38 protein-coding genes and 1 riboswitch (2 of these 39 running past the window's edge) are annotated in these 47329 nt (G+C 47.1%); of the genes, 23 read left to right on the forward strand and 15 right to left on the reverse strand.

Annotation, left to right across the window (positions count from 1 at the left end; all coding sequences use genetic code 11):
• Both MKX36_RS02050 and MKX36_RS02055 read right to left on the reverse strand, forming a co-directional pair.
• Positions 1-1811, reverse strand: partial view of a bifunctional diguanylate cyclase/phosphohydrolase gene (locus MKX36_RS02050; RefSeq protein WP_039268785.1) — the 5' portion only. Its footprint begins 40 nt before the window's first position; 1811 of the gene's 1851 nt are visible here — the first part of the coding sequence; the start codon lies at positions 1809-1811; its stop codon lies beyond the left edge, outside the window.
• A 283-nt stretch (positions 1812-2094) separates the two neighbouring features.
• Positions 2095-2688 (reverse strand): DUF5317 domain-containing protein, encoded by a 594-nt coding sequence (locus tag MKX36_RS02055; RefSeq protein ID WP_017427192.1) that lies wholly within the window; start codon positions 2686-2688, stop codon positions 2095-2097.
• A gap of 202 nt (positions 2689-2890) precedes the next feature.
• On the opposite strand from MKX36_RS02055, the gene MKX36_RS02060 reads away from it, so the two are divergent.
• The 5 genes from MKX36_RS02060 (at position 2891) to nfsA (ending at position 8445) form a co-directional block, all read left to right on the forward strand.
• Complete coding sequence (locus tag MKX36_RS02060; protein WP_340864126.1) at positions 2891-4120, forward strand: multidrug effflux MFS transporter; 1230 nt, start codon at positions 2891-2893, stop codon at positions 4118-4120.
• Between the two features lie 113 nt (positions 4121-4233).
• A complete protein-coding gene (locus MKX36_RS02065) occupies positions 4234-4584 on the forward strand; it encodes a metal-sensitive transcriptional regulator (protein ID WP_016818842.1) in 351 nt (116 codons plus the stop codon).
• A 55-nt stretch (positions 4585-4639) separates the two neighbouring features.
• Entirely contained in the window at positions 4640-4840 is a 201-nt protein-coding gene (locus tag MKX36_RS02070) for a copper ion binding protein (RefSeq protein WP_016818841.1), read from the forward strand.
• Positions 4841-4957: 117 nt separating this feature from the next.
• Positions 4958-7414, forward strand: a complete 2457-nt coding sequence (locus MKX36_RS02075; protein ID WP_019685928.1) for a heavy metal translocating P-type ATPase — start codon at positions 4958-4960, stop codon at positions 7412-7414.
• Positions 7415-7701: 287 nt separating this feature from the next.
• Complete coding sequence (nfsA, locus tag MKX36_RS02080; RefSeq protein WP_013369076.1) at positions 7702-8445, forward strand: oxygen-insensitive NADPH nitroreductase; 744 nt, start codon at positions 7702-7704, stop codon at positions 8443-8445.
• Positions 8446-8622: 177 nt separating this feature from the next.
• On the opposite strand, the gene MKX36_RS02085 is transcribed toward nfsA, so the two are convergent.
• The 5 genes from MKX36_RS02085 to MKX36_RS02105 all read right to left on the reverse strand — a co-directional run bounded on the left by MKX36_RS02085 (position 8623) and on the right by MKX36_RS02105 (position 12922).
• Positions 8623-9468 carry a TatD family hydrolase gene (locus MKX36_RS02085; protein ID WP_340864127.1) on the reverse strand — a complete coding sequence of 282 codons (846 nt, stop codon included), beginning with the start codon at positions 9466-9468 and terminating at the stop codon, positions 8623-8625.
• The gene (locus MKX36_RS02090; protein ID WP_340864128.1) at positions 9461-10414 is read right to left on the reverse strand and encodes an ABC transporter ATP-binding protein; all 954 of its coding nucleotides are present in this window, start codon (positions 10412-10414) and stop codon (positions 9461-9463) included. The genes MKX36_RS02085 and MKX36_RS02090 overlap by 8 nt, the downstream gene beginning before the upstream one ends.
• A gap of 45 nt (positions 10415-10459) precedes the next feature.
• The gene (locus MKX36_RS02095; RefSeq protein ID WP_290403984.1) at positions 10460-11236 is read right to left on the reverse strand and encodes an ABC transporter permease; all 777 of its coding nucleotides are present in this window, start codon (positions 11234-11236) and stop codon (positions 10460-10462) included.
• On the reverse strand, positions 11233-11526 hold the full coding sequence (locus MKX36_RS02100; protein ID WP_016818835.1) for an MTH1187 family thiamine-binding protein: 294 nt from the start codon (positions 11524-11526) through the stop codon (positions 11233-11235). The genes MKX36_RS02095 and MKX36_RS02100 overlap by 4 nt, the downstream gene beginning before the upstream one ends.
• Positions 11527-11878: 352 nt before the next feature.
• Positions 11879-12922, reverse strand: coding sequence for an ABC transporter substrate-binding protein (locus MKX36_RS02105; RefSeq protein ID WP_123796678.1), 1044 nt, complete (start codon positions 12920-12922; stop codon positions 11879-11881).
• A gap of 195 nt (positions 12923-13117) precedes the next feature.
• Positions 13118-13227, reverse strand: a riboswitch (TPP riboswitch).
• Positions 13228-13496: 269 nt separating this feature from the next.
• Between MKX36_RS02105 and MKX36_RS02110 the strand changes: the two genes are divergently transcribed.
• The 3 genes from MKX36_RS02110 (at position 13497) to MKX36_RS02120 (ending at position 17588) form a co-directional block, all read left to right on the forward strand.
• On the forward strand, positions 13497-13931 hold the full coding sequence (locus MKX36_RS02110) for a pyridoxamine 5'-phosphate oxidase family protein (protein ID WP_016818833.1): 435 nt from the start codon (positions 13497-13499) through the stop codon (positions 13929-13931).
• A 218-nt stretch (positions 13932-14149) separates the two neighbouring features.
• Complete coding sequence (locus MKX36_RS02115) at positions 14150-16252, forward strand: bifunctional 2',3'-cyclic-nucleotide 2'-phosphodiesterase/3'-nucleotidase (protein WP_340864129.1); 2103 nt, start codon at positions 14150-14152, stop codon at positions 16250-16252.
• A gap of 274 nt (positions 16253-16526) precedes the next feature.
• The gene (locus tag MKX36_RS02120) at positions 16527-17588 is read left to right on the forward strand and encodes an EAL domain-containing protein (protein ID WP_257126595.1); all 1062 of its coding nucleotides are present in this window, start codon (positions 16527-16529) and stop codon (positions 17586-17588) included.
• Between the two features lie 150 nt (positions 17589-17738).
• On the opposite strand, the gene MKX36_RS02125 is transcribed toward MKX36_RS02120, so the two are convergent.
• The gene (locus MKX36_RS02125) at positions 17739-18830 is read right to left on the reverse strand and encodes a hypothetical protein (protein WP_340864130.1); all 1092 of its coding nucleotides are present in this window, start codon (positions 18828-18830) and stop codon (positions 17739-17741) included.
• Positions 18831-19104: 274 nt separating this feature from the next.
• On the opposite strand from MKX36_RS02125, the gene MKX36_RS02130 reads away from it, so the two are divergent.
• Complete coding sequence (locus MKX36_RS02130; RefSeq protein WP_045245248.1) at positions 19105-20805, forward strand: glycoside hydrolase family 13 protein; 1701 nt, start codon at positions 19105-19107, stop codon at positions 20803-20805.
• Between the two features lie 71 nt (positions 20806-20876).
• On the opposite strand, the gene MKX36_RS02135 is transcribed toward MKX36_RS02130, so the two are convergent.
• A complete protein-coding gene (locus tag MKX36_RS02135; protein WP_340864131.1) occupies positions 20877-21644 on the reverse strand; it encodes an HAD family hydrolase in 768 nt (255 codons plus the stop codon).
• 161 nt (positions 21645-21805) lie between these two features.
• Positions 21806-22603 (reverse strand): delta-lactam-biosynthetic de-N-acetylase, encoded by a 798-nt coding sequence (gene pdaA, locus MKX36_RS02140; RefSeq protein WP_045245249.1) that lies wholly within the window; start codon positions 22601-22603, stop codon positions 21806-21808.
• Between the two features lie 268 nt (positions 22604-22871).
• On the opposite strand from pdaA, the gene MKX36_RS02145 reads away from it, so the two are divergent.
• The 5 genes from MKX36_RS02145 to MKX36_RS02165 all read left to right on the forward strand — a co-directional run bounded on the left by MKX36_RS02145 (position 22872) and on the right by MKX36_RS02165 (position 33154).
• On the forward strand, positions 22872-23894 hold the full coding sequence (locus tag MKX36_RS02145; RefSeq protein WP_016818826.1) for a methionine ABC transporter ATP-binding protein: 1023 nt from the start codon (positions 22872-22874) through the stop codon (positions 23892-23894).
• Positions 23891-24556 carry a methionine ABC transporter permease gene (locus MKX36_RS02150; protein ID WP_340864132.1) on the forward strand — a complete coding sequence of 222 codons (666 nt, stop codon included), beginning with the start codon at positions 23891-23893 and terminating at the stop codon, positions 24554-24556. The genes MKX36_RS02145 and MKX36_RS02150 overlap by 4 nt, the downstream gene beginning before the upstream one ends.
• A 477-nt stretch (positions 24557-25033) precedes the next feature.
• Positions 25034-28543, forward strand: coding sequence for an S-layer homology domain-containing protein (locus tag MKX36_RS02155; protein ID WP_340864133.1), 3510 nt, complete (start codon positions 25034-25036; stop codon positions 28541-28543).
• A 160-nt stretch (positions 28544-28703) separates the two neighbouring features.
• Positions 28704-31844: a hybrid sensor histidine kinase/response regulator gene (locus MKX36_RS02160; protein WP_340864134.1), complete on the forward strand. Its 3141-nt coding sequence runs from the start codon at positions 28704-28706 to the stop codon at positions 31842-31844.
• Between the two features lie 158 nt (positions 31845-32002).
• A complete protein-coding gene (locus MKX36_RS02165; protein WP_017427207.1) occupies positions 32003-33154 on the forward strand; it encodes a response regulator in 1152 nt (383 codons plus the stop codon).
• 542 nt (positions 33155-33696) lie between these two features.
• On the opposite strand, the gene MKX36_RS02170 is transcribed toward MKX36_RS02165, so the two are convergent.
• A complete protein-coding gene (locus tag MKX36_RS02170) occupies positions 33697-35466 on the reverse strand; it encodes an alpha-glycosidase (protein WP_340864135.1) in 1770 nt (589 codons plus the stop codon).
• A 150-nt stretch (positions 35467-35616) separates the two neighbouring features.
• On the opposite strand from MKX36_RS02170, the gene MKX36_RS02175 reads away from it, so the two are divergent.
• From MKX36_RS02175 to MKX36_RS02195, 5 genes are read left to right on the forward strand one after another with little or no spacing between them, the layout of a single operon-like run.
• Positions 35617-36291 carry a response regulator transcription factor gene (locus MKX36_RS02175; protein WP_017427209.1) on the forward strand — a complete coding sequence of 225 codons (675 nt, stop codon included), beginning with the start codon at positions 35617-35619 and terminating at the stop codon, positions 36289-36291.
• Positions 36291-37721, forward strand: coding sequence for a sensor histidine kinase (locus MKX36_RS02180; RefSeq protein WP_340864136.1), 1431 nt, complete (start codon positions 36291-36293; stop codon positions 37719-37721). The genes MKX36_RS02175 and MKX36_RS02180 overlap by 1 nt, the downstream gene beginning before the upstream one ends.
• A 59-nt stretch (positions 37722-37780) precedes the next feature.
• Positions 37781-38698: an ABC transporter ATP-binding protein gene (locus MKX36_RS02185; RefSeq protein ID WP_153794591.1), complete on the forward strand. Its 918-nt coding sequence runs from the start codon at positions 37781-37783 to the stop codon at positions 38696-38698.
• Complete coding sequence (locus MKX36_RS02190; protein WP_031462713.1) at positions 38695-39411, forward strand: ABC transporter permease; 717 nt, start codon at positions 38695-38697, stop codon at positions 39409-39411. Before MKX36_RS02185 ends, MKX36_RS02190 begins: the two co-directional genes overlap by 4 nt.
• Positions 39411-40139, forward strand: coding sequence for an ABC transporter permease (locus tag MKX36_RS02195; protein WP_123796686.1), 729 nt, complete (start codon positions 39411-39413; stop codon positions 40137-40139). Before MKX36_RS02190 ends, MKX36_RS02195 begins: the two co-directional genes overlap by 1 nt.
• Positions 40140-40245: 106 nt before the next feature.
• Here MKX36_RS02195 and MKX36_RS02200 read toward each other — a convergent pair whose 3' ends face one another.
• Positions 40246-41202: an L-lactate dehydrogenase gene (locus MKX36_RS02200; RefSeq protein WP_016818814.1), complete on the reverse strand. Its 957-nt coding sequence runs from the start codon at positions 41200-41202 to the stop codon at positions 40246-40248.
• Positions 41203-41739: 537 nt separating this feature from the next.
• Between MKX36_RS02200 and MKX36_RS02205 the strand changes: the two genes are divergently transcribed.
• From MKX36_RS02205 to MKX36_RS02215, 3 genes are all read left to right on the forward strand, one after another.
• Positions 41740-42555: a MerR family transcriptional regulator gene (locus MKX36_RS02205; protein WP_340864137.1), complete on the forward strand. Its 816-nt coding sequence runs from the start codon at positions 41740-41742 to the stop codon at positions 42553-42555.
• 146 nt (positions 42556-42701) lie between these two features.
• Positions 42702-43523, forward strand: a complete 822-nt coding sequence (locus MKX36_RS02210; protein WP_340864138.1) for a serine/threonine protein kinase — start codon at positions 42702-42704, stop codon at positions 43521-43523.
• 113 nt (positions 43524-43636) lie between these two features.
• Complete coding sequence (locus MKX36_RS02215) at positions 43637-43756, forward strand: hypothetical protein (RefSeq protein ID WP_013369112.1); 120 nt, start codon at positions 43637-43639, stop codon at positions 43754-43756.
• A gap of 175 nt (positions 43757-43931) precedes the next feature.
• Here the strand turns inward: MKX36_RS02215 and MKX36_RS02220 are convergent, their stop codons facing one another.
• The 3 genes from MKX36_RS02220 to MKX36_RS02230 all read right to left on the reverse strand — a co-directional run bounded on the left by MKX36_RS02220 (position 43932) and on the right by MKX36_RS02230 (position 46684).
• Entirely contained in the window at positions 43932-44111 is a 180-nt protein-coding gene (locus tag MKX36_RS02220; protein WP_080561121.1) for a hypothetical protein, read from the reverse strand.
• A 91-nt stretch (positions 44112-44202) separates the two neighbouring features.
• Positions 44203-45750, reverse strand: coding sequence for a gluconokinase (gntK, locus tag MKX36_RS02225; protein WP_340864139.1), 1548 nt, complete (start codon positions 45748-45750; stop codon positions 44203-44205).
• Between the two features lie 238 nt (positions 45751-45988).
• Positions 45989-46684 carry a GntR family transcriptional regulator gene (locus MKX36_RS02230; RefSeq protein WP_039276682.1) on the reverse strand — a complete coding sequence of 232 codons (696 nt, stop codon included), beginning with the start codon at positions 46682-46684 and terminating at the stop codon, positions 45989-45991.
• A gap of 193 nt (positions 46685-46877) precedes the next feature.
• Between MKX36_RS02230 and map the strand changes: the two genes are divergently transcribed.
• A protein-coding gene (map, locus tag MKX36_RS02235; RefSeq protein WP_013369117.1) for a type I methionyl aminopeptidase crosses the window boundary here: on the forward strand, positions 46878-47329 show its 5' portion. The gene runs 295 nt beyond the window's last position; 452 of the gene's 747 nt are visible here — the first part of the coding sequence; it begins with the start codon at positions 46878-46880; the stop codon falls past the right edge of the window.

Raw genomic sequence — 47329 nt, forward strand, 5'->3', positions numbered from 1 at the left:
TTATGTTGAATATATTGGATAAAAATAGCCGTTAGATCGGGATCGAATTGGCTCCCCGAACAAGTACGCAATTCTTCGATGGCCTCCTCGAATGTTTTGGTCGGTTGATAGGGACGTTCTGTTGTCATCGCGTCAAAAGAGTCGATGATCGTCAGCATCCGACACAGCCTTGGGATTTGCTCGCCCTTAAAGCCAAACGGATAGCCTCCCCCGTCATAACGTTCATGATGCAGCTCCACAAAAGGAACTAAATCTATGAATCGTTCATTGGCTTCGACAATACGTTTGCCCCACATGACATGAGCTTGTACCATCCGCCATTCCTCGCTAGACAGCTTCTCTTTTTTATTAAGAATATTCCAGGGTATTTCCAGTTTGCCAATGTCGTGAATGAGGGCTCCCAGTAAAAAACGTCGCTTATCCTTCGGACCGAGCTGAAGCACATCGCTCATGTCCGCTGCATATCTGAATACCCGTTTGGAATGCTTGAAGGTGTTAATATCCTTGTACAAGAATAGATTAAGCTGCTGCTCCAGATCACGAATATCCTGTCCGAGATCGACCTCGCGTTCCACTTCATTTAGACTGCCGTGTGTATGAACGATATTTTTGCCCTGTTTCTTGGCATAGTACAGTGCTTTATCCGCTAGATCGACCAGCTGTGATTTGTCGTAGATGTCAATGCGGCTTTGTGCAATGCCTGCGGAGAAGGACAGACACCCGTGTGGGAAAATTTCAACTCCCTCGTAACGGGAATCATTCAGTTTTTTTCGGATAGCATTGACCTTTTCATAAGCTTGTTCAGCAGTATGATCGGGCATAAGCAAAGTGAATTCTTCTCCACCATAGCGGGATACGGTAATATGAGTACCGAACGTTTCCTTTTTGAGAAACTCACCGAGAAACCCCAGTAGCTGATCGCCCTTGAGATGACCGAAGTGATCATTGTATTTTTTGAAATCATCAATATCAATCAGCGCCAGACTTAGGGGAGTATTCTGCGATCTGGATGTATTTAGTTCAGCTTCAAGTGTATTTTCAAAGTAGCTGTGATTGTACAGCCCTGTTCTGCGATCCGTGTTGGCTTTTTCTTCAATCTCACGATACATCGTGAACATTTGCTTGAACGCGTGGGATAAGAGCATGCTTAGCCCCAAGAACAGCAAAAGTCCTAAAATGCCGTTGTAATAAATCAGCGTGGTCAAGACCAAAGACAGGATGAGTGTACATAAGTATACAAGCAGGGATTCTGCCAAAAAAGCCTGTTTGAGCTCATTGAACGACCCTTTATATGCGATATAGAAGTAGATGCCCAAGGTGATTGTGTTTACCGTAAAGTAGCAGATCAATGCGAGCAGGTAGGAAGCAAAATGGTCCTCGTTCAAGGCTCCCTGCGTTCCGCCGCTTAGTTCGAACACGGTTGACGACAGGAAAATGGAAAGTGCGTAAATGGAAAAATTGACGGCATGTTTCCACCAGGACAGTTCTGTATGCCGAAACGCAGCAATGATCACATTGAACAGCAAAATCAAAATGGCAATTTCAGTGCCATGCACAAAAATACAAGCGAGGTACACGGAGGAATCCATGGACTGCTTGTTACTGGCTGGTGGCAACTGGAATGTAAAATGCTCCAGAATCAGAACTGCTCCCAACAGGGAATAGATCGTGACCCACTCTGTCGTCGAATAGTGCAAAAAGGACCAATGGTTCGTATACAAGAGAACGATCAGGCCTACCATACACATGAAAAATACGTATATTCCCGTCGTGGTAACCCGTTCTTGCAGCTTTTTTAATATACTCATCATTTTTTCTCCTGCCTTGTCGTATCTTGATGTCAAAGCTACCAGGGGTGAATGGGATAATTTACAATTTTGTAATCGAAAATTTCACATGAAAAAACAGGCCGGAATCCAGCCTGTTTTGTTGAGCCTGTGCTTCCTTTTTTTCTTTATCGGTGACTAGCCTCCAATTTTGTAACCGGAAGTCAAAGCGATTACGACAGAAGCAACGATAATAGCATTGATAATCACACGGGAGTATTTCAAGTTTTTCATACGGTTCCCTCCCTTCCTTGGAATAAGCTCTGAACTAGGCATGGTGGGGGTTGGTTTCTTGTTGATTATCCTTATTTCTTTTTACGACCATCACATTTTGGATAAACAGGAACATCCCGAAGTTCATGACGACATCTCCAATACTAATCACCTGCGTGCGGGGATAGGGCTTGGAAAGGGGAATGATGTCACCAAGCAATGATAAACGTGTGCTCGCATCCATCATGTAATGTTTCGAGATGACACTGCCGGATTTAAGCATATCTGTATAATAGGGACCCAGTACTTCAGAAGCGCTCAGCGAGACCGGCATCCTGCCGCCATTCACTGCCATAACGATAAAATTCATCAACACGCCGATTAAAATAAGCTTGAATCCCTTATGATGTCTGTTCAACCAGAGAAATATCAATCCGACCACGTAGACTCCCATAAATAGATACCCATTAATGGCTGCCAGCCAAGCCCACTTTTCCTGAGCATAAAAAATAATGAATTGAACCACCAGCAGCAGGGGGAACATCCAACCGGCTATAAGGCGAATATGACTGAAACGGATCAGACCTTGCCGCCAGCCTCCTCTAAACAGGCCTACAATGAGACCCAGCAGCACTCCATCATAGACCATTATCATTCTCCAGATTCTACAATTTTTTTGTTTTGGTTACCGTGTAATTCGACCTGAAATTGGTAAATTCCTGCCTGATTTATAGCAATTTTGAAAAAAAATCGCGGATTAGCGTGTAATTATTCGAAGCTAGACGAAATGAATGATATCATAATATATCGAAGTTATTATTTATATTTTAGTGAAAAGGATGATTATTATCATGAATCGGTTATCCAATACGGTAATGGTTGCCGCAGATATGACCAAATCACGAATATTATGGATTGCCTTTGTTCTGGGTGCATTAAGTGCCTTTGGACCATTGTCCATAGATATGTATTTGCCGTCACTGCCTACATTAGCCGACAATTTGCATACGACTACTTCGCTGGCACAGCTTAGTCTGACAGCCTGTCTATTGGGGCTGGCCGTTGGTCAGATCGTTGCTGGTCCGCTTAGCGATGTGAGGGGGCGCAGAGGACCGCTGGTGATCTCGCTTATTCTGTACGCTGCGGCATCGTTGCTATGTGTGTTTGCGCCGAATATCGCTGTACTCATTGCGCTTCGCTTTATTCAAGGGCTTACGGGATCGGCGGGGATTGTGATTTCCAGAGCAGTGGCCCGTGATCTGTACTCGGGCAAAGAACTGACACGTTTTTTCTCACTGCTCATGCTGGTGAACGGCGTGGCTCCCATTGCTGCACCTGTGCTGGGCGGTGTCATTTTAAATTTTGTTTCCTGGCGCGGTGTATTCATGGTGCTGTGTGTAGTGGGTGTGGCCATGCTGATTGCCGTCGTATTGGGTCTGCCAGAAACGTTGCCAGCGAACCGCCGTTCATCCGGTGGCTTGAAGCAGACGTTAGGAACACTCGCTCATCTGTTTACGGATCGGCGCTTTATGGGGTATGCCCTCTCGCAGGCACTGATTACAGGGGCTATGTTCGCGTACATCGCTGGCTCGCCTTTCGTGCTTCAGGATATTTTCGGGGTTTCTCCCCAGACGTATAGCATCATTTTTGCGGTGAATGGTTTGGGTATTGTACTGTTTTCCCAGTTGACGGGTAGACTCGTGGGTCGATTTAGCGAACGACAGTTGCTCTTGTCAGGTCTGATAATTGCGGCTGTAGCCGGGATCAGCTTGCTTACCGTAGCTTTTACCGGAGGCCAATTGTTAGCTGTATTAATTCCGATGTTTTTTGTCGTATCCTGCGTAGGTATTGTGAGTACAACGACGACTTCACTGGCCATGCAGAGTCAGCAACGTTCGGCAGGCAGTGCGTCCGCCATGCTTGGCTTGCTGCCTCTATTGCTGGGCTCCATCGCTTCACCGTTGGTAGGCTTGGGTAGTGGAACAACCCCCGTACCGATGGCGGTTGTTATTGCTATAGCTGAGCTTGGTGCGCTGTTAAGCTTTGTTGTACTTGCCAAGGAAGCACGCTCAAAAGTGTGAAACAAGGCAAAATGGTGACATTTTTCAGGAATGTTGACATACCCCATGGGGGTATATTATGATGGGGATATATTAAATGCATGAGTGCATTACACCACACAGGAGGCTGATGTATGGCTGAGGAGCAACCTGTTTCCCACACTGAAGTCCACGGGACTCATTGTGGAACAGATGGGGAGAAGACAGTTAGAAAAAGTCATCATTCGGCGGAATTCAAGAACAGCCTTGTATCCCGGTTAAACCGTATTGAAGGGCAGGTACGCGGGATTAAGGGCTTGATTGAGAAGGACACTTACTGTGACGATGTGCTGAACCAGATTGCGGCTGTTCAGTCGGCACTGAATGGTGTCGGCAAGCTACTGCTGGAAGGGCATATGAAAAGCTGTGTCATTGAGCGCATGCAGGCAGGAGAGCAGGAAGTGATTGATGAGCTGCTGGTTACGGTTAAGAAGCTAATCCGTTAAAAGTAGCAGATATACACATTATGGGTATGGACGTACCCTTGAGGAGGAAACGAAAATGGCACAAGTTACATTGAACGTAGAAGGCATGAGCTGCAATCATTGCGTGAAAGCCGTAGAAGGAGCTTTGGAAAAAGTAGGCGCTACCGGCAAGGTCAACCTCGAAACGAAACAAGTAAGTGTAGAATATGACGAATCCAAGCTGAGTGTTGAAGCGCTGAAAACAGCCATTGAAGACCAAGGCTATGATGTTGTTTAAGATTAAGATGCTGTATGATGCGTGAACAGATTTGTTCGAAGAAGAAGCTTCCTTGTAAGGAGCTTTTTCTTTTTGAACACAATATACCCCACTGGGGTATGTAGAAGGAGGACTACCATGGAAAACCGTGCGACCGACGGTGATAAGCATACAACACTTCATATTACGGGGATGTCCTGCGCAGCCTGCGCAAGCCGTATTGAAAAAGGTTTAAACCGAATAGACGGAGTGGCGCAGGCTAATGTGAATTTGGCATTGGAGCAGGCGTCTATATCCTATGACCCCAAGCAGGTGGAAATCCCTGAATTCCGCGATAAAATTGCTTCTCTTGGTTTTGGAACTGTGAGTGAAGAAGCCAATTTGAATGTGACGGGCATGACTTGCGCAGCCTGTGCAGCTCGAATTGAAAAAGGATTAAACCGAATACCAGGCGTAACAGGTGCTACGGTTAATTTGGCGATGGAAACAGCTCATGTGGAATATTCTGCTGGGAGTACTACGGTTAGTGATCTGGTAAGCAAGATTGAACAGCTGGGCTACGGAGCGATCCCACAGAGTGCTGAGGACAATATTGCGGATGTTCGCAGTAAGGATATCCAACGTAAAAAATGGAAGTGGATAATATCGGCAGTGCTGTCGCTTCCGTTATTGTGGGCGATGGTGGCTCATTTTTCCTTTACCTCATGGATTTATGTACCGGAACTGTTCTTGAATCCATGGTTTCAACTTGTACTGACAACACCCATTCAGTTCATCATTGGATGGCAGTTTTATGTGGGCGCGTATAAAGCGCTTCGCAACGGCAGTTCGAATATGGATGTGTTAGTTGCACTGGGTACGTCTGCGGCTTATTTTTACAGCTTGTACCTTACCCTGCGTCCGTCTGATGTCATGGAGGGAATGGCGGGAATGCCTGTCATGACCATGCCAGAGCTGTATTACGAGACAAGCGCGGTACTCATTACGCTTATTCTGGTCGGTAAATGGTTCGAAGCGGTAGCCAAAGGACGTTCGTCTGAGGCGATCAAGAGCTTGATGAACCTACAGGCGACAACGGCACGTGTGGTACGTGATGGACAAGAGCTAGATATACCGATTGAACAAGTGCGTGTGAAGGATATCTTTATTGTGCGTCCAGGGGAGAAAATTCCCGTCGATGGTGTAGTCGTGGATGGGCGTTCGGCAGTGGATGAATCCATGTTAAGTGGCGAGAGTCTTCCGGTTGAAAAAGGAGAGGGTTCCCCAGTCACAGGAGCCACGCTCAATAAAAACGGAGTACTTCGTATCCAGGCTGAGCGTGTGGGTGGTGATACGGCGTTGGCCCGTATTATTAAGGTCGTGGAAGATGCGCAAAACTCCAAGGCCCCGATTCAGCGGATTGCGGATCAAATCTCGGGTATCTTTGTTCCCATCGTAGTTGCTATTGCCGTGATGACGTTTCTCGTCTGGTTTTTCCTTGTGACACCGTCTGATTTTGCAGGATCATTGGAGAAAATGATTGCAGTTCTCGTCATTGCTTGTCCTTGTGCGCTCGGATTGGCTACCCCAACGTCCATTATGGCAGGATCGGGACGTGCCGCTGAGTACGGTATTTTGTTCAAGGGCGGCGAGCATTTGGAAATGACCCGTTCCGTCAACGCAGTGATTTTGGATAAGACAGGTACGGTTACGAACGGCAAGCCAGAGCTAACGGATGTTATGGTTGGCGCAAGCAGCCTGGCTGAAACGGATTTGCTGCGATTGCTCGGTGCGGCAGAAAAAAGCTCGGAGCATCCGCTGGCAGAAGCTATTGTAAAAGGGATTGCTGATCGAGGTATTGAGCTAGTGAGTCCGACGGATTTTGAAAATATTCCGGGTTATGGTGTGAAGGCCTCTGTGGAAGGCAAGCAGGTATTGGTGGGCACACGCCGGTTAATGAGCAGGGAAGGCATCGCGATTGATGACTCAACCGAGCAGCAAATGAATGAACTGGAAGGCGCAGGGAAAACGGCGATGCTTGTCGCTGTGGACGGTTCCTATGCCGGATTAGTGGCCGTCGCGGATACAATTAAAGAAACGTCACGAGAAGCTGTTGCCCGTCTGCGGGCGATGAACATTGAAGTCATCATGATTACGGGTGACAATGAAAGGACGGCGCGGGCCGTTGCCGCCCAGGCGGGAATTGAACGGGTGCTGGCGGAAGTGTTGCCTGAAGGAAAGGCCGAAGAGGTAAAACGACTTCAGGAACAGGGCAAGATCGTAGCCATGGTCGGGGACGGTATTAACGATGCGCCGGCGCTGGCTACAGCTCATATAGGGATGGCAATGGGTACGGGTACGGATGTGGCCATGGAGGCTGCCGATATTACGCTCATGCGTGGTAACCTAAATAGCATTCCGGACGCGATCGAAATGAGCCGGCGGACCATGACAAACATACGGCAAAATCTGTTCTGGGCGCTCGGTTATAACGTGATCGGCATTCCGATTGCTGCTTTGGGCTTTCTTGCTCCATGGTTGGCGGGAGCGGCCATGGCATTCAGCTCTGTTTCGGTCGTGCTGAATGCGCTGCGTCTCCAGCGCGTGAAGCTGTAAATGTTTTGATGTATTAGGCAGACGCATACTGCTGGATATTTGTAGCGAGATCATTTTGTAATTAGAGCAAGTACGCACAATTTTAGCTTTGTGCGTACTTGCTTTTTTGCTAAGTTTTTCATTTGTGTAATCCATGGTGCCATCTTTCATCGCGTCAGGTTGCTTATCATTGGCGAAAGTTTCATAATATTTGTAGGAGTGCCATGCAAGTATGCAAGAACCTTTTCGTGTACTCACAGCTTGAAGCAGATAAAGAGCTTATATTATGGATTAGGAGTGAAGCCGTCATGAATGATACGATTTCCTTGTTGATGAACCACCGGTCTGTGCGAAAATTCAAGTCAGACCCCATTACCGACGAGCAGCTCGCAGCTATTGTGGCAGCTGGCCAAATGGCATCCTCGTCCAGCAATGTGCAGGCATATACCGTTATTGCCGTTACCGAGCCTTCCTTAAAAACAAAACTGGCCGAGTTGGCAGGAGGGCAGGCTTATGTTGAGCAATGCCCTACATTTCTGGTGTGGTGCGCAGACCTGTATCGTTTGAAGCAGGTGACGATTCATCATCAGCCAGGCCAGCCTTCCTACGAAGGGTCCGTCGAAAATTATACGGTTGCAACCATTGATGCCGCGTTAGCTGCACAAAATGCAGCGGTGGCCGCTGAATCACTCGGCTTGGGCATCGTTTACATCGGGGGCATTCGTACTAAAATAGCAGAGGTATCCGAGTTGTTAGGGTTACCAGAGCTGGTATATCCAGTGTTTGGTATGTGCATTGGTGTACCGGATCAGGAAACGGGCTTGCGTCCACGACTTCCACTGTCCGGTGTTTTGCATATGAACGGTTACGATAAAAATCAGACGATGAAAGCTGTAGAGGTATACGACCATACATCAGCTGAATATCTGAAGGAACGTACGGGCGGTCAACGCTCTACACCTTGGTCTGAGCAAATGGCGACGAGATTGACCGAGCCAGCGCGTTTGCAGTTGAAGCCATTTTTGGAACAGAAGGGTTTCTTGAAGCAATAAAGTGGAGCAACGTCAAAAAACGTTGCTATGGATGAGCCGCATTTTAAGCAACACGTGTATGTAAAATTACAAGAACCTCCTTAATTACGCATGATAAAGTTTCGCGTATATAAGGAGGTTCTTTGCTTTGACTACAAGTTATGGTTGTGAGCCTTTTAGTAAATAGCTGATATGCCTTTATGAATTAGACAGGGAGTAGAAGCGGCTCGTATTATCATAAAACAATTGACGGACAGTAGCTTCATCTTGACCGGTCAGCTTGCTATACGCGCGAATGACCTCGGCAGTCATCCGTGGATGTGTCTGCTGTCCGGTAAAAGGGCCCTCGAATGGCCATGGACCGTCTGTCTCTGCCATGACCTGATCAGACGGATACTGTCTTGCCAAACTGCGGATTTCTTCTTCGTACAGGAGATCCGGTGTGAAGGACACATAATAGCCATTACGGGCCATACGTTCGGTCGTGGCGGCAGAGCCCTTGAACCAGTGAAAATGCGCCTGCGTAACGCCGTGACGTTCCAACAGGTCGCAGGCAATGTCTGCATCTTCATAAACGGCGTGCAGCACGATGGGTTTGCTATGCTTGCTTGCAAACTGGATAAAACGCTCCAGTAGCACTATATAGGGAGCGAGGTCAAAAGCATCTCCGCTGCGTGAGACTTCCAGCCGATTGTAATAGGGCAAGCCGACTTCACCCACCGCGACCATCTGCTGTACATGTTCGTCCATCCAGTGGAACAACAGGTCAAGCTCGGCTTGTGATGGCAGAGCCTGTTCTGGATGAAAGCCGAAGGCTGGACGTACTAGCCTGGGCCAACGCTCAGCCAGGCGCAAGTTGGCTTGACTGGAGGCTAGATGCATGGACACAGCTATGATGGCTTCTACATGGTTGTCGACAAGCGAAGCGAGCAATAGCTCCTGTTGTTCAGGTGGGTAACTGTCTACATGAATGTGTGCGTCGATTAAGGGAACAGTTGCTGCGACGTTCAATCTCAATGCAGAGTGCACATTCCAATCATTCATAATGGTTTACCCCGCCGTCAGAGGTGTTTTTACGGACACTTTCAGCGGTGTCCATATCGCCGTCCAGTTTGTGCTTTTCCTCACGCATCCAGCCAGTCATTGTCCGCTTCCATTCCATAAAGCGTGGATCGAGGGTGATTTCTTCCCTACGCGGGCGAGGAAAAGGAACGTCTACGACATGCATCACTGAAGCAGGTCGCGCCGACAGCACATAAATGCGGTCGGAGAGCAACAGCGCTTCTTCGATGCTGTGGGTAATGAACAGCACAGAGCGGCGGTTCTTCTCCCACATCCGCAATAACCATTGCTGCATGTCTGCACGTGTCAGCGCATCGAGTGCGCTGAACGGCTCATCCAGCAGCATTAATTCCTGCGGGCTAAGCAGGGCGCGGAGAAAGGCCGCACGTTGCTGCATGCCACCAGATAGCGTATGCGGATACGCCTTTGCGAACTTGCCCAGCCCAACCTGCTCAAGCCATTGCAAGGCTTCTTTGCGCCGTTCACGTTCGCTGACGTATCGGGACTCTGCTGCTGCATCCTTTCGCGGTGCGTTTTCCTGCCCGAGCAGTATGTTGTCCAGCGTGGTGCGCCACGGGAAAAGGGCGGGCTGCTGCGGCATATAGCTAATATGACCGCGTTCACCAGTCACGTCCTGTCCATGCATACGAATACGTCCCTGCTGCGGCTTGAGCAGCCCGCCGATGATGTGAAACAGCGTACTTTTGCCACTGCCTGACGGACCAATGAGGGAGACAAATTCGCCTGGCTTAACGGTAAGGGATACATCCTGTAGTACAGGCAGTGAGCTTCGCTTTTCCCGGAAGGCGAGGCTGATCCCGTCCAATTCCAAAGCAGGAGGAGCAGGTGCCATTGCCTGCGGTTCTCCGGCTTGTTGCTGTTCATCAGCCACAGGTGGTGATGTCAAGTCCGTCGGATGCAGACTCATATGTGCCACGTCCTTTCATTAATGCTTTAATGCAATATGTGGAGGCTATTCTTGATCGGGTTTCCAGCGCACCAACCATTTCTCCAGTAGTAGAATAACGACAAACATCAGTAAGCTGAGTGTAACAATAATCCCGATAGCGGCAAAAATGAGATCCGTACGATAGGCAGATTTTTGCAGCAACATATAATATCCAATTCCTTCACTGGCCCCAATCCATTCGGCAATAATCGCGCCCATCACACTGTAGGTAGCAGCGATTTTAACGCCAGAGAAGACTTGTGGCAGGGAGTGTGGCAGCTCCAGCTTCATAAAAATAGCCCTGCGGCTTGCACCCGACATCCGCATGTAGTTCATCATCATACGGTCTGTCCGTGTCAGCCCGTCCATGGCTGCTACAGCCACGGGAAAAAAGCATACTAATGTAATGACCATAAGCTTGGGCAGCACGCCAAAACCGAACCATACCATGAGCAACGGACCGAGGGCAATGATCGGAATGTTTTGGCTAAGGATCAGGAGCGGGTACAGAGCAGATTTGAGAAAAGGAATCGTATGGAGAACGATGGCGATCAGCAGTCCTGTTGCTGTCCCTATAGCAAATCCCGCAAGCGTCAGGCGAATCGTAGCCCATGTATGGGCACCAAGCAACGCCGACTGCGCCATACCCTCTTGTACGATTAGGGATGGAGCTGGCAGCAGCCAGGATTCAATATGTAAATAGGAAACCGCTCCCTGCCAAGCGGCTAAAAAGAAGAGGACCGCCACAAGGGGCGGCCATACGCTTTTCCACCAGGATGCGTTCTTGCCTTTCGGATTCATGGGCGATACTTCTCGGTCAGCTTGTTCATGCTGATGCCCTGTGGGTTATGTGCAATTTTGATCTGTGAAATGACGCTGGGACTTCCAGCTTCCGTCAAAGCCTCGTGCATTTCTTTAACCACTTTCAGCAACTCGTCGAGCTCGCCCTCCATGGTCGTATCCAATGGATTCACCTGATGTTTGACACCGGAACGCTGGATGACCTCAATCGCCTTGTCTACATAGGGGTAAGAGTCTTCGTTATTAGGTGTTTTAGGGATTACTTGAATGCTGAGAAGTGTATTAGCCATGTGAATTTCACCTGTCCTTTATTGTTTAAGTTATTAGGAAAATAAATTGGTTTAAGGCGGGGAGACCGCTTCGCGTTTCATTTGATCTTACGATCGCTGTTGCCATGGGATTCTTTGAATTAAATTTTAAAGGTAAGAATCCCCCTGAGCGTATGCTTCCGAAGCTAGCTTTCCTAAAGAAAGCTTCAGGCGAACGCTTCGCTTCTCCAGATTCAAATGAACCGCTCCGCTACTAACCGCCTTAAAAGCACTTTAGTTTTTTGATAGGTTGTGTGGCATTTTTACACACAAAGCGCGTAGTGGCGCTTCGTTCTTCTCTAGTCCAGTCTTATTTAGCGTTTTAACAAAATGATCAACGCTTGGGCAAGAAGTCGTTTGTGAAGGCCTTATCGACTTCCAAAGGTTTGCTGAGCAGCTTGCGTTCATACATCCAATCCGAGTAGTTTTGCCATACCTCTGCTTTTTGTAAACCCCATTGCGTGGCATCGTCCTGATAACGCGGGCTTAGCCATTTTTGGCTAGCAAGTACCAGTTTTTTGTCCAGCTCTGGCACAGCTTTAGTTAAGATATTCGCCGCTTCTTCTGGATGGGCGATAGTGTATTCATAGCCTTGTGCAGTAGCGTCCATGAACGCTTTGACTAGGTCAGGATCGTTTTTTATCGTCTGTTCATTGCTCACAATTACAGGTGTATAGTAATCGAGACTTTTGGAATAATCTTTTACATACAGCATATCCAAGGGCTCGCCTCGAAGCTCGGCCTCAATCCCGGTCCATGCGTAGAAAATCCAGGCAAAGTCAATATCCCGCTTCACGGCTGTAAAATAGTCTGCATTGCCCATATTGACGATTTTCACTTTGCTCACATCACCTTGGTCTGAATCCATAATGGATTTCATGACCGCTTCTTCTACAGGAGAACCCCAGCCGCCGTAGCTTTTACCCTCGAAATCTTTCGGGCTTTTAATTCCGCGGTCTACCGGAGCTGCGAAGCCAGAGGTGTTATGCTGAATCACCGCAGCGATGGATACGAGCGGTACGCCTTGGATGCGAGCCTGAGTGACGCCTTCTTGATAGCTGATACCAAAAGGTGCAGCATTCGAAGCAACCATTTGGTCGGCTCCTCCTGAACCAGGTTGAACGATTTGGACATTTAAGCCTGCTTTTTCGTAAAATCCTTTGTCCTTGGCGACATAGAGTCCCGTGTGATTCGTATTGGGTGTCCAGTCGAGCACGACTTTAACATCTTTGAGCCCCTTTGCTGAGGTAGACGTTGAAGTGTCGGCAGCAGGAACCTCCTTTTGAGATGTAGGGGGATTGCCGCCGCAAGCGGTCAGAGTCATAGCCATGAGCCACAGACTGATCAGACCCAGGCTTAACATTTTCATGCGCTTCATCGTTGTGTTCTCTCCTTTTTAATTACCCGTTATCCGTCCAATCAGACAGTTTATATTCCCCATTTTCACAAAAATCACATCTGCCGGAAGCAATCTTTCCAACAACTTTATCTTCAACAAAAAAAGCGTCCCGAGATTCCGGGACGCTTGCGCTTGTATATACCAAAGTAAGGGATGTCCTGTTTTAATAAAAGGCACATCTTGCTTAAGCATTCCTACGCTGGCATTACCCAGATCAGGTTGTAAGGGTCAGTGTCTTGGGACACACTCTCAGCCGGCCGATTCCAGCACCCCTGGCATTGTATGGTTTAATGGGTTCGTTTATTCGGGTTTACTACGACGATTATATGCCTTGAAAGCGGGTCTGTCCAGCTTTGAGGAAGCGCTCACGGTTCATTTGTCGAACGACAGGGTACACTTTTACTGTGAGCTTCGATCTGAAAATGAACATGAATCATTCAGATCTGTTCTGGTCATGTTATTTTCAGAACAGCTACACTGTATGTTTAGGAGAGCTGGTGCCAAGTGGCATAGCCCTATAGAATTCTAATTCGTAAAAAGGAGTTGTTGTACTGTGGGTAAAACGGAGACACTGGATCGCAGTCAGCTGGAACAAGCCATTGTGAAGGCTTTGGATAACAACAAATTTTGCTCGTTAGGTACGGTTGAGGGCGGAAAACCGAAAGTACGCTATATGGCCCTTTTTAACGATGGAATGAACATTCATCTGGCGACGGATCGCAAAACACATAAAGTGGATGAGCTAAAGGACAATCCGAATGCTTATCTGCTGCTGGGCTATGAAGTGGGTGGCACGAAGGAAGTCTTGGAAGTGGAGGCTACCGTCCAGATTACAGCTGATGAGGGGTTACGCAAACAAGTGTGGAATGATTCTCTGAAAAAATGGTTTTCCGGACCAGATGATCCCGATTATGTCATCTTAGACGTCAATCCGACTCGTATTGAGTACGTGGGTCAACAAACGGAGCGCCAGGTGTGGACGAAATAGAAACAATATAAACGGACAAGCCAGTAAATTTCCAACTTTTTCAGGAGATTTACTGGCTTTTTTTATACGCAAAATAATTATTTTTTCATAAATATTTTAAGCAAATGACTACTCTTTTGTCTGGCGTTGGATTAAAATAGGAATGGTGGGTTCAAAGCTTACATATATGTGCAAAAGTATGTATATGAGGCATACACCTTAATGAGGAGGGGTATATTTTGTTATTTCGTAAAAATTGGTTTAGAGGGTTTACAGCAGCAGTTGTAGCTTGTAGCCTACTGGTGTTTTCAGCCGCTCCATCCTGGGCAGCTAGCAATTCTCGCGATAGCGCTACGGTGAATTTGCGGATCATGGAGACAACGGATATTCATGGAGCGCTCATGAATTATGATTATTATTCGGACAAAGAAACCAACGAATATGGCTTGATTAGGACAGCAAGCTTGATCCAACAAGCGCGTAGTGAAACAAGAAACAGCATGCTGTTCGATAACGGTGATTTGCTGCAGGGCAATCCATTAGACGATTATATGGCCCGCAACAAAACCTTTGAGAAAGAAGGCGGTGTTCATCCGGTCTATAAGATGATGAACTTGATGGACTATGATGCGGCTACTGTCGGCAACCACGAATTTAACTATGGTCTCGACTTTCTGGACAAATCGCTCAAGGGTGCTGATTTTCCTTACGTAAATGCGAACGTTTATGTTGATAAAGGGGGGCAAGCTACTAAAAATTATCTTACCCCTTATCAGATTCTTGATAAAACAGTAACGGATGAGAAGGGCGAAGAGCATACACTCAGAGTGGGTGTCATCGGTCTAGTAACACCTCAAATTATGCAGTGGGATGAAGCTAATTTGAAGGATAAGGTCGTTACAAAGGATATCGTGGAAACAGCCAAAAAGTTTATTCCACAAATGAAAACAGAAGGTGCTGACATTATTGTTGTGCTTGCACATACAGGCTATGAGGATGTGCCGCAAACACCAATGATGGAGAATGCCGTTAAGTATTTGAGCCAGGTGGACGGAATTAACGCGATTCTGTTTGGGCATGCTCATAAATCTTTCCCTGGCCCTGATTTTAAAGATATGAAGGGTGTAGATCTGGATAGAGGAACCATTAATGGCGTGCCGGCCGTGGAAGCTTCTTCATGGGGTAAGGATCTGGGGATTATTGACCTGAGCCTGGAAAAGAAGAAAGACGAGTGGAACGTAATCAACTCTCAGTCTCAAGTGCGTCCAGTTGTGAGTACTACCAATCAGTCTGTGCAGTTTACTCCTGAATTTAAACTGATTGATGCGATCAAAGAAGAGCATCAAGGAACGCTGGATTATGTTCGTCAACCTGTCGGAACAACGACTGCACCGATTACCAGCTATTTTGCATTAGTACAGGATGACCCGTCCATTCAAATTGTGACAAATGCACAGAAATGGTATGTTCAAAACCATCTTAAAGGAACCGAATACGAAAATCTCCCCGTATTATCGGCAGGCGCTCCATTCAAAGCCGGTGGTCGCAACGGTGCCGAGTATTATACCAACATTCCTGAAGGTACAATAGCGATTAAAAACGTGTCCGATCTGTATGTGTACCCGAACACGGTTCATGCTGTAGAAGTTACTGGTGCTGAAATTCAGGAGTGGCTGGAGTGGTCTGCGGGTCAGTTCAACCGCATTGATCCTAGCAAAACTGAGGAACAATCGCTGATCAACAAAGATTTCCCAACCTACAATTTTGATGTGATTGACGGTGTGAATTACCAGATTGATGTAACTCAGCCTGCACGATATGATGCCAAGGGAACTATTATTGATTCTTCAGCCCATCGTATCAAGGATCTGCAATACAACGGGAAGGCTATTGATCCTGCACAGAAATTTATTGTTGCGACCAATAACTATCGTGCTTCCTCCTCCAAACTGGCCAACCCAGATGGCAAACGTATTGTGATGGCAGCACCAGATGAAAGTCGCCAAGTCGTTGTTGATTATATCCGTACGAACGGAACGATTAATCCGTCAGCGGACGGCAACTGGTCTATTGCTCCTTTTGGTCAGGCCAAGGTTACCTTTGAGTCCTCTCCTGATGCCAAAGACGTGCTGGCCGGAAATCAACAAATTTCATACTTGAGCAGCGCGGCAGACGGGTTTGCCAAATACAGCTTGAAAGCTGGCGCTAAGCCTAGTGCAGCAACGACCTCTGTGAAGGAAGCTGCGGCACCTGCGAAAGCAACCGCGAAGCCAGCTGTCAAAACGACTAAACCTGCGGCTGCAAAACCGGCTAAAACAACGAAGCCAAAGGCGTCCAAGTAACTTGGGATTTTAGTCTCCACTCCATAACAGAATGAAGCAGTAAGTCTCTTTAAACAAGAGATTTGCTGCTTTTTTTGATGCCCAATACAATAGTACCGTGTTTATTATGAGTGTAAAAAAGGCTTTGTTTTTGTCGAATATGTACTTAAGTCCTAAGTTGTTGTTCGGAATAAGCTTATTTTTTGTCAAAACACGTAATTATATAGTACTTTTGTTCTAATTGTTTGTGATATAATGGTGAAAAAACCGGGAAATTGTTCCGAGGAGGACCATTATGACTTGCAGCAATTGCAGCATCATATTACCTATTAAGGATCAAGGATTGCTGAAAATTAGGCATTCTAGGGTGTCGCTTACTCCAGAATTAGAGGGCTTGGGTATGCTATCGGAACAAATGAAACCAGAATATTGGTGTGAGGATAACATCGTGTTTCGCTACGACAGCCGTTCACAGTTGGAACAGCTAGTTAACGGACTGGCTCGTCTGCCGCAGGAGTGTTTGGACCGAATACAAGTTGTGGTGACTGGTTTGCAACATGTTGAGGGATTTGAGGACTGGCTTTTATTTAGTCAATTGCAAGCTCGACTGCAACATCCGGATCTGGTGAGTATTATTAAGAATCAAAACTTTACCAGCCATATGCAGCCTATTGTTGACTACAAGCTGAATATCATCGGCTTTGAGTTTTTGCTGCGTCCATCACAGCCCGATAAGTCTTTTCAGCCTTTCCGATTGTTTGAAGTTGCTCGTGAAGCTGGCTTGCATGCTCATTTGGATCGCTCGGCTCGTATTTCCGCCATTGAAAAAAGTGCGACATGCCTTCCGATGGGAATTAAACGATTTATTAATTTTCTCCCTTCAACCATTTATAATCCGGCTTATTGCTTGAATCATACCTTTGAGACAATTGATCGGCTATCCATGAATACGGAGGATTTTGTGTTTGAGGTTGTAGAGACGGAAGAAATAGACGACCTGAATTTTTTGCATCAAATCTTTGAACAATATCGTACACGGGGAGTTTCGGTGGCACTGGACGATGTAGGGGCAGGCTATTCTACGACAGAGCTTATGAATTGCCTCCAGCCCGATTATGTTAAAATTGACCGCAGTATAATTGATGGCTGTCACAGTAACAGTGATCAAAAACGCCAAATTACTGGGATAGTGGAATCCGCTTTTCGTTTTGGTGGTCAGGTGTTGGCTGAAGGTGTAGAGCAAATGGAGGATTTTGAATTTTGTCGTGATGCAGGTGTGTCGCTAGCTCAGGGTTATTTGTTTGGTAAGCCGGAGCCTACTCCACCATCCAATTTTATACTTAGTAGAGTAGTGTAATCTGAAATAGCGTATTCTATAAAGAAATCGACACAAATAACCCGATGATCTATGGTCACCGGGTTATTTGATTTTTTAGAACAATTACATCTTAATTATATTCTTTGCCACTATTGAGGCGACCCATGTGCCCATCTAATGTTATTACGATTATAGTGTGATCACGTATAGACCCAGCGGAGTAGTCGCGCTACCTGCAACCATGAAGCTAAGAGAATAGCTCGACTGGCCAGGCGGGACGCGGATGTCAGTCAGTCGGCATACCTTGGTATTATCTTGTAGCAAGGGGATACCGTATACATGACCATCTACGCGTACAGACCCGGCGAATGCACCTCCACGTGGATTAGCGTAGATTCGTACGGTACGTACCTCACTACTGTGATTAACGATAGGAATGGTTGCGTTATATATTGTTCCGAATTGTCCGCGATTATCAAGCGCAGGCCCCAGCTCGCTGCGTTCCCCTGTAAACAGTAGATCGGTAGGAGTTTCGCCGTTCAGTTTCTTAGTGGCACATGCTCGGTAGTTGGCGCTTTCTCCTACTACATACTCCGGCATACGCGCATTTGTTTCAGAAAAGGACCATACGCCCCGTGGATGCGCCTGTGGAGGGGGTACAGGAGGGAGCGCATCCTCATGAATCTCGCGCAGATCAGTCTGCGTATCTTTGCTGACTACGGTGCGAATCACATAGTCCAGCGTACCGTGGCCTTCGGCATATTCTACCGTGAGGTCATAGACGAATCCGGCCAGTGATCCTTCGGGTAGCTCAAATTCCTCCAGCAAGGCGGTGCCTCTGCCGAATTTGTGACGGTCTACTGGCTTCAGACGTTTCATCGTACCCGCCAAACAGCTTTTGGCAATAGATTGCCCGACATCAATAATCCAGTTGCCATCCTCAGGTACAATCTCCAGGGCACGTTCAATATGGCGTACTTCCAGGCGGGCCGTGCTTTTATTCTCTATGGTGATCCCCAGTTTAACAGAGCTGCCGATTTTGTTATAATGCCAGCCGAAAATTCGGTGCTTGACTGTCCGGGTGGTGGTGTGAACCACATCATGCCACAAAGTGGCTTGCTCGGTAGGTACCGTCACGTGGGTAAGCGTCTCCGGGTTATCACTAAGCATCAGGCGGCGTGTTCCCCCCTCAGTGGCTGACTCCACATCCACATGGATGTTGGGCGGGATCACAGCTGACTCCACAATTAAATCCTTTGGCTCCTTGGGTCGAAGGTTCATATCAATTCCTCCCTAAATTCAAGAATGGCACCGCTTTTGGTTCAAGTATATGGGTAGTTCATAAATATAGGTAACGCCAAGTCCATGTATACAACCTGTTTTTCAAAAAAAATAAATTAAAAAAAATATATCGTAAGCTATAGGAGCTCTGCTTGTGTACCTAAGCAAGTTTACAAGTCCCTCATTTCCCTACACCGACGATTCGCATACAGGTATTGCGTGTATGTTAAGAGCATAAGCTATTGGATGTACAGAGAAGATACAGGAGGGAAACATGCCTAAAAAAATATGGTGGAAGGAAGCTGTTGTTTATCAGATATACCCGATCAGTTTTCAGGATTCTGACGGAGACGGAAAAGGGGACCTGCGCGGCATTTTGTCTCGGCTGGATTATCTGTCTGAGCTGGGTATTGATGTGATCTGGATTTGCCCGATATATAAGTCGCCCAATCACGATAACGGATATGATATTAGCGATTATTATGCCATTATGGATGAGTTTGGAACGATGGAGGATTTTGATGAACTCCTTCATCAGGCGCATGAACGAGGTATCAAAATTATGATGGATTTGGTATTAAACCATACGTCGGATGAGCACCCGTGGTTCACGGAGTCACGCTCGTCCAAGGATAATCCGAAGCGGGACTATTACATATGGCGAACAGGCAAAAATGGCGGATATCCGAACAACTGGGAATCGTATTTCTCCGGTTCTGTATGGAAATATGACAAGCTTACAGACGAATATTACATGCATCTATATTCCGAGCATCAGCCGGATCTGAACTGGGAAAATGAAGAGATGGTGGGTGAACTCTATCGTATGGTGGAATGGTGGTTAAAAAAGGGAGTCGATGGCTTCCGCTTTGACGCTATTGCCCATATTGTCAAAGCCGAAGGACTGCCGGATGCGCATAATCCTGACAAACAAACCTTGGTGCGTGCCTATCAGCTCTTTTCCAACCTTGAACAGGTACATGTACTTCTACGGATGCTGAACGAAAAGGTACTGGAGCGTTATCCCTTAATGACGGTTGGTGAAACGTCCGGTTTAGGGCCAGAGCAGGCACTGGATTATGTGGGAGATCAGCGGCATGAGCTGAATATGGTGTTCCAGTTTGAGCACATGTTTATTGATGCCCAAGGGTTAGGAACGGAAAAATGGAAGTACAAGTCGTGGACGCTGGTGGAACTGAAAAAAATAATGAGTAGTTGGCAGACGGTGCTTCATCAGGAAGGATGGAATGCCAATTATCTTAATAATCACGACCAACCGCGGGCTCTTTCTCGATTTGGGAATGATGGGCAATACCGTGTGGAATCCGCCAAAATGCTGGCAACCTTCACACATATGCTTGAGGGTACGCCTTATATTTATCAGGGTGAAGAGATTGGGATGACGAATATTGCCTTCCCTTCGATTGATGATTACCGGGACGTAGAAACATTGAATTATTATGAGCAGCAACGAAAGATCGGTGAGCCGGAGGAGCAGATTATGGCCGCGATCTGGCGAAAAAGTCGGGATAATGCACGCACTCCCATGCAGTGGAATGCCGGACCTGCAGCCGGATTTACCGATGGAGAGCCGTGGATGAAAATTAATGATAACTACACGCACATTAATGCAGAGGCGGAAAGAAATAATCCGAACTCGATTTATCACTATTATCGCAAGTTGATTGCTCTGCGCAAACAACATGAGGTCATAGTCTATGGCGAATACAAGCTGTTGTTGCCACTTGATACAGAACTGTATGTATTTGCGCGCATGCTGGGACAAGAGCGTTTGCTAGTCATTCTGAATTTTTTTGACCGTGATCCAGTGTTCCACTGGCCCGACGGTGAGGAGTTTCCTATCGCCAAGGCGGGGCTGCTTCTCTCCAACTATGAACCGGTAAAAGGAGAAAATTTGCACGCTTTGAAGCTGCGCCCTTACGAAGCTAGAGTGTATAAGTTAACCTTAAAATAAATGTTCGTTATCCTTAAGATGATAAAAGAAGGGGAGGCTCATAGAGGAGCCTCCCCTTCCTTAGCGTTGGACTAAAAAGTTACTGTTTCAGCCAATTCACGGATTTTGGCGATAATCCGTTCTTCTTGATTTTCCCCCTCATTAGGGATAGATTCAGTCGCGTAGGCAGCCAGTTCAGCATGATGATGAATCATGACGGCATGGTGTGCCTCTTTGAACATTGGAATATCATTCGCATCATTACCAAAGGCGATAAATTGACGAGGCTGCACACCTAGCTTCTGAAGCGCGTTCCATTTATGGATATTCTGTGGGCTAATGTCCAGTACCTGTTCATTGCGGTGTTGATGAATGACCACACCCAGCGGTAGAAGCTTAGCAGCCAAGCCTTCCATATCGTCAGCAGTTAAAATGAGTATTTTTACAATAGATTTCAGGGCCGCCAAAGGCAGCTTTTGCGCCAACTTGCTAACATCCACATTGCTGAGTATGGGATGATCAGCTGGGCCTGTATACGCATAATCCCACTCACTGTCAATCAAGTAGGTAGCTTGGTGTTCCTCCAGCAGTGGGAGCAGAGCATTCTGTACTTCCGGAAGAAAGGACTCTACGTATTTTACACTGCCATTTTGGGAGATCATTGAGCCGTTACCGCCAATCAGGGTATAGTTGTGAAAGCGTTCAGGAAGTACAGGCAGCATGTCGCGGATTGGTCGTGCCGAGGCAAAAATGACTTCATGTCCCGCTTGAGTTAACTGTTCCAAACAGCCTGCAATCTTATCCGACACACACTGCCCCTTGAAGCAGATCGTCCCATCCAAATCAAATACAAAGTGCATAATAGATGTACCTCCAAAAAAGTGCTCTCCAAATCGTTTCTTACGTCATTATATCCATGACCTTCCTTATTCGTAAACTTAAAAGCCCGATTCACACTGTCTGCTAGAGCAGATGTGGATCGGGCTGATGACGGTATTAAGTCATTAAGTTAGAGCTATTTTTAGTGATAATGCTTAACTTTAAGGTCATCCAGGCTTTTGAACTCATATCCTTGCTTACGAGCCTCGTCAATGATCGAGCCAAGTGCCTCGGCATTATCCTTGGATACGGAATGGAGTAAAATGACCGCTCCAGGGTGGAGCTGCTGCATGACTTGGCGATAGGCATAGTCCGTTCCTCGCTGAATATTCGTGTCCCAATCCTTGTAGGCTACCGACCAGAACACACTCGTATATCCGGCTTCTCGACAGGATGCCAATGCTTTTTCATTAAAAATGCCGCGTGGTGGCCGGACATATTTCATTTCCTTTTGCCCGGTCAGCTCTGCAGATGCAGTTCGTACCCGATCCAGCTCAGATCGAATCTCTGCCGAAGAGATGGTGCTCATATCAGGATGGCTCCATGAATGGTTTCCGATGATATGGCCTTCACTCGCCATGCGGCGCATCAAATCTGGTTGGTCTTTTACAAAATGCCCAGTAACAAAGAAGGCGGCCGGAACCTTTTTCGCTTTCAATACATCCAGTACCTTGGGGGTATATCCATTTTCGTAACCGTTGTCGAAAGTAAGAAATAATTCTTTCTTAGTCGTATCCCCCAAAAAGATGCCGCCTTGTCTTTCAATCAGGTGCATAAAGCCTTCTTGTGCGATGGAGGGCAGCTCGCCTCCCTTGCTTTTTTTAAACCCAAAATGATACGCTTGTCCGTCCACAGCTTGGGTAGCTGATGCCGATTCTCCTATAACTGTGGACATTCCCATCATTGCAATGCATAGCCACAAGGTCAATATTCGCTTCATCTATGTTCCTCCGCTTCCGCCCCGGTTCGGGTAAGATGTGTATACTTCGGCATATTCCATACCATCTGCAATATCATGTTCATTTATGCAAAGAAAGAAATGCTTGCACCAAACTTAAAACACATATTGACATCAATATAAAATCGAAGTAGTATACTCTATAAAACTTACTAAAATACTCGGATTTAATTCGAGTATTCATGCCATAGGAAAGAAATCAACTCAGAGAGATCTTACATACTTGATGGAGCGGAAGGAGTTAGGAGCTATGATTGAACTTAGGAATGTATCCAAAACCTATGTAAGAAAAGGCTTAAGCATTCAAGCGTTAAAGAATATAAATATCACAGTAGATAAAGGAGATATCTTTGGTTTTATCGGATTTAGTGGTGCAGGGAAAAGTACGCTTATCCGTTTGGTCAATCGTCTGGAGAAAGTAACGACTGGTGAGGTTCTTGTCGAAGGGGAGAGCTTAAATGCCTATTCGACCTCCGGGCTGCGAAAAGTAAGGAAAAAGATCGGAATGATTTTTCAGCATTTTAATCTGCTGGAATCGAAAACAGTATTCGAAAACATTGCCATTCCATTGGTGTTGCTCAAGCGCAACAAGCGGGAAATTGAGAGGCGTGTAACAGAGTTGCTGGCATTCACAGGATTATCGGATAAGGCAAATAGCTATCCCAGCGAGCTTTCCGGCGGGCAAAAGCAGCGTGTCGGGATTGCGCGGGCGCTTGCGAGCAACCCGTCCATTTTGCTCTGTGATGAGGCAACCTCGGCACTTGATCCGCAGACCACGCAGTCTATTCTTGATTTGCTTCGCAAAATCAACAAGGAATACAAGATCACCATCTTGATCATTACCCATGAAATGTCGGTGATTCAGCGGATTTGCAATAAGGTGGCCGTCATGGAAAAGGGAGAAATCATTGAGCAGGGCAACGTGCTGGAGGTATTCGGACAGCCGAAGCATCCAACGACGCAAAGCTTTGTACGCACAGTTATTCACGATCAAGTGCCGGATAGTGTGCTGCAAACGTTCGAGCAGCAAGAGTCGCAACGCATCTACAAGCTGGAATTTATCGGACAGGCAGCTTCCGACCCAGTGGTTCATGAATTGATTCGGAAGCACGATATCCATGTGAACATTTTGTTTGCCAACATGACGGAGATTCAAGAAACGACGATTGGCTATATGACACTTCAATTGCGCGGTGAGCAGCATGCCGTTCAGCAGGCTGTTGATTTTATCAAGAGCAAAGGGGTTCATATTCAGGAGGTGGAAAGTCTATGATGATTACAGGAACCACGATAACTTGGGATCAACTGTGGGAAGCTTTGTATGAATCTATACTTATGGTCAGCATATCATTATTTATTGGTGCTCTGATTGGTATCCCTATCGGTATTTTACTCGTCGTCACCCGTTCAGGCGGAATTTTGGAGAACAAATGGCTGTACAGTATTTTAAATCCGATCATTAACATTGTTCGTTCCTTACCGTTTATTATATTGCTAATCGCGATCATTCCGTTAACCCGTCTGATTGTGCATACATCCATTGGGACCAGTGCGGCAATTGTCCCCTTAATTATTTATATAGCACCCTATATCGGTAGGCTGGTCGAAAATTCGCTGTTGGAGGTCAATCCGGGGATATTGGAGGCAGCAGATGCGATGGGAGCGACTCCGTTTCAGGTCATTCGATACTTTTTGCTGCCCGAGGCATTCAGTTCTCTGATTTTGTCGTTAACGACAGCCGCCATTGGACTGATTGGTGCAACGGCTATGGCTGGTGCGGTCGGCGGCGGCGGCATTGGCGATCTGGCGATAGCGTATGGCTATCAACGTTTTGATACGCTGGTTATACTCATAACCGTTGTCATTCTAGTCGTGTTTGTACAAGGGGTTCAATCCTTGGGCAACCTGCTCTCCCGCAAAGCACGCAGGGGTTAATGAACAAAACGGATATTCAACATATGTAGTTGGCATGTTAGGTTCTAGCATTATTCCATTATCCAAGAGCATCCTCGCTCATTATGAGCAAATTGCAAATATTTAGATTTCACCTCCTCATTCTGATCAAGAACGCCCTATATCAATGGATAGGGCGTTCTTGTCATTTCTTATATTAGAACGGTCATAGTCATTTTCCACCGTCTCACCCATCCTTGCTAGTTCTGTCTAAATAACCATTCGCAGCAATAAATTAAATGAATACAAGCATATTAGGCCATGTGTAGTTAGCTCCAAGTCAAGCAATATTCTACGAAACACGTTGTATAGGTCTAATTGTTCAGAATCGGTTCAGTGGGATTTCATATAATTCTTTTAGCATAGTTCCTTGGTTGCATAAATCGTAGAACTAAACATGACTAAAGCCTTTGATATAACAGGATATATGCCAATAAATAGCGTCTAGGAGTGAAAATATTGAAACTTGTAAATCGAAATAAATGGATTGCATCTGCAATGGTGCTGGGGATTGCTTCAGGCTCCATTGTATCTCTGCCTTGGATGGGCGGCGCCCAGACTGCTTATGCAGCGACAGCAGATACGCAAAGTGAAACTGGATTTGTAGCACAAGCTCGCACTTTGGGTTTGATGACAGGTGGTAATCAGGGCGATTTTATGGCACAAAAGAATTTGACCCGCGCCGAAGCGGCTAAGATTTTGTGCAGTCTGTTCCAGTTGGAAGTTAACAATAAGTCGCAAACTTCTTTTATGGACGTGTCGTCGGATGCATGGGGTGCTCCCTATATTGAGGCTGTACGTGCAGCCGGGTATATGACAGGCAACGGAGAACTGTTCCGTCCGGGGGATGCCATTACCAAGGAAGAACTGATCGTATCGCTAGTACGCGCAATGGACTTGCAGGATGCAGGTAATGCGGACGCCCAGCAAAATGCAGTTCAGGTAGCTCGCAATTATGGTCTATTATCAGAGGATGCTTCTGCAACAGATTTGAAAAATCCGTTGAACCGGGAGAGTGGTGCCGAAGTATTTGTTAGCCTGTTGGATCATCCAGTAGGAGAAGTGAAATCAGAGGGCAATACGGTTCGAATCGGAAATATCCCTTACCAACTGGAAGGATCTTTGCAAGGTTTGTTCGGTGAAAATAATAAAGCGGTATTAAAAGGGGCAAAAATCGATCTTAACCGTAATTTGCGTACACTCACAGGTGTAAATAAGCTGGAAATTAACGCAGACGGTGGCGTATTTGACGGTAAGGGTGTGTCTTTTGATGGACGCCTAATCGTCAATGGTTCGGTAACCTTGAAAAACATGTCCTCCACAGGCGTATTAGAAATCAAAGGCTCAGGTACCCAGCCGGTATCAGCCATTTTGGAAAATACGACATGGTCTGGTGTTGAGCTTGGCTCTCAAGATGCACAATTGACAGCAACCGGGACGACAAAGATTGACAACTTGACGCTGAAAAATGATGCATCGATCGTGACCGAAGGTAATGCTGCGATTAGTCGTGTTTCATTGCAACAGGGACTTGGCAAGCTGTTGGTTAACGGTAGTATTGGTTTGCTGGATGCATCTCAATATGTGGGCGTTCCTTTTATTACGTTGGCTAAGGGAGCAGCAATCAGCCAGCTTAACCTGCCGGAACAAAAACAGCCACAGGATGTTATTATCAACTATAATGCGATGAAAGAAGCTGTTAGTCTCGTGAATGGTACGACGAAATCGTCCTCTACTGGAGCGGTTGTCACGGATACAGACAGCAAAGATAAGAAAAAACACAACAGTGACATTATCAGCGTAGACCGCAGTCGGCTGGAGACAGAAGTCCATGCAGCCAAAGAACTGCTGGAGCGTGCAGGCGAGGGTGGAACGGATCAAGCACTTTACCCAGCCGGAGCGAAGGAAAACCTGTCCATAGCCATCCATCAAGCTATGCTGGTACTAAACAATACAGCAGCTACACAAGTAGAAGTAGATCAAGCGCTCAGCACATTGAAACAGGACGTTTCTGTGTACACAGCCTCAGCTACAGAACCGGTGATTGGAACACAGGAATTAACTAGACTGATTCAGTTAGCTTCGACTACCCTTGAACAAAACCGAAAGATTGGTGACGAATTTCCGCCTCTCTGGGATGACTCGCTAAGTCAAGCGATTCGATTTGGCAACAATGTGTTGGAAGGGAATGCGCCTCAGAATATTGTGGATCGGGAAGTAGAAAGCTTGGGTCGAGTAATCAAGGTATACAAAGCATCAGTAAAACTCAGAGATGCCTATCTGCATTTTCTCGATGTAACGGATCGTGTGGAGAATTTGAGAACGGACAAAGCGCGTTACAAGTCCATAGTGAGGGAAGGATCAAAAGTATATCTGAATCCATTATCTACAACTGAGCAGTTGGAGGAATGGACACAAAAAATAGAAGGTGCCACAGAATCATTCCTAGCACTGCAAGCAGTGGACTTCTCAGTGCTTAAAAATACTTTACAAGAAGCGCAGGTTATCTACGATCAGAGTGGTTCTCAAAATACTGAACTAGACAACCTCATTCAGGAATATACAGAGAAGATGCACACCGCTATGACGCAGCTGGATGTATTGAACTTGAATATGGAGCTGAGTCAAAGGCTTGCGGAATTCACTGCCCCAGTGCCTGCTACAACTCGGGAAAAACTGCAGCAGCTGGTTCAAGATGTTCAACTCAAACTGCTGTCTGACCCTGTGGCTCGTAATTACTTGAATGCGGAAATGATGCTTTTAGATCAACAAACAGTACAAGCCCACTTTGCACTCATTATGCCGTTTACTCCTGAGGAACAATTGGTGATCTCTTATAATCAATTAAGTCAGGCTAAAGGGACCTATATTGAAAAATATAACGAGAAAAGACTACAATTGAGAGATAAAGTCATAGAAATGCAGACAGCGATCAATGGAATTTTGATGCAAAATTCAGGCGCATTAAGCGCTGAGGCTCAGCAAGCCTTGTCTTCTGCTTCAGAGCATGCCTCCATCTTCTTGGGATTGCCCAACTTTGAATTGCAAGACGTTGTCCCTGTATATGAGGAGTTGCAACAGGTACAGAGCCAGTATACTGCACCTATAGCGGTGGATACTATGTTGTTGAATTACAATATCAATTTGGCTAGTAACGAAGTTTTGACGTACGGCCGTCATTATACCGAGCAAGATAACGAAGAACTTCAATGGCAAATTAATCTGGCAAACCTTGTGCTTAATAATCCGGATAGCACACAGCTGCAGGTAGACCAGGCTAACACAGATTTGATTACAGCGTTTGTGAACTACCAATCCAAATGGATCGTAACTGATCTTGATATCAATGAGATCAAGAACATTGCGAACAATCTGCTTACAGTAAATGGTACAGATCCTACGACGGTCTACTTTCACAGAGTAGTGGATGCATTCAATCGTCTGGACCCGTATTATCCTATGCCGGAAGTTAAGAAAAATTATATGAATCTGGAAGATGCGATTCAGGAGTATAAAGATTTTATAGACAGCCAGCAACAAAGTAGTGGTGGAGCAACGCCGCCAAGCGATAGCAGCGGAACAGGAAGCGGCGACAGCAGCGGTGGAGCAACGCCGCCGAGCGATAGCAGCGGAACAGGAAGCAGCGACAGCAATGGTGGAGCAACACCGCCAAGCGATAACAGCGGAACAGGAAGCGGCGACAGCAGCGGTGGAGCAACGCCGCCGAGTGATAACAGCGGAACAGGCAGCGACGACAGCAATGGTGGAGCAACACCGCCAAGCGATAGCAGCGGAACAGGAAGCAGCGACAGCAATGGTGGAGCAACACCGCCAAGCGATAGCAGCGGAACAGGAAGCAGCGACAGCAATGGTGGAGCAACATCGCCAAGCGATAGCAGCGGAACAGGAAGCGGCGACGGTTCAGGATCGATTCCTGGCGGTGGCAATGATGACGGTTTGATTCCTTAATAGGAAAAGTTAGGAACTACAAGGATGTATAGAAGGGGACGATTCCGCACAGATTTTATCTGCGGCGGGCGTCCCTTTTTGTATGGACAACGCTTCTAATGTAGCTGGATAGAATAACCGATACAAAAAGATAGACGTTATTGAAAAGAGCGGGGGATTTATGAAAAAACAGGGTATTTTATTTTTTATTATACTTCTGCTTGCGGTTGCGTTGCCGGTGTATCCGTTAGTGTCGGGTGTATTATCCGGAAACAGTCATTGGAAAGCTCACAACGGTGTTATTGATTTACGTAATTGGGACCCCGACAAGGAAGGCGCTGTACAGTTGGGAGGAGAGTGGGAGTTTTATCCTAATCAACTTTTGCAGCCTTCATCTTTTCAGGAAACGCGAGATCAGGATTGGGAAAATCGTGGAAACTCCTCCAAATTGGGATCAGGCACCGGATCTTCCGCCAAAATTGTGGATGTGCCTGGTAGATGGAATCAGTGGATGCCTGGGGGACAGGCGACTGGATATGGTACCTACCATATTCGTGTACTTTTACCTGAAAAATTGGAAAATCTGTACGGCATCCATATGCAAAACATTCGCAACTCTAGCCGAGTATGGATTGATGGAGCAGAGGTGGGGGCAAGCGGTATTCCCTCTGTTTCGGCCGAAAAAGGCAAACAGGGCAACGCCCCCTTTGTTGGATTTGCTGCAATAGATGGACATGCGACTGATATTATCGTGCATGTGGCTAATTATAGCTATTCCTCCGGGGGAATCATTTATCCGCTGCTGTTTGGTGATTATGCCAGTATTACGCATAGCCGGGAAGTAGCGATGGCGGAGGACACCGTACTGGTCGCTGGATTTTTTATCCCTACTGTATTTTTTATCATGCTGTACCTTTTACGTAAAAAAGAGAAGGCCTTGCTTTACTTAGCATGCTTTTGCGTCGCGGCAATATTTTACATTCTGACACATGGAGAGAAGCTGCTAGTCTGGGGAATGCCGGATTTGCCTTATGAATGGATATTGAAAATTCAATCGTTCTCTTCGACGCTGTTCTACTATTTTCTGATTCGGTATGTTCATCTTTCAACGCAGATTGTTATGAATCGAATCGTGCTGCGTCTCTATAGTATTACAACTGCACTGATGCTGGGTATGGGGCTATTGTTACCTACACTGGTACTCTCATCCTTTGAAACGTTTATCCTTCTTTTTGGTGTAGTCAGTGTGGGATATGTATTACTGATCCTAATTCGTGGACTTGTTCAACGTACGGACGATGCTGCACTGCTAGTCATTAGTATTATGAGCATTCTTATGATTGTGGTGACCAATTTTGTGTATGTTCTGGGATGGGGAGATGTACGTGGGGTGACAGCCTATGAAATGCTCATATTCGTATTGGCTCAAACACTGTTGCTGGCCAAACGTTTTGTATATTCGTTCATGGAGGTAGAGAACCTATCACGACGGTTGCTAACCCTGGATGGGTTAAAGGACGAATTTCTGGCGAACACGTCACATGAGCTGCGCACTCCTCTACATGGAATTATTAATATTGCTCAATCCATGCTAGACCGCTATGGGACACAATTCAATGAGCCGCAAAAGCACAATTTGGTCTTGATTGCGAATGTAGGGCGCAGGCTTTCCTATTTGATTAACGATATTTTGGATTTTTCTAATTTGAAAAATGGAAGATTAGCCTTAAACCGCCGGCCTGTAAACGTACAAGCTGCAGTGAACTCTGTGCTGGAGGTATTGGGTCATTCGGTAGGTAAGAAAAAGCTCCAATTCGTCAAAGAATGGCCTAATTTGTTGCCTAAGGTGGATGCAGATGAACATCGCCTGAATCAGATCTTATACAATTTATTGGGGAATGCGATGAAGTTTACGGAGGAAGGCGAAATCGTAATCTCTGCCAAGACCAGGAACCGCGAAATGGAAATTAGTGTGAAGGATACCGGACCAGGTATTGCCCCAGACCATCTTTTGCACATATTTGAACCTTTTAACCGAGGGGCGAATGCTGAGGACGAAGGATATAGTGGAACTGGGCTTGGGTTAGGCATAACCCGTCGTCTGGTGGAGCTGCATGGAGGCCATATCCGAGTAGAGTCCAGATTGGGTAAAGGTTCGACCTTTTATTTTACACTGCCCTTAGCGGAGACTGGTACGTCGGCACATGAAGCTCAAAAAAATGTTTTGTCTGAGGTTATATTGCAGCCTGGTGTGACCTCGAGTCAGGATGTGAATCCGCTTGAAGAAGATGGATTGGAGCAAATGAGGAATGTTCCTTACAGAGTGCTGGCTGTAGATGATGATGAGGTTAACCTTCGGGTGTTGGAGGAGCTGTTATACACCACAGGTTGTAGTGTGGTGGCTGTGGAACATGCTGAGGAGGCGCTTCAGCTGCTGAATAACCGTACCCGATTTGACCTAGTCATTACGGACTGGATGATGCCAGAAATGTCCGGTATTGAGCTGTGCCGACGGATTCGCGAACGGTATTCTCTCTCCGAACTACCCGTGTTGCTGCTGACGGCACGCGACCTGCCCGGCGATATCCGTGCAGGCTTCATGGCTGGAGCCAATGACTTTCTACGTAAGCCTGTTGATGCTGAGGAATTAAAGGCGCGTGTGCGCACCCTGCTGAACATGCGCCATTCGGCAGAGGAAGCGGTGCGTTCGGAAATGGCCTTTTTACAGGCACAAATCAAGCCGCACTTTCTGTACAATGCATTAAATGTCATTGTTTCGACCGTAGCGGTAGACCCGGACAAAGCAGCGGAGCTGCTTATGGAGCTGAGCCAGTATTTGCGGGGAAGCTTTGATTTTCAGAACAGGGAGAATACAGTTCCGCTATGCAAGGAGCTGGAATTGGTAGAATCGTACGTGGCATTGGAAAAAGCCCGATTTGAAGAACGTTTGCAGGTGACTATAGAGGTAGGGAGGAACATCCGGTCGCTGATCCCGCCATTAAGCATTCAGCCCATTGTGGAAAATGCAATACGACATGGTGTAATGCAGCGGGCCACAGGTGGAACGGTGCGGGTGATTGTACAAGAGGCTGGAGCCGATTTTGTGGTCAGCGTGACCGATGACGGCGTAGGGATTCCGCCAGAGCGACTGCGACACTTACTGTCGGAGGAGCATGTATCCTCCAGTGTGGGGCTGCGTAATATCCATCGCCGTCTGATCCATATGTATGGAGAAGGATTGCAGATTGAAAGCAATCCTATGCAAGGGACGACAGTAAGCTTCCGTGTGCCGGAAATGACCTTATCTCGCCCTAGTGAATGAATAAAAAATACAGTGCATCTGCCGAAAAAAGCTAATGTCGCGCCCGAGTTTATACGATATATAAAATATAAGAAATTAAAAATCGGATGGTAAAGCAGACAGCTTGGTCATGGAGCATTGTAATGGATGGTTGCAGCAGGAAGGGAGCGCGGACACAGATGAAGGCGATATTGATTGATGATGAGAGGTCGGCACTAACCTACTTGGAACGGTTGCTGGAGGCAGACGGACGATTAACGGTCATGGGCAAATATACGTCTGCACAAGCTGGGTTGGATCATCTGGCGGCAGAACGTGTGGATATTGTTTTTATAGATATCGGAATGCCGGAGATGAACGGACTGGAGGCCGCCGAGTGGATTCAACAGCTGGACTCGCATATTCATATCGTCTTTGTGACTGCGTACTCGGAATATGCTATTGAAGCATTCGAACTGCAAGCACTGGATTACTTGTTAAAACCTGTTCATGCCCGGCGGCTTAATAAAACGTTGGATCGGATTGTAGCCACGCTGGCAGATTCCCGTCCTTCCAGCTCGGTCGTCGCAGCAGAGCAATTACCCAAAGTGCGTTGTTTTCAAAGGCTTGAAATTTTGGAGGATGGACAAGGAGCTGTGGGAGCAAAGCCATTCAAATGGCGTACATTAAAGTCGCAGGAGCTATTCTCCTTTTTACTACACCATGAAGGGGAATGGGTTAGCAAGGAGCAATTGCTGGATGCGCTGTGGCCCGAATATCATTTGGACAAGGCTGTTGTTCATCTACACACGTCCATTTACCAAATTCGCAAGGCGCTGAAAGAACGGATGCAAGATACGAAGCTGGAGTACAATCTGGATCGCTATCGTTTGAACCGTAATGGCTGGGTTACAGATGTGGAGCTATTCGAGCGGGGAATTTCCGAGTGGGCGGCGTCTGGCAGCGGCGGTACGCCGCGTATCGAGAGCCTGTTGGCTCTGTACCGTGGCAATTATCTGGAGGAGCACGATTACCCATGGGCGTATGCAAAAAGAGAAAAGCTGCGCAATATGTATCTGGCATGTGCTTCAGAACTGGCTAGAGAAGAGCTCCGTTCAGGTCGTGCCCGGCAGTCCGTCCAACGCTTGCTCAACCTACAGCAGCGTGAACCTTATTCAGATGATATCTGCGGTTTGCTGCTGACTGCTTATGCCCAGCTGGGAGAGTATATAGCTGCTCAAAAGCATTATGAAAGCTTCGTCAGCTTACTGGAAGATGAGTTGGGTATTGAGCCGCAGCAGGTGACACACCAGTTGTACGTGCAATTGAAAACACAGACGCTACCTGCCTAGACTGCTGTACTGGCTCAGGTAGCCGCTCAAAAACCGCTTCAAAAGGTAATTCATTTGAAGCGGTTTTTTTGTGTGGATAAAATCATTTTAATCGCCTCTTTTCGCTATGATCGAATATTCGCCGAGACCTGTTTTCTTCAGCGGCATATGCATATAGCATATCTCTTCACAGTTAGGTCATATTGAGAGGTTTATAAAGCCACGAAGACTTAAGGAGGCCATGGCATTGGGAAAAAGGAGACGAACGGGCTTTAAGGGCAAAAGAATTAGGGTGGATGTTAGACAATCTTCATCAGCTCACACAGGACAAGGCGGTAACCCCATTTCGATCAATGCTTCGGATGTTGGGGTAGTAAGAACAGATGTCAAAAATAAATAATCAGCTTGTGCAAAAGCTACATCCTCGACGTAAAAAGATCGCCGGCAACAAATTATCTAACTTGTTCCCGGCGATCTCGTTTTTTGCCATAGTCGGCAGGTGCTTTCATCAGCATCCGCGCCTACATAACTTATGCCTTTCTTCTCGTCTTCACACCACCATCTTAAGCAGGTTTTACTGACCGGGCAGGTGCTGCCTTCAGCACAGCGTATCCGTAGGGTGGAAGCTCGACATGCAGCCCCTCCGGTCCTACGGACCACTGGCTTTCGCCAAAGGCTACCTCCCATTCCTGCTCTGGAATAGACAGTTCAAAAGTGTGATGCTCATCGGAACGGTTGAATAGCACAAGCAGCACTTCATCGTCGCTGCGGCGCTCATAGGCGAGTGAAGCACCTTCCGGCTGTGCCTCCAGGAAAGTGATGCTTCCTTGATCACGAAGGACAGGGTGTGCCTTGCGAAGAGCGATCAGCTCACGATAAAAGTCGAACAGCTCGTGGTCCTGCTTATCGGTGTCCCACTCCATGCACTGGCGGCAGCCTGGATCAGCATCTCCATCCAGACCGACCTCATCGCCGTAAAAAATGCAGGGCGCACCCATGTACGTGAACTGGAACAAAGCAGCCAGCCGCATCAGTCGCTTGTCGCCCCCGCACAGTGTCAACAGGCGCGGTGTATCATGACTATCCAGCAGATTGAAGGCAACCTCGGATGCCTGTTGTGGATAGCGGGCAAGCTGTCGCCCAATGGCAAAGGCAAAGCTCTGGGCATCGGTCACTTTTTTGACGAAAAAATCATTCACCGCATAGGTGAACGGATAATTCATCGTCGCGTCGAATTGGTCCCCCTGAAGCCATTCAGACGATTCATTCCACATTTCACCCAAAATATATGCATCTGGATTAGCCTGCTTGACCGTCGTACGGAATTCACGCCAAAAGGCGTGATCCACCTCGTCTGCCACGTCCAGCCTCCAGCCGTCGATACCGATCTCTTCAATCCAATGTTTTGCCACATTCAGTAGGTACTCTTTTACCTCAGGATGCTCTGTGTTCAGCTTGGGCATCATCGGTTCTAGCCCGAATGTATCGTAGGTCGGTGTGCCATCGTTCACTTCCAGTGGAAAGCTATGGACATGGAACCAGTCCTTATAAGGAGAGGCTTCACCTTTCTCCAGTACGTCAACGAATGGCTTAAAAGTACGCCCCGAGTGGTTGAACACCGCATCGAGCAGGACCCTGATTCCCCGGTCGTGGCACGCCTCCACCAGCCTTTTTAATGTCTTTTTATCCCCGAAGTGCGGGTCCACCTCCATATAATCCTCGGTATCATATTTATGATTGGTCGTCGCCTTGAAGACAGGGGTCATATATATGGCGTTAATCCCCAACTCGCTCAGGTGATCCAAATGATCCAGAATTCCTTGTAAATCACCACCGAAAAAATTGTCCTTTTGCGGTGTGCCACCCCAGTCCTCAGCACCTTCCGGGCTAATGGAGGGGTCGCCGTTGGCAAAGCGTTCCGGGAAAATCTGATAAAAAACAGCATCCTTCACCCATGCAGGTGGCTTCAATATATCAATCGGATTTAGAAACGGGTATTGAAACAGACTGTCTGCATTTTGAGGTTCCTCGGTGGTGAAATCGTTCTCGTTCATCCAAATTCGTTCCTCGCCGTCTTCCAGCAAAAATCCATATTTCAGCCGACGGTGAGTAGGCTTTACAGTACATTCGTAGTAATCGAACCTGCCATCGGTGGCAAATTTAGACATCGGAATAAGCTGCCGAGTACGATCCCAGTCGTACTTATCTACGGTAAGAACGTGAACAGCAGTCAGGTCATTTTTCTTTGTACGGAGCCGTAAAATTATCGTTTCATCATCATAACCAAAAGCCCAATTACGTTTCGGGTGGTGGTATATCGCTTCCAGCAGCATCAGATAGGCCTCCTTGTTCACCTGCATTCAAATTTGAAATTGTGAAGCGTATGTCGTATAAGGTAGTTATTAACCTTTTTAAGTGGGTTATGTACCATAACTGCTATAATGCCCATTACATAAAAGAAAAACGATAAGTAGGTGTCTATTATGAAAACAAATGTGCTATACATCGAAGATGATCAAGATATTGGTGCTTGGACGCATCAGTATTTGGAAGAGCGGAATTACGCTGTAACCTGGCTTCGCAGTGGGGATGGAGCTGTGGAAGCAGCTCGCGCGTGCCGACTCGTGATTTTGGATGTGATGTTACCCGGCCTGGATGGGTTCACCATTGGGAAGCGGCTCAAGAAAGAGTACCCGGAGCTTCCCATCCTCATGTTGTCTGCCCGTACGTCCATTGATGATAAGTTACAAGGACTGGATTTTGCTGACGATTATGTGACAAAGCCCTTTCACCCCGACGAACTCATAGCACGTATGGAGATTTTGCTGCGGCGATCAGGAAGCGTGTCCGAAGAATCTTTACAACTGGGGCATCTGTCTGTGTTTCCTCCAGATAATCGTATTGTGAATCGTGATACCGGGGAGGAAATTACGCTAACAGGCAAGCAATATCATATTTTTGCTTATTTGCTGCGGCATTTGGGCCAGATTATGACGAAAGAGCAAATGTATGAGGCGGTATGGGGAGATCCATATATCGACGGAGACAAAACTTTAATGGTCCACATTCGGCACTTACGGGAAAAGCTGGAGATTGATCCTGCGGCACCCCGCATCATTGAGACGATCCGTGGTGTAGGTTATCGGGTGAAAGCATAATGAGCGGTATGCGTAAGAGGTGGGCATGGTGGCGTCGCAGCTCCCGTCCAGCCCAAAGAGGGCGGTTTCGTAATTCACTGTTGTTCCGCTATTTGGTCATTATTGTGTTGGCTATGATGTTGTTGCCCATTGTATTGCCTGTTACAACCTTGATATATAGCATACTGTTGAATTTGCAGACGGATATCAAGCCCAAGAATCCTTACTATCTCTCTACGACCCATACTGAACATAGCTGGCATCGAGAAGCTATAGACTTGAAGGGAGCTAATCCAGAGCAAATTTCAGCCCATCTGCGTAAAATACAGCAGGATATGTTCCCAGATTCACAAATATTTTGGGTCGATACCGCAGGGTTAACCAGACTGGAGCTACCGACACAACCTACCATTCCAAAACAATGGAGTGCGGCGCAAGCTATAGCTTTTATGAAGCAAGCCAGCTCTGAGGGGCCGTTTACGGTCGTGGCCTTTATTGGCGGGGGCAAGGATGATGTGAATCAGGGCTATATGGTATTAAAAGTGCCCCGTTCGTTCTTTGAACATCCGACTAGTGACACTGGCATGTTAATGTATTATCTCCTTTTTATTCTATTGGTTTTGGGAGCTTTTATATTCGTATCGCTTCTGTTTTTTGGAGGCATTCGGCGGAGGCTGTTGCAGCTTCAGGCCGCCATGTCGCAGCGAGGCGAGGATGGATTACCCATTCTCGTTGCTACCGGACGCCCGGATGAAATCGGCAAACTGGAAGAGTCGTTTAATCGGATGGTTGAGCAGTTGGCAGAGAGTCGAGGACGTGAGCGTCAGGAGGAGGAACTGCGGAAGAGACTAGTCGCCGATCTGTCACACGATATTCGAACACCACTTACGGTTGTGCGCAGCCATCTGTATACCCTGGATGCGGAAAATCTCAGCAGCAAAGGGAAGCAGTCGATTACACTGATGGAAAATAAGTTAAAGGACCTTGGGAGTCTGATCGACAACTTGCTAGCCTATAATCTGCTATCCAGTGGCAAATACACCATGAATAACGAGCCGCGTGATATCTTGCGGCTGGTGCGCGAGTGTGCAGCCAGCTGGTACCCAGTGTGGGAAAAGGAAGGCTTTGAAGTGGATATCGACCTGCCTGAGCATAGTTTGGTATGGAATGTCGATGAGCAAGGCTTCCGCCGTCTGCTGGACAATCTTTTTCAAAATGTAGTTCGGCATGCCGCCTCCGGTCGATATATCGGTATTCAAGTACAGAAGGATAACGGAAGAGAGGCATTGGTCATTGCAGATAAAGGCCCGGGAATGGAACAGCAATCCAGTGAAAAAGGAGCTGGAATTGGCCTGGCGATTACAGAGCTTTTGGCGCGTGAAATGAATTTGGAGAGGGAGATTTCTAGTTCATCAGCCGGGACGCAAATCCGTTTTTTAAACAAAACTTAAACTCAGAGTTCCCTTGGCTTTAAACTTGGCACGTTACGATAGGTGTCGAGGTGAGGAACTTGAACGAAACAATTATTGAAACGAACAGTCTCAGCAAAATATACAAAGGCCGCGCCGCGGTTAATCAGCTGGACCTGAAAATAGCACGGGGAGATATCTACGGATTCCTCGGACCGAATGGAGCAGGGAAAACGACAACAATCCGCATGCTGCTTGGGCTTATTCGCCCAACTCGAGGAACGATCCGTATATTCGGCAAAGATATCCGCAGACATAGACTCGATATTTTGCGTAAAGTCGGTTCGTTGGTAGAGTATCCTTCATATTATGGTCATTTGAACGCCATCGAAAATCTGGAGGCTATCCGTCGTATTTTGAATGTACCGAAAGAGAACATTGCGGAAGTATTGGAGGTCGTTCGGCTGACCAAGCACGCCAAACGCTCGGTTAAAGGCTACTCGCTGGGCATGAAGCAGAGACTTGGTATCGCAGCAGCCCTGCTCGGCAATCCCGAAGTGCTAATTCTGGACGAGCCCACGAATGGCTTGGACCCCGAGGGCATTCAAGAAATGCGCGAATTGATACAGGCGATGCCCAAGCAGCGGGGGATCACTGTACTGGTATCCAGCCATCTGCTGAGTGAGGTAGAGCATATGGCTAATACCGTCGGCATTATCCGTGAAGGACAGCTGGTCTTCCAAAATACAATTCACAATCTCCGTCAAGAGTCCGCAGGGGGGATTCGGATCGTAGTATCGGAGCCGGAAGCAGCCCAATTCATTGCACGTGAGCAGGGCTACCATTCAGTGATGAACGGGGCAGCGCTGGATTTTGACAACATGAATGACGCGGCTGTTGCGCTGCTGGTCAGAAGATTGGTGGAAAACACACATGCTGTATATCGTGTGGAGGAACGCCGCAAATCGCTGGAGGATATGTTCATGCAGGTGGTGGGCAAAGGAGGGGGCTCCTTATGATGCTGCGAGCGCTGACAGCGGATCTGCTCAAAGCACGCAGAAAGGGAATATGGTTCCTGGTATTCCTCGGTCCCCTTGGGCTGGTGGCCATGCAGGGACTGAATTTCGGACTCCGCTATGATTATCTGATTCCGCGATACAAGGGTCGCTTATGGGAAAGCTTGATGGATAACATCGCGTTGTTTGTCCCCCTTGCGCTGGTGCTTGGAGCTACGATGGTCGCTTCCATGTTGGCGAATGTGGAGCATACATCTAACTCCTGGAAGCAGCTGCTGGCTTTGCCTATTTCCAAATTTAGTGTTTATATGGCAAAGCTAACATTAGCCATTGGAATGCTGTGCGTGTCCTGCCTACTTTTGACGATTGGGACTTGGACATTAGGAATGCTTCTTGGCTTTGGGGGAGAGCCTGCACCGATAGGGGAGCTACTGCGGCTCGGATTTTGGCCCTTGGGCGGCACGCTGCCTATACTCGTATTGTTGTTGTGGCTAACGGTCACGTTCCATAATCAAGCGCTACCTGTAACACTGGGCATTACGTTAGGCATTGGGAGCTTGTTTGCTTCCCAGTTGTCCGAATGGTTTCCGCTGGCTTGGCCGCAATTCGCATGGGTTGCGCCACAAGCGTGGATATTTGCGTCCATCGGATGCGGAACAGGTGCAATTCTCAGCCTGCTGACCGCAGCTCATTTTAGTCGAAAGGATGTGGCGTAATGCTTGGAGGATACGTGCGGCTACTTTCTGTCGAACGCATGAAAATAGCAAAATCGCCCGTCTGGCTGCTTGCGCTCGTCAGTCCAGCGATTGCCGTCCTGATTGGTTTGCTGGCGAATCCAGGAGGAAACTGGCTGTTGCTGCTGGCGGCCATGCTTACAATACATGCAATGCTGTTCCTGCCGATGCTGACCGCCGTGTTTGGGTCTCTAGTCTGCCGATTCGAGCATGGGGGCGGCGGCTGGAAGCAGTTGATGTCGTTGCCGTTGTCTCGCACGGGGTTGTACGCAGCCAAGCTGACCATCATTATGGCTATGGTCGGACTGACTCAGCTGCTGTTTGGAGTAGTGCTGCTGGGTGTTGGAACTGTGCAGGGAATGAGCGGACCGATTCCTTGGGCCGCAATCGCCCAAAGCCTGCTTGCAGGCTGGGTTGCTTGTCTGCCGCTGGCTGCCTTGCAACTGATGGTGTCCTTTTTGTGGTCTAGCTTTGCTGCACCGCTTGCTTTGAATTTCGTCTTCACCGTGCCCAATATGCTGGTCGCCAACTCTCAGACCTATGGTCCATACTATCCATGGACACAGCCTCTATTGGCGATGATGCCGAGCGGGGGAGACAATTTCGGGGCGTTCATGGTGCCAACGGATACACTTTTGATAGTGGTACTGGGTAGCTTTGTCGTGTTTGCGTTTGCTGGCCTGATGATATTTCGTTATAAAGAGATATAAGACGAAATGTGGAAACTGCAAAAGCTCCTTATCCTAAAAAGAGGGTAAGGAGCTTTTTTGCTGTGCTGCAGGTTCGTGTTCTGAATAAGACACTTACTCTATGGGCTTACACTAAGCCTGAAATAGCACGAATATTATCGCTGATCAGGCGGCAAGAGGCGTCAAACTTGGCTTGTTCTTCTGGACTCAGCTCAAGCTCGATGACCTCCTGAATTCCTCTACTGCCGATGATTGCTGGAACGCCCGTGCAGACATCAGTGTGTCCGTACTCGCCGTCCAATACGGCAGAAATTGCTATAATTTTACCATCGTCATTCAAAATGGAACGGGTAATGTACGCCAGCGCATTGGCAATACCAAAATAAGTGGCACCTTTGCGGGTGAAAATCTCCCAACCGGCATCCCTTGTTTTACGGGCGATGTCATCCAGATCAACGTGTCTGAATCGTTCCTTATGCTGACGCAAAATGTGCAAGAGCGGCTTGCCGCCAATCGTAACGTGCGACCAGGCCACGAATTGGGATTCGCCATGCTCGCCCAAGGCATACCCCTGTACACTGCGTGGATCTATGGAAAACACCTCAGAAAGCAACGTCTTGAGCCGGGATGAGTCGATAGAGGTGCCCGTGCCGATCACCTTGTTGCGCGGCAGACCGGATATACTCTGCACCAGATAAGTAACAATGTCGACAGGATTAGCGGCAATAACGAAAATACCATCGAAACCGCCCTCCATAATAGCTGTTACAATCTCTCTGGTGATATGCACGGCATCGTCCAATACAGATAGGCGGTCTTGACCCGGTTTAGGATTGGACCCAGCCGTTATAATCACAACATCCATATCCGTGCAGTCTGCATATGTGCCTGCACGGACCTTGGTGCGTGTAGACGTAAAATCCATACAATGGGACAGATCCAGTGCATGGGCCAAAGCCCGGTCATACGTGCGGTCAATCATCATGATTTCGTCACAAATGGACTGATTGACCATTGAGTAGGCACAGCTCGAACCGACCATTCCCGCGCCGACAATCGCTACTTTCCTTGCCTTCCCCTTCATTTATGTTTCCTCCTCGTTCCAACGAACGTTAATATGCTACAAATTATGCCTGAAATCCATTTTACGTTACATAACATAACATATTGCTGATCTTTTGAAAATATCCATTTTTTTGTCCTCATTCCGATAAATTAAAAAAGAACGGTGAATAGAGGGAGCAATTTAGGATTAATCAAAGAATAAGTGTAGATTATCCATATTCTTTTATTGGAAGACAGGATGTAAGGTATCTATTTATTTATAAGTGGTTTCCGTATAAATCATAACATGAGCCATATTCATGGAAGAAAAGTTTACGTAATAATATTGGGAGTATGACATTTATGTGACGTTTCTTAACGAGTCTCAAGAGTATACAGTGCAGGAGCATTCTTAGCGATGTCGCTTCTTGTATGTTTTTAAATTATTCGTTTATGACAAAGGTTCTTAGCAGTCTGCAATATTAGAACTATTTTGCCAAAGGATTTCCAATGGTTTCCGCGAATCCTACATATACAAGCTTTTTCTTTCCATACCATCCGGGGAGGTAATGATTAAATGGAAGAAAGCAAGTCGACGACGGAAGCAGCAAAGCAACTGGGAATCGGGGCGAGTACCCTTCGTAAATATGCAGCGGCGCTGGAGGAACAGGGATATGTGTTTCAGCGTTCCGCTAATCAGTCAAGAATGTTCAGTTCAGAGGATATTGAGTGCTTGAAGGTGATGCGGAGGGCGTTGCGTGAGCAGCATATGACAATGGAGCAATCCGTTCAGGTGGTACTTGAGAGAATAACCGCTCCCTTCCAATTGGAGGATGAAGAATTCCGCTTGCCACCCATCTCGGATGCTGAGTCACTGACCGCAACCTGGCAAGAAATAATGGCGGCGGCTGAGGGTAGAGAAGAGACGGTCATGCAGGAGCAAGCTGCTGCTACGGTTGAGCTGACAGAGATAGAGGATGAAATGAATGTTCAGGAGCTATCAGAGGAACCCATGCAGTCGCAGGAACAGTTCCAGACTTTGACCCCAACCATGGAGTATAGATTGGAGCAAGCACCTGTATCCGTACAAACGCAGGAGTCTGTAGAGCCACAAGAACTGGCGCAGATGCAGGATATGGTGCAAACCGCTTTGTTGGAAATGCGGAGCCGTTTGGAGGAACTGGAAGCAGAGCACAGCCGTTTAGTGGAGAAGAATGTTAGCTTATCTAACCAACTAGAGGACCATAAACGTTGGATGAAAGAAAGGGTCGAGGAAGAACGGGATCGGCAGTTAATCACTAATCTACGTACCTATCAGGGCCGGCAACGCAAAACGCGCAGTTCGCTGTTGTCCTGGCTCGGTCTGACACCACGTAGCCGCAGAGAGGCATAACGATCATTATCTTGTCTAATAAGACCATCAGACCTACCCGGCTCTGATGGTCTTTTGGCGTGGATGATATAATAACGGAATACAAGAATACGAGGACAAGTCGCATAGGAAACGTGGCTGCGGCATGTATAGGAAAGGATCTAAGTATGTTTGCTTGGTTGCGGAACATTTATGAATCATGGATAGATTATCCCAAACAGCCTGGTGATTTGCTGAGCGGACGTTATTGTGTTCGTTCGCTTTTAGGCATGGGTAGCTATGGTCTAACCTACCTCTGTCTGGATCGGCTCAGCGGACAGGAGGTGGCGGTCAAACTGCCCAGACCGAGCAAACGAGCGCAGGCAGTTCAGCTATTGCAGCGCGAGGCTCACATTATGCGAAAGATGGAGCACCCTTATATTCCAAAGTTGCTTGAAATTGACCAACATTCGGACGGAATGTATATGGTCATGGAATACGTCTCCGGTATGACCTTGGAAGAGCTTATCTTTGAACAGGAGCGTTCCTTTACGGAACGGGAATGTATCGTCTACATTTTAGAGTTAATGGAGCGAGTTCTGCATGTGCATGAACGGGGATACATCCATCGCGATATCCGTATTCCTAACGTAATTCACCGCGAAGGGAAGTCGTACCTAATCGACTTTGGGCTTGCTCTGGCCGTGGGAGAACGACAGGAGGATGTATTCACCGAAGCCATGCTGGAAAAGCGCGCACCTGAGCGACAAGATGTCGCCTTCTACAGCGATTTGTATGATGTTGGGCATTTCATGCTTTTTATGCTGTATAGCAGTTATGAGCCTCAGCCGGATCAACCCCCTGGAAGTTGGCAGGAAGAATTAATGCTGAGTCAACCTGTGCGTCATATACTGGAGCGGCTTTTTCAAATTCGTCCACGTTATGAACATAGTCGACAGTTTATGCAGGAGTTGGAGGAAGCATTGTTGCAGTTAGAGGTTAATCCATAACTTTAATCCCTAAAAATAAACAGGCATTCGCCGCAAAAATGGGGGAATGCCCCTTACGCATTTGACTAGGTCTACATACAATGATCCTGAAATGAGCGAAGGGAGTGTTGTAAATGAGTCATATGTGTGGAGTAGGCGGTATGGGTTGCGGCGTAGGAGCCTGGACCTCTGTAGGAGCGATTCTGGTACTGTTTATTTTGTTGGTGATTATCTCTAAAACCCTATTTCTGTAATTTAGGTTATAGCCGATTTCCTGTAAAATGCACTGATGTTGCTCTGCATAACGAAGGGCGCACAACAATAAAGCGAAGGCCCTTGATGAGAAGGGGCTTCGCTTTATAAGCTTAAGGAGCCTGTGGCTTGCTTCTTGTGTTACGTTGTACTCCGCCACTGCTTTTTGTTGTGTGGCTAGGAACTGGAGTAGTGACGGCGTTTATCCTTGTAATATCGGTGACCGTTATGGCTGTTCTTGTATCCGTCTGATGAAGAATGGCGTCTACGGTCGTAATAACGATCTGAGCTGCTGTATCGCCGCTTATGGGAATGAGAGGTGGAATGTAGCAGGCGGTGCAGTAATTTTTTGAGCATCGTCTAATCCTCCTTCTTATCCTATCCAACTGACATAGACAGGTCTTATAAAACGATAATACGCTACAACGTTAGAACAGGTTCCGCTAATTTAAGATTGTAGGGACTTGGCCTGAAATTCTGCAATATCCTTGAACTCTTCTTCAAATTTACGTGAAATGCGAATATAGATCGGCAGTAAATCGCGATAGATATCTACGTGCTCTGCCGCAGGTTTATGCTGATGAGTGGTGCCGATCATACCGGATACTGCGTCTAGCGAATCAATTCGTCCTAACGCGTACAAGCCTAGAATAGCTGCACCTAGACATGAGCTTTCCAGACTTTCGGGAATAATGACTTCCTGATCAAAAATATCCGCCATGAGTTGTCTCCACAGCTCCGAGCGTGCAAATCCACCCGTGGCGTGAATGACAGACGGTCTGTCAATGACTTCCTCCATAGCGAGCATGACTGTATACAGATTGAACAGTACACCTTCCAGTGCGGCTCGAATCATATGCTCTTTTTTGTGCCGCAGGGACAGGCCGAAGAAGGAGCCACGCGCATTTGGGTCCCACAGAGGAGCGCGTTCGCCAGATAGATACGGAAGGAAAAGCAGACCGTCCGAGCCTGGACGCACCTGTTCTGCGATTTGGGTCAGCACATGATACGGATCAATTCCTAAGCGTTTGGCAGTTTCCACCTCAGAGGCTGCAAATTCATCCCGTATCCAGCGGAACACGATACCGCCGTTGTTCACCGGGCCGCCGATGACCCACAGCTTTTCGGTCAAGGCATAACAGAAAAAGCGACCTTTGGCATCGGTAAGAGGCTTATCAACTACAGTACGGATGGCTCCGCTGGTGCCGATGGTAACAGCGACAACTCCAGGTTTGATTGCATTCACACCGAGGTTGGACAAGACACCGTCACTGGCCCCGAGCACAAAAGGGGTCGTCTCCAGCAGGCCCATGTCATGTGCATAGGCTGCGTCCAGTCCTTTTAGCACATGAGTTGTCGGCACCAGCTCGGACAACTGCTCCTTCGTCACACCTGCAATAGTGAGCGCTTCCTCATCCCAATCCAGCTGCTTCAAATTCATGAGTCCGGTAGCAGAGGCGATCGAGTGATCCACGACATATTGGTGGAATAACCGGGCAAAGACATATTCCTTTATAGAAATGAACTTGTACGTCTGGGCTGCAACATCCGGTAAATCTCGTGTAATCCACATCAGTTTTGTCAGCGGTGACATGGGGTGAATGGGCGTTCCCGTGCGTAAGTAAATATCGTGTCCATTGTATTTATGTTTGAGCGCTTCAGCCCATTTGGCACTACGATTATCTGCCCACGTGATGGAGGCGGTCAGTGGTTTACCGTTCTTGTCCACCGCCAGTACGCTGTGCATAGCCGAACTAAAGGAGACGAACAGCACATGTTCGGCGGGTACTCCGCTTTGTGTCATGACCTCTTGCACCGTCTCTACGACAGCTTTGAGAATATCTTCAGGGTCCTGTTCTGCCGCATCTGGCTCAGGTGTATGGAGTGGATAGCCCACATGATGCTGCGCGGCAATATTGCCGTTTTCTTCAAAAAGCACTGCCTTGGTACTGGTCGTGCCAATATCGACGCCGATCATATATCGGGTTTCAGTCATATTCATTCTCCCCTTCACTTACCTTATTAGCTATTATCGTTAAATTAACACATCCAGCAGTATAATCAAACCGAATGCGACTAGGGAGAGGATGGTTCCATAACATTCAAAGAGTAAAGGTGCTAATATGTATAGTTAATTGTATACTTGTCGACAATCTAGTCTGAAAAGAGAACCGCGTCAGTTGGAGTGGGCATAAAGACGCGATACAATTGGCTCTTTGTCGGGTATGTTCCGGCTAGGATAATGTCTTTCTATAGGAGGACAAAACGCTATCGTTAACCGCGTTGCGAGTGTCTCGGTAATGTTCCTCAATGAGTCGGGATAATTCTTGATCATTTCCTTGTTTTAAAGCATTTGCAAAGGTGCGGTGCTTGTGAATCGTGACTTGAGATTCTTCGATGTTAGACGCAAAACGTTGTTCTGTCGCAGCCAGCATAACCGTCAGGATCAACTGTCTCATGCCATTCCAGGTATGGAGAATACGGGTATGGCCTGCTTCCAGAACCAGAGCTTCATGAAAATTAAAATCCTGAAGTGAAAATTCAGCGATATCTCTGTGCTTGAGAGCGACTTCCATTTTGTCGATCATCTGATTTAAAGTGTTTACCAATATCGTATTATCCTTATGTACATACCTTTGAACAACAAAATGCTCAATCAGCATTCGTACGTCGAATAGCTCCTCCATATCATCGGGTGTCATGCCGATCACAACCGCCCCCATGCGCTCCAAGCGGATAAGTCCTTCGCTTGAGAGCACTTTCATGGCTTCACGCACAGGAGAACGGCTGGTACCAAAATCGGTAGCAATCTGATTTTCAGATAGAACAGTGCCGGGTGTCTGCATACCACGTATAATCTGAAGTCGGAGTTCGCAAGCAATCCTCTCTCCAAGCGATGCGCCCTGTAACCAGGTTGTTGGATATTTCATAGAATACTCCTATCTTGCCAATAATTTTGCATACTTGTATACAAATTATGGAGTATTATAAACCCCGTTTAAGCCCTTGTAAACGGTATCAATTGACATCGGTTCCATTTCACTGCTTTTAGCGTTACAATAGAAGCAGAAAAAAAGAAGCAGTGAAAAGTGGAACGAACATGGATAAGAAGGAGAACATTTAATGATTATCATTAAAACCAAAGAACAAATTGAAAATATGAAAAAAGCTGGCGAAATTTTGGCTGCTTGCCACCGGGAAATTGCTAAAATGATTAAACCAGGTATTACGACACTGGAAATTGACGCCTTTGCAGAATCATTTATGAAGAAGCATGGCGCAACGCCGGAGCAAAAGGGTTATAACGGCTACCAGTTTGCAACTTGTGGTTCCCCTAATGATGTGATTTGCCACGGTTTTCCGAACAAAACACCATTGAAGGACGGCGACATCGTGACGATCGACATGGTTGTGAACCTGAATGGCTGGCTGGCAGATTCCGCTTGGTCGTATGCGGTGGGGAATGTGTCTGAGCAGGCCCAAAAGCTGTTGGACGTTACCAAAGAGTCTCTGTATAAAGGGATTGAGCAAGCTGTTGTTGGTAATCGGATCGGGGATATTTCCCATGCGATCCA

This window comes from Paenibacillus sp. FSL W8-0439, assembly GCF_038008995.1.
GTDB lineage: Bacteria > Bacillota > Bacilli > Paenibacillales > Paenibacillaceae > Paenibacillus > Paenibacillus polymyxa.

Bases quoted from the DNA above. Each gene is read 5' to 3' on its own strand.
- nfsA (WP_013369076.1), top strand. From the start codon at position 7,702: ATGAATGATACGATTTCCTTGTTGATGAACCACCGGTCTGTGCGAAAA.
- MKX36_RS02150 (WP_340864132.1), top strand. From the start codon at position 23,891: ATGATGATTACAGGAACCACGATAACTTGGGATCAACTGTGGGAAGCT.
- MKX36_RS02165 (WP_017427207.1), top strand. From the start codon at position 32,003: ATGAAGGCGATATTGATTGATGATGAGAGGTCGGCACTAACCTACTTG.
- pdaA (WP_045245249.1), bottom strand. From the start codon at position 22,603: ATGAAGCGAATATTGACCTTGTGGCTATGCATTGCAATGATGGGAATG.
- MKX36_RS02190 (WP_031462713.1), top strand. From the start codon at position 38,695: ATGATGCTGCGAGCGCTGACAGCGGATCTGCTCAAAGCACGCAGAAAG.
- MKX36_RS02120 (WP_257126595.1), top strand. From the start codon at position 16,527: ATGACTTGCAGCAATTGCAGCATCATATTACCTATTAAGGATCAAGGA.
- MKX36_RS02095 (WP_290403984.1), bottom strand. From the start codon at position 11,236: ATGAATCCGAAAGGCAAGAACGCATCCTGGTGGAAAAGCGTATGGCCG.
- MKX36_RS02070 (WP_016818841.1), top strand. From the start codon at position 4,640: ATGGCACAAGTTACATTGAACGTAGAAGGCATGAGCTGCAATCATTGC.
- MKX36_RS02075 (WP_019685928.1), top strand. From the start codon at position 4,958: ATGGAAAACCGTGCGACCGACGGTGATAAGCATACAACACTTCATATT.
- MKX36_RS02065 (WP_016818842.1), top strand. From the start codon at position 4,234: ATGGCTGAGGAGCAACCTGTTTCCCACACTGAAGTCCACGGGACTCAT.
- MKX36_RS02160 (WP_340864134.1), top strand. From the start codon at position 28,704: ATGAAAAAACAGGGTATTTTATTTTTTATTATACTTCTGCTTGCGGTT.
- MKX36_RS02195 (WP_123796686.1), top strand. From the start codon at position 39,411: ATGCTTGGAGGATACGTGCGGCTACTTTCTGTCGAACGCATGAAAATA.
- MKX36_RS02085 (WP_340864127.1), bottom strand. From the start codon at position 9,468: ATGAATGATTGGAATGTGCACTCTGCATTGAGATTGAACGTCGCAGCA.
- MKX36_RS02180 (WP_340864136.1), top strand. From the start codon at position 36,291: ATGAGCGGTATGCGTAAGAGGTGGGCATGGTGGCGTCGCAGCTCCCGT.
- MKX36_RS02210 (WP_340864138.1), top strand. From the start codon at position 42,702: ATGTTTGCTTGGTTGCGGAACATTTATGAATCATGGATAGATTATCCC.
- MKX36_RS02170 (WP_340864135.1), bottom strand. From the start codon at position 35,466: ATGCTGCTGGAAGCGATATACCACCACCCGAAACGTAATTGGGCTTTT.
- MKX36_RS02135 (WP_340864131.1), bottom strand. From the start codon at position 21,644: ATGCACTTTGTATTTGATTTGGATGGGACGATCTGCTTCAAGGGGCAG.
- MKX36_RS02105 (WP_123796678.1), bottom strand. From the start codon at position 12,922: ATGAAGCGCATGAAAATGTTAAGCCTGGGTCTGATCAGTCTGTGGCTC.
- MKX36_RS02215 (WP_013369112.1), top strand. From the start codon at position 43,637: ATGAGTCATATGTGTGGAGTAGGCGGTATGGGTTGCGGCGTAGGAGCC.
- MKX36_RS02090 (WP_340864128.1), bottom strand. From the start codon at position 10,414: ATGAGTCTGCATCCGACGGACTTGACATCACCACCTGTGGCTGATGAA.
- MKX36_RS02205 (WP_340864137.1), top strand. From the start codon at position 41,740: ATGGAAGAAAGCAAGTCGACGACGGAAGCAGCAAAGCAACTGGGAATC.
- MKX36_RS02175 (WP_017427209.1), top strand. From the start codon at position 35,617: ATGAAAACAAATGTGCTATACATCGAAGATGATCAAGATATTGGTGCT.
- MKX36_RS02220 (WP_080561121.1), bottom strand. From the start codon at position 44,111: ATGCTCAAAAAATTACTGCACCGCCTGCTACATTCCACCTCTCATTCC.
- MKX36_RS02130 (WP_045245248.1), top strand. From the start codon at position 19,105: ATGCCTAAAAAAATATGGTGGAAGGAAGCTGTTGTTTATCAGATATAC.
- MKX36_RS02145 (WP_016818826.1), top strand. From the start codon at position 22,872: ATGATTGAACTTAGGAATGTATCCAAAACCTATGTAAGAAAAGGCTTA.
- MKX36_RS02060 (WP_340864126.1), top strand. From the start codon at position 2,891: ATGAATCGGTTATCCAATACGGTAATGGTTGCCGCAGATATGACCAAA.
- MKX36_RS02200 (WP_016818814.1), bottom strand. From the start codon at position 41,202: ATGAAGGGGAAGGCAAGGAAAGTAGCGATTGTCGGCGCGGGAATGGTC.
- MKX36_RS02055 (WP_017427192.1), bottom strand. From the start codon at position 2,688: ATGGTCTATGATGGAGTGCTGCTGGGTCTCATTGTAGGCCTGTTTAGA.
- MKX36_RS02100 (WP_016818835.1), bottom strand. From the start codon at position 11,526: ATGGCTAATACACTTCTCAGCATTCAAGTAATCCCTAAAACACCTAAT.
- gntK (WP_340864139.1), bottom strand. From the start codon at position 45,750: ATGACTGAAACCCGATATATGATCGGCGTCGATATTGGCACGACCAGT.
- MKX36_RS02230 (WP_039276682.1), bottom strand. From the start codon at position 46,684: ATGAAATATCCAACAACCTGGTTACAGGGCGCATCGCTTGGAGAGAGG.
- MKX36_RS02125 (WP_340864130.1), bottom strand. From the start codon at position 18,830: ATGAACCTTCGACCCAAGGAGCCAAAGGATTTAATTGTGGAGTCAGCT.